57 protein-coding genes (2 of these 57 only partly in view) are annotated in these 55841 nt (G+C 62.5%); 29 read left to right on the top strand and 28 right to left on the bottom strand.

Going from position 1 to position 55841, the window contains the following annotated elements; translation table 11 throughout:
- Positions 1-1132 carry the 5' portion of an AMP nucleosidase gene (locus V6767_RS01315; protein ID WP_448471756.1) on the bottom strand. It extends 362 nt beyond the left edge of the window, so 1132 of the gene's 1494 nt are visible here — the first part of the coding sequence; it begins with the start codon at positions 1130-1132; the stop codon falls past the left edge of the window.
- Positions 1133-1258: 126 nt separating this feature from the next.
- Between V6767_RS01315 and V6767_RS01310 the strand changes: the two genes are divergently transcribed.
- A complete protein-coding gene (locus V6767_RS01310) occupies positions 1259-1957 on the top strand; it encodes a glutathione S-transferase N-terminal domain-containing protein (protein WP_448471755.1) in 699 nt (232 codons plus the stop codon).
- Between the two features lie 36 nt (positions 1958-1993).
- Here V6767_RS01310 and V6767_RS01305 read toward each other — a convergent pair whose 3' ends face one another.
- The 3 genes from V6767_RS01305 to V6767_RS01295 all read right to left on the bottom strand — a co-directional run bounded on the left by V6767_RS01305 (position 1994) and on the right by V6767_RS01295 (position 6538).
- Entirely contained in the window at positions 1994-3106 is a 1113-nt protein-coding gene (locus V6767_RS01305; RefSeq protein WP_448471754.1) for a pyridoxal phosphate-dependent aminotransferase, read from the bottom strand.
- 122 nt (positions 3107-3228) lie between these two features.
- Positions 3229-3372: a DUF1127 domain-containing protein gene (locus V6767_RS01300; protein ID WP_018066572.1), complete on the bottom strand. Its 144-nt coding sequence runs from the start codon at positions 3370-3372 to the stop codon at positions 3229-3231.
- Positions 3373-3967: 595 nt separating this feature from the next.
- Positions 3968-6538: a putative bifunctional diguanylate cyclase/phosphodiesterase gene (locus V6767_RS01295; protein WP_448471753.1), complete on the bottom strand. Its 2571-nt coding sequence runs from the start codon at positions 6536-6538 to the stop codon at positions 3968-3970.
- A gap of 477 nt (positions 6539-7015) precedes the next feature.
- On the opposite strand from V6767_RS01295, the gene mgtE reads away from it, so the two are divergent.
- Entirely contained in the window at positions 7016-8434 is a 1419-nt protein-coding gene (gene mgtE, locus V6767_RS01290) for a magnesium transporter (protein WP_448471752.1), read from the top strand.
- 55 nt (positions 8435-8489) lie between these two features.
- Entirely contained in the window at positions 8490-8879 is a 390-nt protein-coding gene (locus tag V6767_RS01285; RefSeq protein WP_448471751.1) for a MerR family transcriptional regulator, read from the top strand.
- Positions 8880-8903: 24 nt separating this feature from the next.
- Here the strand turns inward: V6767_RS01285 and V6767_RS01280 are convergent, their stop codons facing one another.
- A complete protein-coding gene (locus tag V6767_RS01280) occupies positions 8904-9830 on the bottom strand; it encodes a DUF1624 domain-containing protein (RefSeq protein ID WP_448471750.1) in 927 nt (308 codons plus the stop codon).
- The gene (locus V6767_RS01275; RefSeq protein ID WP_448471749.1) at positions 9827-10537 is read right to left on the bottom strand and encodes a DUF599 domain-containing protein; all 711 of its coding nucleotides are present in this window, start codon (positions 10535-10537) and stop codon (positions 9827-9829) included. Before V6767_RS01275 ends, V6767_RS01280 begins: the two co-directional genes overlap by 4 nt.
- Before the next feature lie 569 nt (positions 10538-11106).
- Here V6767_RS01275 and V6767_RS01270 point away from each other — a divergent pair.
- Positions 11107-12519, top strand: a complete 1413-nt coding sequence (locus V6767_RS01270; RefSeq protein WP_448471748.1) for an L-serine ammonia-lyase — start codon at positions 11107-11109, stop codon at positions 12517-12519.
- 53 nt (positions 12520-12572) lie between these two features.
- On the top strand, positions 12573-13007 hold the full coding sequence (locus V6767_RS01265) for a DUF1489 family protein (protein ID WP_448471747.1): 435 nt from the start codon (positions 12573-12575) through the stop codon (positions 13005-13007).
- 301 nt (positions 13008-13308) lie between these two features.
- Here the strand turns inward: V6767_RS01265 and pyk are convergent, their stop codons facing one another.
- Together pyk and V6767_RS01255 are read right to left on the bottom strand one after the other, a co-directional pair.
- Positions 13309-14748 (bottom strand): pyruvate kinase, encoded by a 1440-nt coding sequence (gene pyk, locus V6767_RS01260; RefSeq protein ID WP_448429703.1) that lies wholly within the window; start codon positions 14746-14748, stop codon positions 13309-13311.
- Positions 14748-15251 (bottom strand): DUF1036 domain-containing protein, encoded by a 504-nt coding sequence (locus tag V6767_RS01255; RefSeq protein ID WP_448471746.1) that lies wholly within the window; start codon positions 15249-15251, stop codon positions 14748-14750. Before V6767_RS01255 ends, pyk begins: the two co-directional genes overlap by 1 nt.
- Positions 15252-15415: 164 nt before the next feature.
- Here V6767_RS01255 and V6767_RS01250 point away from each other — a divergent pair, with 164 nt between their 5' ends.
- The 3 genes from V6767_RS01250 to V6767_RS01240 all read left to right on the top strand — a co-directional run bounded on the left by V6767_RS01250 (position 15416) and on the right by V6767_RS01240 (position 16888).
- A complete protein-coding gene (locus tag V6767_RS01250) occupies positions 15416-16195 on the top strand; it encodes an N-formylglutamate amidohydrolase (protein WP_448471854.1) in 780 nt (259 codons plus the stop codon).
- Between the two features lie 20 nt (positions 16196-16215).
- Positions 16216-16521 (top strand): DUF1244 domain-containing protein, encoded by a 306-nt coding sequence (locus tag V6767_RS01245; RefSeq protein WP_448471745.1) that lies wholly within the window; start codon positions 16216-16218, stop codon positions 16519-16521.
- 100 nt (positions 16522-16621) lie between these two features.
- Positions 16622-16888: a DUF2312 domain-containing protein gene (locus tag V6767_RS01240; protein ID WP_018066314.1), complete on the top strand. Its 267-nt coding sequence runs from the start codon at positions 16622-16624 to the stop codon at positions 16886-16888.
- A 42-nt stretch (positions 16889-16930) separates the two neighbouring features.
- On the opposite strand, the gene V6767_RS01235 is transcribed toward V6767_RS01240, so the two are convergent.
- A complete protein-coding gene (locus V6767_RS01235) occupies positions 16931-17689 on the bottom strand; it encodes a sulfite exporter TauE/SafE family protein (RefSeq protein WP_448429697.1) in 759 nt (252 codons plus the stop codon).
- A gap of 90 nt (positions 17690-17779) precedes the next feature.
- On the opposite strand from V6767_RS01235, the gene V6767_RS01230 reads away from it, so the two are divergent.
- The 6 genes from V6767_RS01230 to V6767_RS01205 all read left to right on the top strand — a co-directional run bounded on the left by V6767_RS01230 (position 17780) and on the right by V6767_RS01205 (position 23922).
- Positions 17780-18427: a thiamine phosphate synthase gene (locus tag V6767_RS01230; protein ID WP_448471744.1), complete on the top strand. Its 648-nt coding sequence runs from the start codon at positions 17780-17782 to the stop codon at positions 18425-18427.
- 7 nt (positions 18428-18434) lie between these two features.
- Positions 18435-19517 (top strand): tetratricopeptide repeat protein, encoded by a 1083-nt coding sequence (locus V6767_RS01225; protein ID WP_448471743.1) that lies wholly within the window; start codon positions 18435-18437, stop codon positions 19515-19517.
- Between the two features lie 101 nt (positions 19518-19618).
- Entirely contained in the window at positions 19619-20791 is a 1173-nt protein-coding gene (locus V6767_RS01220; protein WP_448471853.1) for a GGDEF domain-containing protein, read from the top strand.
- A gap of 109 nt (positions 20792-20900) precedes the next feature.
- Complete coding sequence (locus V6767_RS01215; RefSeq protein ID WP_448429689.1) at positions 20901-21698, top strand: inositol monophosphatase family protein; 798 nt, start codon at positions 20901-20903, stop codon at positions 21696-21698.
- A 155-nt stretch (positions 21699-21853) separates the two neighbouring features.
- Positions 21854-22888 (top strand): flagellar motor protein MotA, encoded by a 1035-nt coding sequence (locus tag V6767_RS01210; protein ID WP_448471742.1) that lies wholly within the window; start codon positions 21854-21856, stop codon positions 22886-22888.
- Between the two features lie 2 nt (positions 22889-22890).
- Positions 22891-23922, top strand: a complete 1032-nt coding sequence (locus tag V6767_RS01205) for a peptidoglycan -binding protein (RefSeq protein ID WP_448471741.1) — start codon at positions 22891-22893, stop codon at positions 23920-23922.
- Between the two features lie 135 nt (positions 23923-24057).
- Here V6767_RS01205 and V6767_RS01200 read toward each other — a convergent pair whose 3' ends face one another.
- Positions 24058-24249 (bottom strand): CsbD family protein, encoded by a 192-nt coding sequence (locus tag V6767_RS01200; protein ID WP_448471740.1) that lies wholly within the window; start codon positions 24247-24249, stop codon positions 24058-24060.
- Between the two features lie 285 nt (positions 24250-24534).
- Here V6767_RS01200 and V6767_RS01195 point away from each other — a divergent pair, with 285 nt between their 5' ends.
- A complete protein-coding gene (locus V6767_RS01195; RefSeq protein WP_448471739.1) occupies positions 24535-25410 on the top strand; it encodes a DMT family transporter in 876 nt (291 codons plus the stop codon).
- Here V6767_RS01195 and V6767_RS01190 read toward each other — a convergent pair whose 3' ends face one another.
- Positions 25411-27207 carry an ABC transporter transmembrane domain-containing protein gene (locus V6767_RS01190; RefSeq protein ID WP_448471738.1) on the bottom strand — a complete coding sequence of 599 codons (1797 nt, stop codon included), beginning with the start codon at positions 27205-27207 and terminating at the stop codon, positions 25411-25413. It abuts the gene before it with no gap.
- Positions 27208-27401: 194 nt separating this feature from the next.
- Here V6767_RS01190 and rpmE point away from each other — a divergent pair, with 194 nt between their 5' ends.
- Positions 27402-27623, top strand: coding sequence for a 50S ribosomal protein L31 (gene rpmE, locus V6767_RS01185; protein WP_180897611.1), 222 nt, complete (start codon positions 27402-27404; stop codon positions 27621-27623).
- A gap of 96 nt (positions 27624-27719) precedes the next feature.
- On the opposite strand, the gene rcdA is transcribed toward rpmE, so the two are convergent.
- The 3 genes from rcdA to V6767_RS01170 form a co-directional block, all read right to left on the bottom strand.
- Positions 27720-28232, bottom strand: a complete 513-nt coding sequence (gene rcdA, locus V6767_RS01180) for a protease adaptor protein RcdA (protein WP_448471737.1) — start codon at positions 28230-28232, stop codon at positions 27720-27722.
- 274 nt (positions 28233-28506) lie between these two features.
- Complete coding sequence (locus V6767_RS01175) at positions 28507-28695, bottom strand: DUF1192 domain-containing protein (protein WP_448471736.1); 189 nt, start codon at positions 28693-28695, stop codon at positions 28507-28509.
- Positions 28679-29980, bottom strand: coding sequence for an MFS transporter (locus tag V6767_RS01170; protein WP_448471735.1), 1302 nt, complete (start codon positions 29978-29980; stop codon positions 28679-28681). The genes V6767_RS01175 and V6767_RS01170 overlap by 17 nt, the downstream gene beginning before the upstream one ends.
- Before the next feature lie 194 nt (positions 29981-30174).
- Between V6767_RS01170 and V6767_RS01165 the strand changes: the two genes are divergently transcribed.
- Together V6767_RS01165 and V6767_RS01160 are read left to right on the top strand one after the other, a co-directional pair.
- Entirely contained in the window at positions 30175-30333 is a 159-nt protein-coding gene (locus V6767_RS01165; protein ID WP_448466919.1) for a hypothetical protein, read from the top strand.
- 275 nt (positions 30334-30608) lie between these two features.
- Positions 30609-31550, top strand: coding sequence for an IS110 family transposase (locus tag V6767_RS01160; protein WP_448471734.1), 942 nt, complete (start codon positions 30609-30611; stop codon positions 31548-31550).
- Between the two features lie 232 nt (positions 31551-31782).
- Here the strand turns inward: V6767_RS01160 and V6767_RS01155 are convergent, their stop codons facing one another.
- The 4 genes from V6767_RS01155 to V6767_RS01140 all read right to left on the bottom strand — a co-directional run bounded on the left by V6767_RS01155 (position 31783) and on the right by V6767_RS01140 (position 36078).
- Complete coding sequence (locus V6767_RS01155) at positions 31783-32565, bottom strand: amino acid ABC transporter ATP-binding protein (RefSeq protein ID WP_448471733.1); 783 nt, start codon at positions 32563-32565, stop codon at positions 31783-31785.
- Between the two features lie 18 nt (positions 32566-32583).
- Positions 32584-33738, bottom strand: a complete 1155-nt coding sequence (locus V6767_RS01150; protein ID WP_448471732.1) for an amino acid ABC transporter permease — start codon at positions 33736-33738, stop codon at positions 32584-32586.
- 1 nt (position 33739) lies between these two features.
- On the bottom strand, positions 33740-34933 hold the full coding sequence (locus V6767_RS01145) for an amino acid ABC transporter permease (protein WP_448471731.1): 1194 nt from the start codon (positions 34931-34933) through the stop codon (positions 33740-33742).
- Between the two features lie 116 nt (positions 34934-35049).
- The gene (locus V6767_RS01140) at positions 35050-36078 is read right to left on the bottom strand and encodes an amino acid ABC transporter substrate-binding protein (RefSeq protein WP_448429660.1); all 1029 of its coding nucleotides are present in this window, start codon (positions 36076-36078) and stop codon (positions 35050-35052) included.
- A gap of 363 nt (positions 36079-36441) precedes the next feature.
- Here V6767_RS01140 and V6767_RS01135 point away from each other — a divergent pair, with 363 nt between their 5' ends.
- Positions 36442-37629, top strand: a complete 1188-nt coding sequence (locus V6767_RS01135) for a cystathionine beta-lyase (RefSeq protein WP_448471730.1) — start codon at positions 36442-36444, stop codon at positions 37627-37629.
- A 240-nt stretch (positions 37630-37869) separates the two neighbouring features.
- On the opposite strand, the gene V6767_RS01130 is transcribed toward V6767_RS01135, so the two are convergent.
- The 3 genes from V6767_RS01130 to V6767_RS01120 form a co-directional block, all read right to left on the bottom strand.
- Positions 37870-38544 carry an SH3 domain-containing protein gene (locus V6767_RS01130; RefSeq protein ID WP_448471729.1) on the bottom strand — a complete coding sequence of 225 codons (675 nt, stop codon included), beginning with the start codon at positions 38542-38544 and terminating at the stop codon, positions 37870-37872.
- 125 nt (positions 38545-38669) lie between these two features.
- Positions 38670-39839 carry an FAD-dependent monooxygenase gene (locus tag V6767_RS01125; RefSeq protein WP_448471728.1) on the bottom strand — a complete coding sequence of 390 codons (1170 nt, stop codon included), beginning with the start codon at positions 39837-39839 and terminating at the stop codon, positions 38670-38672.
- Between the two features lie 43 nt (positions 39840-39882).
- The gene (locus V6767_RS01120) at positions 39883-40128 is read right to left on the bottom strand and encodes a zinc-finger domain-containing protein (RefSeq protein WP_448471727.1); all 246 of its coding nucleotides are present in this window, start codon (positions 40126-40128) and stop codon (positions 39883-39885) included.
- Between the two features lie 131 nt (positions 40129-40259).
- Here V6767_RS01120 and V6767_RS01115 point away from each other — a divergent pair, with 131 nt between their 5' ends.
- The 4 genes from V6767_RS01115 to V6767_RS01100 all read left to right on the top strand — a co-directional run bounded on the left by V6767_RS01115 (position 40260) and on the right by V6767_RS01100 (position 43417).
- Positions 40260-41045 carry an alpha/beta fold hydrolase gene (locus tag V6767_RS01115; protein WP_448471726.1) on the top strand — a complete coding sequence of 262 codons (786 nt, stop codon included), beginning with the start codon at positions 40260-40262 and terminating at the stop codon, positions 41043-41045.
- Positions 41046-41165: 120 nt separating this feature from the next.
- Complete coding sequence (gene cysE / locus V6767_RS01110; protein ID WP_448471725.1) at positions 41166-41993, top strand: serine O-acetyltransferase; 828 nt, start codon at positions 41166-41168, stop codon at positions 41991-41993.
- A 100-nt stretch (positions 41994-42093) separates the two neighbouring features.
- Complete coding sequence (locus V6767_RS01105; RefSeq protein ID WP_018066339.1) at positions 42094-42303, top strand: DUF3126 family protein; 210 nt, start codon at positions 42094-42096, stop codon at positions 42301-42303.
- Between the two features lie 292 nt (positions 42304-42595).
- On the top strand, positions 42596-43417 hold the full coding sequence (locus V6767_RS01100; RefSeq protein WP_448466936.1) for a sulfite exporter TauE/SafE family protein: 822 nt from the start codon (positions 42596-42598) through the stop codon (positions 43415-43417).
- 4 nt (positions 43418-43421) lie between these two features.
- Here the strand turns inward: V6767_RS01100 and V6767_RS01095 are convergent, their stop codons facing one another.
- Positions 43422-44123 carry a retropepsin-like aspartic protease family protein gene (locus tag V6767_RS01095; protein ID WP_448471724.1) on the bottom strand — a complete coding sequence of 234 codons (702 nt, stop codon included), beginning with the start codon at positions 44121-44123 and terminating at the stop codon, positions 43422-43424.
- Positions 44124-44173: 50 nt separating this feature from the next.
- Positions 44174-44947: an adenosylcobinamide-GDP ribazoletransferase gene (gene cobS, locus V6767_RS01090; RefSeq protein ID WP_448471852.1), complete on the bottom strand. Its 774-nt coding sequence runs from the start codon at positions 44945-44947 to the stop codon at positions 44174-44176.
- Positions 44948-45050: 103 nt separating this feature from the next.
- On the opposite strand from cobS, the gene cobT reads away from it, so the two are divergent.
- Together cobT and V6767_RS01080 are read left to right on the top strand one after the other, a co-directional pair.
- On the top strand, positions 45051-46067 hold the full coding sequence (cobT, locus tag V6767_RS01085; protein ID WP_448471723.1) for a nicotinate-nucleotide--dimethylbenzimidazole phosphoribosyltransferase: 1017 nt from the start codon (positions 45051-45053) through the stop codon (positions 46065-46067).
- 125 nt (positions 46068-46192) lie between these two features.
- Positions 46193-46555 (top strand): diacylglycerol kinase, encoded by a 363-nt coding sequence (locus V6767_RS01080; protein WP_448429640.1) that lies wholly within the window; start codon positions 46193-46195, stop codon positions 46553-46555.
- Here the strand turns inward: V6767_RS01080 and V6767_RS01075 are convergent.
- On the bottom strand, positions 46552-47073 hold the full coding sequence (locus tag V6767_RS01075; RefSeq protein ID WP_448471722.1) for a GNAT family N-acetyltransferase: 522 nt from the start codon (positions 47071-47073) through the stop codon (positions 46552-46554). The two genes, V6767_RS01080 and V6767_RS01075, sit on opposite strands and share 4 nt — an antisense overlap.
- On the bottom strand, positions 47063-48745 hold the full coding sequence (locus tag V6767_RS01070) for a sensor histidine kinase (RefSeq protein ID WP_448471721.1): 1683 nt from the start codon (positions 48743-48745) through the stop codon (positions 47063-47065). Before V6767_RS01070 ends, V6767_RS01075 begins: the two co-directional genes overlap by 11 nt.
- 196 nt (positions 48746-48941) lie before the next feature.
- Here V6767_RS01070 and V6767_RS01065 point away from each other — a divergent pair, with 196 nt between their 5' ends.
- The 4 genes from V6767_RS01065 (at position 48942) to thrS (ending at position 52979) form a co-directional block, all read left to right on the top strand.
- The gene (locus tag V6767_RS01065; protein WP_448471720.1) at positions 48942-49517 is read left to right on the top strand and encodes a uracil-DNA glycosylase family protein; all 576 of its coding nucleotides are present in this window, start codon (positions 48942-48944) and stop codon (positions 49515-49517) included.
- A 58-nt stretch (positions 49518-49575) separates the two neighbouring features.
- The gene (locus V6767_RS01060) at positions 49576-50061 is read left to right on the top strand and encodes an Lrp/AsnC family transcriptional regulator (protein ID WP_448471719.1); all 486 of its coding nucleotides are present in this window, start codon (positions 49576-49578) and stop codon (positions 50059-50061) included.
- Between the two features lie 109 nt (positions 50062-50170).
- Positions 50171-50860 carry an outer membrane protein gene (locus tag V6767_RS01055; protein WP_448471718.1) on the top strand — a complete coding sequence of 230 codons (690 nt, stop codon included), beginning with the start codon at positions 50171-50173 and terminating at the stop codon, positions 50858-50860.
- 151 nt (positions 50861-51011) lie between these two features.
- Entirely contained in the window at positions 51012-52979 is a 1968-nt protein-coding gene (thrS, locus tag V6767_RS01050; RefSeq protein ID WP_448471717.1) for a threonine--tRNA ligase, read from the top strand.
- Between the two features lie 272 nt (positions 52980-53251).
- Here thrS and V6767_RS01045 read toward each other — a convergent pair whose 3' ends face one another.
- The 3 genes from V6767_RS01045 to V6767_RS01035 form a co-directional block, all read right to left on the bottom strand.
- Positions 53252-54046, bottom strand: a complete 795-nt coding sequence (locus V6767_RS01045) for a glycosyltransferase family 25 protein (RefSeq protein ID WP_448471716.1) — start codon at positions 54044-54046, stop codon at positions 53252-53254.
- Between the two features lie 120 nt (positions 54047-54166).
- A complete protein-coding gene (locus V6767_RS01040; RefSeq protein WP_448471715.1) occupies positions 54167-54979 on the bottom strand; it encodes a glycosyltransferase family 25 protein in 813 nt (270 codons plus the stop codon).
- Positions 54980-55082: 103 nt separating this feature from the next.
- Positions 55083-55841, bottom strand: partial view of a hypothetical protein gene (locus V6767_RS01035; RefSeq protein WP_448471714.1) — the 3' portion only. The gene runs 201 nt beyond the window's last position; 759 of the gene's 960 nt are visible here — the last part of the coding sequence; its start codon lies off the right edge, out of view; its stop codon occupies positions 55083-55085.

Here is a 55841-nt window from a genome sequence, read left to right as displayed (position 1 = left end):
TCAGTTCGTAGCCCTCCAGACCTGTCACCTCGGCCACGGCTTCTTCCAGCGCGAGCTGCACCTCCGCCAGCGCCGGGATCGGCACCCAGACCGGCAGGTCGTCGTCGAGCACGTGATCCTCACGCACATAGGCGTGGGCCAGCACATAATCGCCCAGTTTCTGGCTGTTGCGCAGCCCCGCGCAATGGCCGAGCATCAGCCAGGCATGCGGGCGCAGCACCGCGATATGATCGGTGATCGTCTTGGCGTTGGAGGGGCCGACGCCGATATTGACCATCGAGATCCCGCAATTGTCGCCCCGCTTCAGGTGATAGGCCGGCATTTGCGGCATGCGTCCGCCGCGGCCTTCCTCCGGTTCGACCTCGCCCGGACGGGTGATGACATTGCCGGGCTCGACGAAGGCGGTATAGCCCTCACCGCCCTTGGCCATGGTCTCGCGGGCAAAGGCGCAGAACTCGTCGACATAGAACTGATAGTTGGTGAACAGCACGAAATTCTGGAAATGTGCCGAACTGGTCGCCGTATAATGGCTGAGCCGGGCCAGCGAATAATCGACGCGCTGCGCGGTGAACGGCGCTAATGGCTGCGGTTTACCGGGCTCCGGCTCGTAGTCGCCATTGGCGATCAGGTCGTCGGTGGTGTTGAGGTCCGGCGTGTCGAAAATATCGCGCAGCGGTACATCGGCAAGCGCCGCGAGGTCGGCCTCGACATGGGTGTTCTCACCGAAGGCGAAATGGAGCGGGATCGGCGTTTCCGATTCGCCAACGGTCACTGGCACGCCGTGGTTCTTGATCAGCAGCGAAAGCTGGGCGATCAGATAGTCCTCGAACAGATCGGGATGGCTGATCGCGGTCGCATATTGCCCGGGCGTTGCGACATGGCCGAAGGAAAGGCGCGAATCGGTAAGGCCGTAGCTTCCCGTCTCGATGCTGATCTGCGGATAGAAGGCGCGGTAGCGTCCCTCGATCGGCGCGCCGCCGGCCAGCGCCACGAAGGCATCGATCAGAAACCGGGTGTTGCGCGTGTAAAGCGCCTGCAGCGCCTTCACCGCCTCGCGCGCATCGGTGAAGCTCTGCGGTTCCTGACGGTCCGGGCTGATGATTCTTGCTGCCAGAGGTTCATAGTCGCGCATTGTGTCACCCTTGCATTTCTCCGCCGATCGGCGCTCACTTGCTGCAACCCCGTCGGCCTTCTATCGGCTCGATATCGATCTATATCGTCTGGAACGGTGTTTTACGACACGAAGAGGATGAATTTCATGACCACTCCGATTGAACTTTATTACTGGCCCACGCCCAACGGCTACAAGATCACCATCTATCTTGAGGAGGCCGGCGTTCCCTATAATGTGAACTATGTGAATATCGGCAAGGGTGACCAGTTCAAGCCCGAATTCCTGAAGATATCGCCCAATAACCGCATGCCCGCGATCGTCGATCCGGACGGGCCGGGCGGCGGTCCGATCTCGGTGTTCGAGTCGGGCGCGATCCTGCAATATCTCGGCCGCAAGTTCAAAAAATTCTACCCCGAGACCGAGCGCGAACGCGTGGCTGTCGAGGAATGGCTGTTCTGGCAGGTCGGCGGCCTCGGGCCGATGGCGGGTCAGGCCCATCATTTCCGCAGATACGCGCCGGAGAAGATCGAATACGGCATCAACCGCTATACCAATGAGGTCAACCGCCTCTATGGCGTGATGAACACGCGGCTTGCGGTGGTCGAGTATCTCGGCGGCGATTATTCGATTGCCGACATGGCGTCGATCGGCTGGGTCCGGTCCCATGAGGGGCAGGGCCAGGACCTCAACGACTTCCCGCATCTCAAGCGCTGGTATGAAGCCGTCATGGCCCGCCCGGCCGTTCAGGCCGGCATTGCGGTCGGTCAGTCGGAGCGGGAGAAGATGAACCTCGCCACCGACAAGGACGCGCAATCCGTGCTGTTCGGCCAGAAGGCCCGATAAGCGTCCGGATCAAGTCCCGGACCGGGGCGCCCGGCTTCAGCCGAGCGCTTCCAGCACGATCGGCAGTTCCTCGGCCAGAAGCTGCATGTCGCGGTGCGGGCCGGTGGAGATGCGGATGCAGCGGTTGAGCGGGGCGACGCCCGGCATGCGGATGAACACGCCGCGCGCGCCGAGCGCATCTACGATCGCGCGGGCATAGGCGCCGTCCCGGCCGCAATCAACCGCCACGAAGTTGGTGGCCGAGGGTAGGGGTGTCAGCCCGTTGTCGCGGGCGATGCCGGCGATCTCTTCGCGCGAGGCGATGATGCGGCCCACCACCGCCTGCAGATAGGCCTGATCGGCAAGCGCCGCCTCCGCCGCCACGAGGCTCAACCGCGGCATGCCGAAATGATTGCGGATCTTGTCGAAGGCGCGGATGGTCTGCGGCGCGCCGATCGCATAGCCGACTCGCGCGCCGGCCAGACCGTAAGCCTTGGAGAAGGTGCGGAAGCGCAGAATATTCGGGCGGTCGATAAACCGGGAGATTTCGGGAAAGGCCTCGGCGGGCCCGCATTCGCAATAGGCCTCGTCCAGCACCAGCATGCAGGTTTCCGGCAGCGCGTCGGCGAAGCGGATGACGTCGTCGGCGTGCCAGAAACTGCCCATGGGATTATCGGGATTGGCGAAATAGACCATGGTGGCGTCTTCCGCCTTCACCGCTTCGATAAGCCCGTCCATATCCTCGCGGTCGCCTGCATAGGGCACGTTGATGCGCCGCCCGCCATAGCCGTCGACATGATAGTTGAAGGTCGGGTAGCCGCCGAGCGAGGTAACGACGGTGGTGCCGGGTTCCACGATCAGCCGCACGGCCATGCCCAGCAGCCCGTCGACCCCTTCGCCGATCACGATGTTTTCGCTGCCGCAGCCGAGATGGGCGGCCAGCGCCTGGCGCAACGACAGGTGTTCGGGATCGGAATATTTCCAGATTTCGCCCGCCGCCTCGCGGATCGCCGCCAGCACCGTGGAAGCAGGACCGAAGCCGCTTTCATTGGCGCCGAGCCGGGCGTTGATCGGATAGTTCCGGGTGCGCTCCAGCGCCTCGGGTCCCACAAAGGGCACCGTCGCGGGCAGGTTCTGGGCAAGGGCGGTAAAGCGCGGGAAGTCGGTCATAGGGGCGTTCCGGTTTGAAATCCGGCCAAACATAATCACTCGCCCGCCAATGGCAAGCATTCTCGCCACAAATGCAAACGGCGCCCGAAGGCGCCGTTGATCATGGCTTGCGTGCGGTTCGCTTAGCGAAAGGCGCGGGCCGAAACGCGGTCGATATCGGACGGGAGAAGGCCGATATCCTTGAGTTCTTCAGCCGACAGGTTGCGCAGTTGGGCGCGGGTGCGGCGGTAGGAGAACCATTTCATGGTCAGGTCGAACGGGTTCATGGGTGTTTCCTCGTGATACGCTATGGAGCTTCTTGCTCCGGATTTCTTATGTGAGGTCCGTATACCCGAATTTGGAAGGAAAAGTTGTGCAAGTTTTATGCAACTGCCATGCATTTGTGCGTGATGTTGCACATCGCGAGTGCATGGAGGGCGTTGTGGCTATTTTTCAGGCGGATGGAGCGCATTACACGGCCGCTTCAGAACGCACGAGAATCACCGCGCAGTGCGGTGCCTGAATGCAGCAATGCAGGACGGGTTCAGCGAAAAGGTGGGAACATTGGGCAAAAAAATAACGCCCACCGGGGGAGGAGGATCCGGTGAGCGTCATTTGCGTTGGCTGACGACTGGGAGGAGGAGTGTCGTCAACCCATCGAAGCGCGTATGGGAGGAGGAGCACGCTGCTTCGAATATGTAACCCGTTTCCGGGCCAGGGATCGTTGTTTCGACCGTTTGGTCTCTCGATCGCGCTGTTAACCCTTATATAGCGCGCGCCGGCGGGTTTGGGGAGTGACATATTGACATGGAAGCCATGCACAAGGTGCATACCTGTCGAGAGACAGGAAGTCTGGAGCTTCCGCCGTGGGCAAGAGGCCCGTTATTGCAGGCGCTGGGCGAGATAGCGAACGATCTGGGTCTCGTCCATCGGTCGAGCGAAGAAATAGCCCTGCTGGAAATGACAGCCGATGGCATCGAGTTTATCCCGGTGCTCGGCGGACAGAACGCCTTCGCAGATGACTGTGATTTCAAAGGATTCCGCGATCTTGGCGATCGTCTCGACAATCAAGAGGCTTTCCGGTGCGCGTATGATCGGCTCGATCAGTTGACCGGCGATTTTCAGCCGGTCCGGCCGAACCTGGGTCAGTCCCACCAGCGATGCATAGCCTGAGCCGAAATCATCCAGATCGATACCGATGCCGATGTCGCGGATCTCGTTGACGATCTTCAGCAGCGCGTTGTCGCTGTCATCGAACGGGATCGATTCCAGCAGTTCGAAATGGAGCTTGCCCGGCAGCAGCTCGGCTTCCTTGAGTTGCCGCAGAAGGGATGGGTCCTGCAGGCGCGGGGCGGACACATTGACGGAAAGCGTCGGCACGGGCAGACCCTCGGCCTCGCAACGGCGCAGAATGTCGAGCGACTTGATGAGCACGATCTCGTCAATCCTGTGAAGAAGGCTATATTTCTCGGCGACATCGATGAAGGTCTTTGGCTCCAGCATGCCCCGCTCCGGATGCCGCCAGCGCGCCAGCGCCTCGACGCCGATGACTTCGGACGTTCTGCTGTCGAGGATCGGCTGGTAGAAGGCGGTGATCTCGCCGCGTTCCAGCCCTTCCTGAAGATCGTCCGCGAGGCGCTTCATCTCAAAGGTCTGCGCCATCAGGTCCTGGGTAAAGTGGACGGTGCGGCCCCGTCCGCGGTTCTTGGCGTCATAAAGCGCAAGGTCGGCCTTCACCAGAAGTTCGCTGGCGGAAATCGGCGCGGCATCGACAACGGCGATGCCGATGCTGATGCCCACCCGGCAGGCGCGTCCGTCGATCTCGACCGGCCTTGCAAAGGCATTGGCGAGTTCGTCGGTAAAGGCGTCGACATCGCTTTCCGGCGGCATCAGAACAACGAACTCGTCGCCGCCGGTGCGCGCCAGAAAGTCGTCGGGGCCAAGCTTTTCGCTGAAGACTTTCGCCGCCAGACGCAGCACGTCGTCGCCGAAGACATGGCCCATCGTGTCGTTGAGGGTCTTGAAGCCATCGAGGTCGATCAGCACCAGTTTGGTGCCCTCGCGCAGCGTTCCGCCGCTCTGCGCGGCTTCGAGCTTCTTTTCGAAATGCCGCCGGTTCGCGACGCCGGTGAGCGGGTCCTCAAGCGCGAACTTTTCCATTTGCAGCCGGGCGTTTTCAAGTTCGGCGTTCTGCGCTTCGGCGCGCGCCTTGGCCTCGGTCAGCGCCTTCTGCTGCGCCTTGTCGGCGGAGACATCCCAGTTCACGCCGACATATTTTCGACGTCCGGCGGCATCGCGGAAGGCATTGCCCGCCGATCGGAGCGTCTTCTCGGTGCCGTCCGGCGTGACGATGCGATATTCCTGACGGAAGCTGGTGTCTCCGGTTTCACGCCATTTGAACCGTTTCATCCGCGCACGGTCGTCGGGATGCAGGAATGAGCGCCATTCCTCGAATGTGTGGATACGGCCCTGACCCTCGATCCCGTAGAGTTTCAGGATCTGATCGTCCCAGATCTGTTCTCCCGAATCGAGGTCATGCTCCCACAACCCGATATTCGAGGCGTTGAGCGCGACATAAAGCTGGCGCGAAAGATTGTCGATCGCCATCATGCTTTCGTCGATATGGCGGTTGTCGCGCAAGCGCGCCCTGAGAAGGATGATCAGGGCGATCAGCGGGGTGAGGAACGCCAGCACGACAATGCCGGCAAACACCAGAAATATCCGGCTCCAGTTGTTGGGGCCCTGGTTCAGCGGATCAGGCAGGACTCGGATCGTCCATTTGGCATTGCCGATCTGGGTGGAGAAATTGACGGTATCTTCCGGGTTGAGATTGGCGTTTCCGGCAATCGCCTGGGCCTTGCCTGCGCCGTCGACCTCGACCGAGAACTGCGTCGAGTGGGCAAGCTCCAGCAGGCCGACCGCTTCAAGCACGGACCTGAAGCCGATCACGAGTTCGATGACGTCGTCACCTGATTCGATTCTGTAGATAAGCCCTTTCTGGCCGTCCGGCAGCGTGTAGGGGCCGAAAAACTGCTGGCTCGTCTGCTCCTTCGGCGGCAGCGGCATCGAAAGAACCGCCTCGCGCGCTGATTGCGGAAGCACCAGCGGGGTCTGGTCCGGCTGTTGCAGGACGACCGCCTGGGTCCAGGGGGCGGTTGCCAGATAGGATTTCGTCGCGCTTTCGAAATGGTCGTTGCCGCTGCCAAGCGCCGCCGAAAGCGTTTTGCCGCCCTCGATCGAAACCTGGAAGATGCTCTGCAGCGCCTTGCCGAAGGTGCTCAGCCGTCCTTCTGCCAGAAGGCGGCGCTCCTCCTTTATCGATTCGCGCACAAATACGCCGCCCGCATAGGTGCCGATCGCGAGCGTGGCGAAGAACAGTATCGTGAGTGCCGTCAGCAGCCGGGTTGTCCGGCTGTGATCGTGGACGTTCCTCACATTCTTCAGCCTCTCCATCGGTTCGCCCGTTGAAGAAAGCCGGCACCATATCGCATCGCAAATCCCCTGTTGCGCAGTTGCCCGTTTCGGAGGCTGGAGCTTGTCGCGCTACCCGGCAATGTCCCGTTGCCTGGCAAAGCATGTGCTCCGATCGTGCATTCTTTTTGACCCCCACTTTGATAGGAGCGCGCCGGCCCTTAGTCAAACGCGTTCGCCCCTTGCCGGACGTGAAGCCTCACCTCGGTTAATCGGCGATGAAGGGCAGGGCGAGCGCGCCATCGCGGCGTTGCATCGTCGGTTGCGCGAGACGGCCGGTCGTCCGCCGGCATCGCTCCGTTTCTTCCCGCAAAGCGTCGGTCGCACCGGGATTTCACAACCGTGTCATCAAAAGGTTGTCAGACGGCGATTCCATTTGCCCGCGAAACCCACTATGAGATGGGCGCCGGGGGAACCGCCTTCGCGGGGCAGCGTTGCAGACAGAAAGGTCATCGAAAAATGAGCCATCTGGACGAAGTATTGCCGGGTCAGAACGAACCGCCGCGCGACGCGCTCCTGGAAATCTACAATGAGGAAGGCGCCGTCAGCGCCGAGTTCATCGCCCGCATCGAGCAGGCGATCGAAGAAGGCGACGTCGATTTTCTGCGCGAGCAGATCGCGGGCCGCCACGAATCGGAGACCGGCGACGTCATTGAGGCGCTGTCCTTCGAAAATCGTCCGGAACTGGTGCGGCTTCTGGGCGAGGATTTCGACCTCACCGCGCTGACCGAGGTCGACGAGGCGATCCGTCTCAACATCATCGAATCGCTGCCTCCCGAACAGTTCGCCACCGCGCTGACCTCGCTTGATTCCGACGATGCCGTCTACATTCTGGAGGACCTCGCCGACGAGGAGCGCGAGGAGATCCTCTCCAAGCTGCCGTTTACCGAGCGGATCCGCTTCGCCCGGTCGCTCGATTATCCCGAAAGCTCCGCCGGCCGGCGCATGCAGACCGAATTCGTGGCCGTGCCGCCGTTCTGGACGGTCGGCCAGACGATCGACTACATGCGCGAGGATGAGGAACTGCCTGACAGTTTCTCGCAGATTTTCGTGGTCGATCCGACATTCCGCCTCCTGGGCGCCGTCTATCTCGATCAGATCCTGCGCACCAAGCGCCAGGTCAAGATCGAAGCGATCATGCACGATACAAACCACCCGATCGCCGCCGAGCTCGACCAGGAGGAGGCGGCGCAGGTGTTCGAGCAGTACGACCTTCTCTCCGCCGCCGTGGTCGACAGCAATGACCGTCTCGTCGGCGTGCTGACCATCGATGACGTCGTCGATGTGATCCACGAGGAGGCCGAAGAGGATATCAAGCGCATGGGCGGCGTTGGCGACGAGGAACTGTCGGATAATATCGTGCGCGCGGTGCGTTCGCGCTTCGGCTGGCTGCTGATCAATATGGGCACGGCGTTTCTCTCCGCCAGCGTGATCGGCCTGTTCGACGAATCGATCGGCAAGATGATCGCGCTTGCGGTGCTGATGCCGGTGGTCGCCTCCATGGGCGGCAATGCCGGCACCCAGACCATGACGGTAACGGTGCGCGCGCTCGCTACCCGCGACCTCGATATCTACAATGCGGCCCGGATCATTCGAAGGGAGGCCGGCGTCGGCCTGTTCAACGGGCTCGCCTTCGCGATCCTGATCGCGCTGGCCGCCGGTTACTGGTTCGACAATCCCCAGCTTGGCGGGGTCGTGGCCGCCGCGATGATCATCAACATGTTCGCCGCCGCCATGGCCGGCATCCTCATTCCGCTGCTTCTCGACAGGGCCGGCGCCGACCCCGCCATATCATCGTCGGTTTTTGTGACCACCACCACGGATGTGATAGGTTTTTTCTCATTTTTGGGAATTGCGACCTGGTGGTTTAATATCTAGTTATGTCAGCACTTACATTCTGAAGTGCTTAAATAATATCGTATGGGGCGGGAACGTGCAGAGAAGGCATTATTCGATTTCGGAATTGACGCGCGAGTTTGGTGTCTCGACACGAACGCTTCGCTTCTATGAGGATGAGGGTCTGCTGCAGCCCGAACGCCGGGGTCGAACGAGGCTTTACAGCGAAGGCGAGCGGCTGATGGTCAAGGAAATCCTTCGCAGCCGCCGTATCGGTCTGTCGCTTTCCGAGATCAAGGACGTGCTGGCCCTGTTCCACGGCCTTCCCAGCGAAACAAATGAGCTCAAGCGGACGATGGAATCGATCAAGGCCTGGCGCGAATCGATGCGCCAGAAGCGCCGCGATATCGACGAGATGATGAACGAGCTTGATCTCGCCGAGGAAAATTGCCTCGGACGGCTCGCCGAGATCGGCGTCGGCACCTGAATTTCCTATAAATACGAAACGCGGTTAACGACTGCTGCACATCATCGAAATGCGACCGAGCGCGACGGCGTCCTGCTCCGTGGTCTGGTTGCGCATCAGCGGACCGAGCAGGCCTTCCTCCTTGAGCGTATCGAGCGTGCAGGCGCAGTAGGACGCGCAGAAAGCGGCGTCATCGGTGCGCTCGCAACTCGCCTGGCAACTGGAGAGGTAGGCGGGCGAGGGATCGGGCGGCGCCACCAGCGTGGCGGCATAGACGAGGCCGAACAGGATCGGCTGGTGCAGCAGATAGAAGATCAGGCTGTGGCGGCCGAAGAAGTTGAGAATGTTTTCGTTCTTCGGCACCTGTTTTTGGCGCTTCAGCCAGTCGAGCGAGAGCTTCGAGATCGCCAACCCCGCCAGAAACGCGCCGATCCAGGGCAGGAGCGGTACGTAGTCATTGGACGAAGGCGGATGCGCCGCCATGCCGATCCAGGCGAGCCAGCGCGGGTCGAGCGCATCGAAACTGACATAGTGCGGCAGGACAAGCGCAACGGCCGCGACCACCAGTGTCACAAGCGCCGGAACGCGCAGGAACAGCAACCCGATGATCGAAGCGACGGCGATATTGTGCAGGATCCCGAAATAGATCACCGCGTCCGGCGTCGTGAACCACGACACGATGGAGATCGCCAGCGAAGCCAGCACCAGTATCCCGAGGCGCTTCAGGAACGACGCCATCCGGATGCCGCCGCCCTGCGCCATCCACAGACTGTAACCGGCCACGAACAGAAAACTGCCGGCAATCAGATGGGCAAAGATCGCCCAGCCGCCGGTGGTCGCGAGACCGGACCGGACATAGCCGAAAAAATCGAGGTCCCAGGTGAAGTGGTAGATCGCCATCGCAACGAGCGCGATTCCGCGCGCGGCGTCGATGGCATGGATCCGCCGTCGTGGAACTGTAGTCTCGCTCAAGGCTTTTCCTCCGCGCCCTCAAGGGCTTCAATAACGGTTGCTCGCGCATCCGAAAAATACTGCCGCCGCATCAAGATCATGAACACGAAGGCGGTGGTGGCGATGAAGACATAGGGGCCGAGAAACCAGCCCAGATAGCCGATCGACAGGAAGATCGCCCTGAGCCCGGTGTTGAAGTGTCGCGCGGCGATGATGTTGATCTCGGCGATCCGCTCGGCCAACCGTTCGGCCCTTGCCCTGTCGCGCTCGGTCTCCGCCATCATCGGCAGGCTGCCGAACAGGATGGTGTTGTAGTTGAACAGCCGGTAGGACCAGCCGAACTTGAAGAAGGAGTAGCCGAAGATCGCGGCAAGCCCACCCGCCTTCATCTCGAAGGCCGCGCGGGTGCTCGGCGTCAGCAGCGGCAGGTCCTGGAACAGCGATTGCGCCGTATCGGCCTCTCCCATCAGCGCGAAACAGCCGCCGATCGCGAAGATCGAGGTCGAGGCGAAAAACGCCGTGCCGTTCTGCAGTCCCGCCATGATCTGGGTGTCGATGATCTTGAGGTCGCGCGTCAACGCGTTCAGCATCCAGCGTTTGCGGTGGATCGACATCACCTCGGTCAGGCTGCGGCGGGAGACGAGGCGGAAACGGCCGATGACGATGCTGTCGAACAGGAACCAGCAGCCGAGAAAGAAGAGAAGCGCGAATAGGTCGACGGTCGTCATGAGCTTTCTGCCTGCGCTTCCCCGGATGGCCCCGTGAAAATAAATATCAGAGTGCGTTCTCGTATGAAAGAAAAGCGGGCAGCCTGTTGACGATGCACCACATTTCCTTCACGACGCTACCGTTTTGTCCGCTGTCCCCTGCCTTTGCAAGCGGACATTTTCGAAATTTTCCGTCGGACCCCCATTGAAGTTTCTGTGACAGTTTAATAAAGCGATAACCATCCGCACGCATTCTCCCAAGCGCGTGCCGGGTCATGTCAATCGGAGTAATCATGGAAGATACCGCACACAAAACCTGTTGGGGTGTGACCCTCAGGGCTGTCATCGGCTTTGGTGCTATTCTCGGAATTGCCTATCTTATCGTCGCTGTTTGAGCGGCCCGGAATTTGAGGAAACAACGGCGTTGCCCATGCGGGCCGCCGTTGTTTTCATTTCCGCTTCTTTCCTGCCATATTTCCCCTATGTCGTGGACGCATGCACATCATGTCGGTCCAGAGCCTGCGCGATGGTGCCGTTTTTGATGAGAGTGGCTTAAAGCGTCGGATGAAGAAGTGCGTGGAGGTGGCGGATTGTTTCTGTCGGTATTCGAAGTCTTCAAGATCGGGATCGGCCCGTCGAGCTCCCATACGATGGGACCGATGTCGGCGGCCAACCGGTTCCTTGAGCTGCTCCTGTCGAACGACTGGCCGCGCCCTGCCGGAACGGTCGTATCCCGGCTGAGAGTGAGCCTGCACGGTTCGCTCGCCTATACCGGCGTCGGCCATGCCAGCGACCGCGCCGTGATCCTCGGCCTTGCCGGCGAACGGCCGGACAGCGTCGACCCGGATGAAATGGACTCTATTCTCGACGCGATCCGCCAAAAGGGCGCGGTCGAACCGCCCGGCCACCCCGCCTACCTTTTCGATTGCGACGAGGATGTGATTTTCGACCGCAAGGAGGCGCTGCCGGGGCATGCCAACGGCATGGCGTTCTACGCGCTCAATGCGGATGGCAATGTGCTTCTGCGCCAGGTCTATTATTCGATCGGCGGCGGCTTCGTGCTCACCGATACCGAGCTTGCGGCCTGGAAGGAGCAGAAGGCCTTTCCCGCGGCCGAAAAGTCCGACGAGAACACGCCGTTCCCGTTCCGCTCGGCAAAGGAAATGCTGGAGATGGCGAACCGCTCCGGCCTTTCCATCGCCGCCATGAAACGCGCAAACGAGGAGGCGCGCATGACGCGCGGCGAACTCGATGCCGGGCTCGACTCGCTGTGGCAGGCGATGGATGGCTGCATCGATCGCGGGCTGAGAGGCGAGGGCGAACTGCCCGGCGGCCTCAGGGTCAAACGCCGCGCCGGCAAGCTTTACGAGAAGCTGTCAGAGGCGCGGCTTTCCAACCAGTTCGATCCGATGATGGCCAATGACTGGCTGTCGATGTTCGCCATGGCCGTCAACGAGGAAAACGCCGCCGGCGGCCGGGTTGTGACGGCGCCGACCAATGGCGCGGCCGGCGTGGTGCCGGCAACGCTGCGCTATTTCCGCGAGTTCCAGAAGCCGATGGGCACCGCCGCGATCCGCGACTTCCTGCTGACGGCGGCGGCGATCGGCGGCATCATCAAGACCAATGCCTCGATCTCCGGCGCCGAGGTCGGCTGTCAGGGCGAGGTCGGCTCGGCCTCCGCCATGGCCGCCGCGGGGCTTGCCGCCGCCATGGGCGGCACGCCGGAGCAGGTTGAAAACGCAGCCGAGATCGCGCTCGAACACCATCTCGGCATGACCTGTGATCCGATCGCCGGCCTCGTCCAGGTGCCCTGCATCGAGCGCAATGCGCTCGGCGCGGTCAAGGCGGTTACCGCCGCCTCGCTGGCGCTGAAGGGCGACGGCAGCCATTTCGTGCCGCTCGACAATTGCATCGAAACCATGCGCCAGACCGGCGGCGACATGCACGAGAAATACAAGGAAACCTCCACCGGCGGGCTTGCCGTCAATGTGGTGGATTGCTGAGGCCCGCCGAGATTCGGCCTTGACTGGAAAGCCCTCCGGCGTTTGATGAGAGCATGAGCCTCAACCTCCTCAAACTCTGCGTCGGCGCCACCGGCATCGACGATCTGCGCGAATGGGTGTCGCGCCGGTCGATGGCTGCGATCGCGCTCGGCCAGGAGCCGCACAGTATCCACACCACGCGAATGACGCCCAAGCGCCGCGACGAACTGCTTGAGGGCGGCTCGCTCTACTGGGTGATCAACGGCCAGATCCGCGCCCGCCAGACGCTGCTCGACATCGCCAATCACACCGACAATCAAGGCATCCAGCGCTGCGACCTCATCCTCGGCCCCCAGGTGATCGACACCGTCCCGGTGCCGCGCAAGCCCTTCCAGGGCTGGCGCTACCTCAAACCCGAAGACGCCCCCCGCGACCTCGACTTCGGCGACGGCGGCGATGATATGCCCGAGGATCTGCGCGCCGAACTGGCGGAACTGGGGCTTCTGTAGGGCGGGGAGGGGCTTTCGTTTTTACGGAGGCCAACAGCCTGCAGCCAAGCTTCCCGCCTCACCGCAAAGCCCCCAAATCTTCTCGCCCCGTAGGGGAGAGATGCCCCGACAGGGGCAGTGAGGGGGGAGTCCATCCCCGCGATCGCCCTCACGATTGGAAATGCTGCATCACCCTCACTCCCCCTTTCGGGGGTATCTCTCCCGCAAGCGGGAGAGAGTATTGGGAATACGCCGCAAGCTCTTCTCGCAAATATGCGCCCATAAGAGTGGACGGCGGCCGTAAAGCCGCCGCCTCAAAACATCACACGCCCGACCGGCCGTCCATGCCGATATAGGCGATGCGCAGCATGTTGGTGGCGCCGGGGGTGCCGAGCGGTACGCCGGCGGAGATGATGATCCGGTCGCCGGGCTTGCCGATCCCCTCGTCAACCACGATCCGGCAGGCGCCGTCGACCATGGATTCGAGATCGGTCGGCTCGTCGGCCACCACGCAGTGCAGGCCCCAGACCACCGACAGCCGCCGCGCGGTCCTGACCACCGGCGACAGCGCCAGGATCGGCACGTTCGGCCGCTCGCGCGCGGCGCGAAGCCCGGTGGTGCCGGAGGCGGTATAACAGACCATCGCGGTCAGCTTCAGCGTTTCGGCGATCTCGCGCGCCGCCAGCGATATCGCGTCCGCGCCGGTGGCCTCCGGCTGGGGGCGCTGGGCGTAGAGGATCTGCGGATAAAGCTGCTCGCGCTCAATGGTGCGGGCGATCGAGGCCATGGTGCTGACGGCTTCAACAGGATATTCCCCCGCAGCTGATTCGGCCGACAGCATGATTGCGTCAGCGCCCTCGAACACGGCGGTGGCGACGTCGGAAACCTCGGCGCGGGTGGGAACCGGCGATTCGATCATCGATTCCAGCATCTGGGTGGCGACCACCACCGGCTTGCCAGCGGAGCGGCACAGGCGAATCAGCTTCTTCTGCAGGCCGGGAACGGTTTCGAGCGGCATTTCAACGCCGAGATCGCCGCGCGCCACCATCAGCGCGTCGCTCATCTCGATGATTTCCTCGATCCGCTCGATCGCCTGTGGCTTTTCGATCTTGGACATCAGCCCCACCTGACCGCGCGCGATCTTGCGCACTTCGGCCAGATCGTCAGGGCGCTGAATGAAGGACAGTGCGACCCAGTCGGCATCGCCCGTTTCCAGCACCGCGTCGAGGTCGGCGCGGTCCTTCTCGGTCAGCGCGCCGACGCCGAGCAGCGTATCGGGCAGGCTGACGCCCTTGCGGTCGGAAATGCCGGTGCCGGCAACGACGGTGCATTCAATGCTCTTGCCGTCGCACTTTTCGGCGCGCAACTGAAGCTTGCCGTCATCGATCAAGAGGCGATGGCCGGGCTGAACCGATTGCAGGATTTCCGGATGCGGCAGGAACACGCGTTTTTCATTGCCCGGCTCGTCGCGGTCATCGAGCGTGAAGGTCTGGCCGACCTCGAGCTCGACCTTGCCGTCGAGAAACTTGCCGACGCGCAGCTTGGGGCCCTGCAGGTCGCAAAGAATGCCGATCGGGCGGCCGCAGCGCGCCTCTACATTGCGGATGCGCTTGGTCAGCGTGCGCATCAGGTCGTGGCTGGCATGGCTCATATTGATTCGGAACAGGTCGGCGCCGGCCTTGTGCAGCGCCTCGATCTGCTCTTCCTCGGAGGAGGCCGGGCCGAGCGTGGCGAGAATCTTTACTTTTCTGTGACGTCTCATCAATTCTGACTTTCCTGGGTGGAGGGCGTGTCGGAAAGCTGGACGGTCCAGCTCTCCTCCCGCCCCGTGTCATATTCGCTAAAACCCATCTGCTGGTAACCGCGCGCAAAGCAGTCCTGAACGCCGGTGATTTCGAATTCATCCTCGGCGACGCACATATTGGTATAGCCGGTCCAGCGCCCGCTTCCGGAGGCATCCTCGGCGTAGAGATAGTAGTAGCGCGACTGAAGCGGACCCGGCACGACGGTCGCGCAGGTGGTGGCCGGGAGTTGCCACCATCCTTCCGAGATCCATCCCTCTTCCGCCCGGTAGCCGACCGCCACGCCGACAAGGTTGGCCGTGTCGTTGCACACGCGGAATTCCGCGCGGGCTTCGTGCGGCGACCAGAAGGCGGCGGCGAACAGCCCGGCGGCAAGCGTGCCGGCGAGCGTCAGGCCTTTTCCTGCAACGGCAAAGGCTTTGTTGGAGGAGGCGGAGGGAAGACGTTTCTGAGTTGACAGCATGGCAGCCTGATCTCGTGGGACGATCCGTGACGGGAACGCATTCAATCGATTTACAGCGTTATCATAGTGCCCCGCGGCGGGCGAGGCAAATGGCGGAGCACACGCTTGCCGAAAGCCGGCCGCGTGTGCCATCACCCATTATCGCAAATTCCGACCGGATATCCATGGCGAACATGTGTGCTTTTGAAGTTTTAGAAGGGAAATATGACAGCGGTTTGGTGCTGCTCGCGGATCACGCCATGGCCCTTGTGCCGGCGGAATATGGCGATCTCGGCCTCGACCGCTCGGTGTTCGAACGCCACATCGCCTATGATATCGGGATCGAGGCTTTGACCCGCGCGCTTGCCGCCGAACTTTGCTGTCCCGCCGTCATGGCGACTTTCTCGCGTCTGCTGATCGATCCGAACCGGGGCGAGGATGATCCGACGCTGATCATGAAGCTCTCCGATGGCGCGATCATTCCGGCAAATCACCCGCTTTCCGCCGATGAGCGCGTAAGGCGGCTTGAACGCTATCACCGGCCTTATCACCACGCTATCGACGCGCTGATCGAACGGTCCGCGGAGGCGACAGGCCGTCCGCCGCTGGTGATCTCGTTGCACTCGTTCACGCCGTTCTGGAAAGGTGTGGCCCGGCCATGGCATGCTGGCGTGTTGTGGGACGGCGATCCGCGCGCGGTACGTCCACTGATCGATGCGCTGGCCGCCATCGAAGGCGTGATCGTTGGCGACAACGAGCCCTATGACGGCGCGCTGAAGGGCGATACGATGAACCGGCACTGCATGGAAAAAGGCATTGCCCACGCGCTTCTGGAGGTGCGTCAGGATCTGATCGCCGATGCCGGCGGCGTTGCGCTATGGGCGGGGCGGATCGCCCCCATTTTGGCCGCTTTGAATGCCGATGATGACATGCACGTGCTGCGGCATTTCCCCTCGCGGGCCTGAAAACCAATACGGAGACAATCATGGAAAAGCTCAGCGCAGAACAGAAGCGCGATCTCGAAGCCGCCGCGTTCCGAAGGCTCGTCGCCCATCTCGGGGCGCGCACCGACGTGCAGAATATCGACCTGATGAACCTTGCCGGTTTCTGCCGCAACTGCCTTGCCAACTGGTATCGCGAGGCGGCGGAACAGGATGATATTCCCATGACCAAGGATGAGGCGCGCGAGATCATCTACGGCATGCCCTATGACGAATGGAAGGCCCGCCACCAGAGCGAGGCGTCTGACAGCCAGAAGGCCGCGTTCGAAGCGTCGAGACCGCGTGATTGAGTGGAACAATCGGTCCCCGCCGCATTATCGGCCTTGACCTCTCACGCGGTTTTCGGCAGGCAGGGCCCCACGTATTTTTCTGTGACATAAGGAGTTGAGCATGGCCGACGACGCACACGGCATAGCGCGCGATCAGTTGCGTTCGATCATCGAGCGGATCGAACGTCTGGAAGAAGAAAAGAAGACGATCGCCGACGACATCAAGGATGTCTATGCCGAGGCCAAGGGCACCGGCTTCGACACCAAGGCGCTGCGCAAGATCATCGCGCTGCGCAAGAAGGACGAGCAGGAGCGCATGGAAGAAGAAGCCGTGCTCGATACCTACATGATCGCGCTCGGCATGATCCGCGCGCCGGAAGAAGAGTAGGCGGCTCCGGCGTTTCAGCCGGACACGCTTTTCCTTGACGAGCTAAAACCCGTCCAGCACCAGTTTCAGCCCGGCAAGCCCCGCCATGGCGTACATCAGCGGATAGAACACTTCCATCCGCATGCGCTTTATGATCATGCCGCCCGCGATCGTCGCGATCACGGCGAAGGGCAGCAGGCTTGCCGAGGCGGTGAGATTGGGCGCTCCGAGTTCGCCGAGGAAATAATAGGGCGGCAGTTTGATGAAATTGACGATCGCGAAGAAGCGCACGCTCGCGCCGGTATAGCTTCTCGGATCGAGCTTCAGCGGCAATGTGTAGATCTGGAAGGGCGGGCCGCCGGAATGCGAGATGAAGCTGGTATAGCCGGCAATGCCGCCCCAGAAGGTGCCGGCGACCGGTCGCTGCGGAGCGGCCGGCTTTTCGATCTTCTCGCCCGGCTTCCAGCGGTCGTAGAAATATTTGCCGGCAAAGGCGAGCGTGGCGATCCCGACCAGCATGCGTGTCAGCTCGAATGGAACCGTCGAGAAAGTGTACCAGCCGAGCGCCGTCCCGATCAGCGCGCCGGGCAGCAGCATCACGAGCGTCGGCCAGTGGTTATAGTGACGCCAGGTCCACAGCGCCACGATGTCCATGACGATCAGGATCGGCAGCATCACCGCGGCCGCTGTTGCCGGTTCGACGACGAAGGTGAGGATCGGCACGCCCAGCAGCGAAAGGGCGCCGCCCATGCCGCCCTTGGCGAGGCCCACGAGTATCACGGCGGGAATTGCCGCTGCATAAAAGATCGGATCGGGAAGCATGAAATCAAAGCACCTGTTGAAACTCCGCTCTAACGGATTTATCCGGGGAAGGCGAGACCCGCGGGACGGGCGCGAAAGGGATTGAGCGAGATGACTGTCGAACAGGATCGTTGCCGGCTGGTGCTGGTGGTGCCCGAAATGGCCGATGGCGGCGACCAGCAGCGGCTGCTGGCCGATGCATTGCGCGGCGGCGACGTCGCCTCCGTCATCCTGCCGCAATATGGCGAGGACATTGAAGCCTTCCAGCGCCGCGCCGAACGACTGGTGCCGATCATCCAGGATCACGGCGCCGCGGCACTGATCGCCGGCGACACCCGCGTTGCCGGACGCGCGAAGGCTGATGGCATTCATGTCTCGGGCGCAGAGCTTGCCGATGCGATGGAGCGGTTCTCGCCGCGCATGATCGTCGGCGTCGGCGGTTTGAAGGATCGCCATGCGGCGCTGGAGGCGGGTGAGGCAAACCCGGATTATGTGTTCTTCGGCATGCTGGACGGCGACACCCATGCAGCACCCCATCCCAAGAACCTCGATCTTGGCGAATGGTGGGCCTCGATGGTGGAAATTCCCTGCATCGTGATGGCCGGCAGCGATCCGGCCGGCGTTGTCGATGTGGCGCTGACCTTCGCGGAATTCGTCGCCGTCGGAAAGGCCGTCTTCGACGCACCCGCCGGCCCCGCCGCCATGGTGGCCGAGATCAACGCCGCGCTTGACGAAAAAGCGCCACGCTTTGGCGATTAGGAAGGCTATGAGCGCTCGTTCCGTCGTCACTGCTGCTGTTTTGCTGGCGCTTGCGCCTGGCCTTTGCCTTGCCGCGACGCGGGGGCAGTTTGCGACCGACCCGGATCTCGTGGCGGGCGACCGGGTTTCACTCTTCGGCGGCGGGCATCTGCTGCCGCCGGGGCTGGAACCCGACAGGCCAGCACCCTATCGCTTCGCGCTTGCCGAGCCGGTCGACGACGCGCTTCCCGCACTGCCGCCCGAGCCGGCCTATGACGGGCCGGTCGATCTCGCCTATGGCGCCTATCAGCGCGGTGCCTATGATGAAGCGTATGAGGCGGCGCTGCAGCGGTCCGGACGCGGGGACCCGCGCGCGGAAACCCTGATCGGCGAACTGGTGGAGCGAAAGCTGATTGCCGAAGAAAGGGCCGGTCCCGCGCTTGAATGGTATCGCATGGCGGCCGAAAGCGGCGAAGCTTTCGCGCTGAACCGCTACGGCATGGCGCTGTTGTCCTCCGACGACGAGGCGGACAAGGAACAGGGCGGCGCGCTGGTGAAACAGGCCGCCGAAGCCGGCGATCCGCTGGCCGCGTTCAATTACGGCAGCCTGCTGATTGCGCAGAACCCAGGCAAGGAGGGGCTGAAGCGCGCTTTGCCGTGGTTCGAGGCATCGGCCGAGGCCGATATTGCCGATGCCCAATATGCGCTGTCGCAGATCTATCCGGCTCTGGACGATCTTCCGGAGGAGAAGAGGGCGCTCTGGAAATTCTGGCTGCGCCGCGCCGCCGATGGCGATCACGATACCGCCCAGCTCGATCTCGCGCTGGCGCTGATCAACGGAAGAGGAATGCCGCGCGATCTCGAGCAGGGCGTCGACTGGCTGCGCCGCGCGGCGCTCAACGGCAATCCGGCGGCGATGAGCAGGCTCGCCTATCTTTACAGCCAGGGCATCGGCGTGCGCGAAGACAAGGAAACGGCGGCGACCTTCTATCTCAGCGTTCGGCGGTTGGGGCTGATCGAGCCGGAGATGGAAGAGCTTGTCGACGGTCTCGACGCCGAGACCAGGGCGGCGGCTGACCGCCGCTCGCGCGCGCTGGCGCAAAGATACTAGCCAAAAACGCTGCAACAATACTCGGCCCACTGTCAATTTTCCTATTCCTCGCGCGTCAGTTTGTGTATTTTCAGGGATGACAGGTTGGCTACATTTGATTGGTGCGACTGGTGGAGGTTGGGGGAAGTCTTTTGGGGCGCCTAGATATTGTCGGTGAATTGATCACAAGCCTTGGACTCGGAGCGCTGATTGTCCTTGGTTACGGCTTTATCCTTCGCCATGTTCGTCAGCCCCGTCATCGGGTCTATGCTAGCGCTGTCGTTTTTGCCGGGGGTGCGGTCGCCGCGATGATGAACGCGATCGAAACGCAATCCGGCTATGTGTTCGATACCCGCGCGGTCTTCGTGGTTCTTTCCGCCGTCTTCGGAGGGCCGCTTGCCGGCCTGATTGTCAGCGTGATCGCGGCAGCGTTCCGCATCTGGATCGGCGGCGCTGGCGTGGCTGCGGGGGTTGTCGGGATCGCGATGGCCGGCGCGATCGGGATCGGCTTTGCTCTTTTCGGCCCAAAAACTCAGCGCTTTCGGTCTCTCCTGCTGCTTGGCTGTCTCAGCAACATCTATGTCCTGTCATTGCTGTTGGCGGGGTTCGAGCGGGCGTTCGATCTGTTCGCCGTGATCGGCGCGCCGCTGATCGTGATCAATACCCTCGGCACGGTCCTGCTTGGAACGGCACTGGAATCGACGAGACGCGCGACCTCCTATCTGCATGATGTCGAGTTCAATGCCGACCGCGATCCGTTGACCGGGCTCCACAATCGGCGGGCGCTCTCCCAGCTCGAATTCACGATCGACCGGGAGGCCGCCGCCGGAGAGCAGAAGGATGGTTGCGTCATCCTGTTCGATATCGACCGCTTCAAGGCGGTGAATGACCGCTATGGCCATCCCCGCGGCGACGAGGTGCTGAAGCAGGTGGCAAAAACGATCGTCACCCGCATCCGCCGGTCCGATTTCGCCGTGCGCTATGGCGGCGAGGAAATCGCCATCATCCTGCTGGCGACCACGGTGGACAACGGCTTTCGCGTGGCCGAACAGATCCGAACCACGATCGAGAAACTGGAATTTACCTTCGAAGGGCAGACATTCTCGATCACCATTAGCGCCGGCGTGGCCGGTTTTGCCGCCGGCGAGACGCGGTTGGCGGTGGCGCTCGATTATGCCGACCGGGCGCTCTACCGCGCCAAGAATGCCGGCCGCAACCGGACCGAAGTGCTCGATTTATCGTCGAAGAAGGCCGAACGTTCCGACGACGAAGCGCTTCAGGGTGATTCGATTTAGGCCTGTGGGCCTTGAATTTCACCGCGTTCTGTGATCATGAACCGCCGTGTCGCAAAAGCGTCGCGCGTTGCTCACCGCGCAGGCGCTCACAACCAAGGAAAATTTCCCGATGGCCCGTTCAGCTCTTCTCAACGTCATGGTGCAGGCTGCCCTTAAAGCCGGGCGCTCGCTGACGCGTGATTTCGGGGAGGTTCAGAACCTGCAGGTCTCGGTCAAGGGGCCGTCCGATTTCGTGACCCAGGCGGACCTGAAGGCTGAAAAGATCCTGCATACCGAACTGATGCGGGCCCGGCCGACCTATGGTTTCCTGGGCGAGGAAGGCGGCGAGGAAAAGGGTACGGACGGCCAGCACCGCTGGATCGTCGATCCGCTCGACGGCACCACCAATTTTCTGCACGGCATCCCGCAGTTCGCCGTTTCGGTTGCGCTTGAGCGCTCTGGCGAAGTCGTCGCCGGCGTTATCTTCAACCCCGCGCTTGATGAGCTGTTCGTTGCCGAAAAGGGCGGCGGCGCGTTCTGCAACGACCGCCGGATCCGCGTTTCGGCTCGGCGGAAACTCTCCGACGCGGTCGTCGGCTGCGGCGTTCCCCATCTCGGTCGCGGCCACCACGGCAAGTTTCTCGTCGAACTGCGCCATGTGATGGGCGAGGTCGCCGGCATTCGACGTCTTGGCGCCGCATCGCTCGATCTTGCCTATGTCGCGGCGGGCCGCATGGACGGCTTCTGGGAAGAGGGGCTGAACCAGTGGGACATGGCGGCGGGCCTGATCATGATCCGCGAGGCGGGCGGTTTCGTTTCCGACATGAAGGGCGGACAGCAATGCCTCGAGACCGGCAGCGTGATTGCCGGCAACGAGATGATCCGCATCGCGCTTTACGACCAGCTTCAGCGCCGCCTCGAAAAATAGGCTTTGCGGTTTTGCGCCGCGCCCTTCAAATCGCCGTCGTTTTCGAATAGAGGTTGCAGAGCCGGTCGCTTCCGGCCCACGGGTGTGGGCGGGGGCGGCAGACTGTAGCACAAGCCGCTTTCGGCCGAGCCGAAGTCGAGCGCAGAGCGGAGGAATTGGCGAATATGTCGGATTTCGAACTCGAGCATGATGACCGGCGCGCCCCGCCGCGTCCGGGCTACGCGCAGAAGATGTCGAGCCCGATGTCCTTTGTCTGGACGATGGTCATCTTCCTGATCCTGATCGGGTTCTGCGTCGCCATCCTCTACCGCCAGGCCCACACCGCATTCATGACCAATCCCGGTCTTAACGGGCTGATCCTCGGCGTGCTCCTGATCGGCATCCTGATGGTGTTTTCGCAGGTGCTGGCGCTGCGCCGCGAGGTCGGCTGGCTGAATTCCTTCCGCGCCGCCGGCAGCGCCGACCGCGTCGGGCGCGACCCCAAGCTGCTGGCGCCGATGCGCGCGCTGATCGGCAGCCGCCAGACCATGTCGCTGTCGACCACCTCGCTGCGCTCAATCCTCGATTCGATCGCAACCCGGCTGGACGAGCAGCGCGATACCTCGCGCTATCTCGTCGGCCTTCTGGTCTTTCTCGGCCTGCTCGGCACCTTCTGGGGCCTGCTCAACACCATCGGCTCGATCGGCGACATCATTCAGAATCTCGACCCGAATGCCGGCGATTCCTCCGATGTCCTTGATGCGCTGAAGTCAGGCCTGTCCGGGCCGCTCTCGGGCATGGGCACGGCGTTTTCATCCTCGCTGCTCGGCCTTTCAGGCTCGCTCGTACTCGGTTTCCTCGATCTTCAGGCCGGCCGCGCGCAGAACCGTTTCTACATGGAACTCGAGAACTGGCTGTCCTCGGTCACCGATGTGACCTCCGACCTCGCACCGGCGCTCGAGGGCGTTGCCAGCGGCTCCAGCGAACAGTTCGAAATTCTGGCCGAGGAACTGCGCCGGATCGCCGAGAACGGCTCTGGCGCAGGCTCGGTGCCGGCAATGGCCCAGCTTGCCGAAGGCATTCAGGGCGTCGTCAAGAACATGCGCAACGAGCAGCAGATGCTGCGCGACTGGATCGAGGCGCAACATGAAGAATCCCAGGAGCTGCGCCGCACCCTGCAACGCCTGACTGACAAGCTCGGGGATCGCTGATCATGGCGCTTGCCCGCAACCGCCGTTCCAATCGCAGCGTCGATTACTGGCCGGGCTTTGTCGATGCGCTCGCCACGCTGCTGCTGGCGATCATGTTCCTGCTCACCGTGTTCGTGATCGGGCAGTTCATCCTGACGCGCGAAATCTCCGGCAAGGATGAGGTGCTGAACCGGCTGAACAGCCAGATCGCCGAACTGACCCAGCTTCTGGCGCTCGAAAAGGGCAATACCCAGGACGCCGAGGACATGATCGCCTCGCTGCAGGCATCGCTGTCATCTGCGGAGGCCGCGCGCAGCCGCCTGCAGGCGCTGCTGGATGCAGGTGCTGGCGCAAGCGACAGCGCGAACGCGCAGATCAACGCGCTGTCGGAAGACCTTGAGGCCGAGCGCCAGCTTTCGGCGCGCGCGCAGAACCAGATCGCGCTTTTGAACCAGCAGATCGCGGCGCTCCGCGCCCAGCTTGCCGCCGTCGAGGAGGCGCTGGAGGTCTCCGAGGCGAAGGACGAGGCCTCGCAGGCGCGGATCGCCGATCTCGGCCGCAGGCTGAATGTCGCGCTGGCGCAGAAGGTGCAGGAGCTGAACCGGTATCGCTCGGACTTCTTCGGGCGGCTGCGGCAGATCCTCTCCGATCGCGAGAATATCCGCATCGTCGGCGACCGCTTCGTGTTCCAGTCGGAAGTGCTGTTCCCGTCCGGATCGGACGAGCTCAATGATGACGGCCGCGTCGAACTCGGCAAGCTCGCCGATGCGCTGCTCGAGATCGTCCCGGAAATTCCCGAGGACATCAACTGGGTCCTGCGCGTCGACGGCCATACCGATGACGTGCCGATCCGCCCCGGCGGCCAGTTCGCCGATAACTGGGAACTGTCCTCGGCGCGTGCCAATGCCGTGGTGCGCTACCTGATTTCCGAGGGCGTTCCGGCAAACCGGCTGGTGGCGGCAGGCTTTGCCGAATACCAGCCGATCGCGGAGGGCAACTCGCCCGAAGCGCGCGCCCAGAACCGCCGTATCGAGTTCAAGCTGACGGAGCGGTAGAGCTCCGGCAGTGGCAGTTTCTTGCAGTCGAGCGTGCGAGGAAAAGCTGTTCTGGCGGGACGCTATCGGCTCCAAAAAAACAAACCCGCAGCTCTGCAAAGAGCTACGGGCTTTGTGTCACTGCTTTGGCTGAGCTCAGGCCTTGTCGACGGTCTTCTTGACCGCTTCCTTGGTCTTGCCTTTGGCCTGCTGGGCGTGGCCCTTGGCTTCCTGTGCTGCGCCCTTGGCCTTCGTCTCGTTGTTGCCGGTGGCATCGCCTACACTCTGGCGCGCCTTGCCGGCCACTTCATTTGCCTTGCCCTTAACCTTGTCTGAAGTGCTGCTCATTTTGTGTTCCTCCGGAACATGATCGTTCCGCCGCTTAAAACGGATGTACGGGCCGGTCGGTTCCGTGAGCTTCAACAAAAGGCTGTCGGGGTTCTCATTCGTTCGATCCGGGCGAAGGCGGGCCGAGGTACTTGCCTTCCAAAGCTGCCTTTTCTATTGTGCCGTCTCCGCAAGGATGGCGAGGCGCTTGCGCCCCACCATCGCGCTTTTCCTGCGCTGATCTTCCTGTCAAGCGGACGAGGGCTCCTCCAGGAAGCATCCCATATTGCTTTGACAGGAGAAGCCATGTCCATGTTCAGCGCCGCCCGGCGGCCCAGTATGCGTCTTGTCGCTACCCTTCTGATGATCGGCGGCGTCGCCTCGTTTACCCTCGTCGACACGTTTTCCAAGACGCTCACGGACCGCCACGCGCCGGTGGTGGTGATGTTCATGCAATACGGCCTGGCGGCGCTGATGATGTTGCCGGTGGCGCTCGGTCGCGGCGCGGCGGGCTTTCGCATTATCGGGCCGCGGCTTCTGGTGCTGCGCGCTCTCATCGGCGTCGTCGTCAGCTTCCTGATCGTGACGTCGCTCTCTTTGTTGCCGTTCACGGTCGCGGCGACGCTGTTGCAGCTCGAGACGCTGTTCTTCATTCCGCTGGCGATCGTGCTGTTGAAGGAGCGCGCTGACTGGCGGCGGTGGTTCGCGGTCGGTCTCGGCCTCACCGGCGCGCTCTTGATCCTGCGTCCCGGCACGGAGACCTTTCAGGTCGCTGGCCTTGTGGCGGTCGCTGCCGCGATCGCGCTCGCGCTCAAGAATGTCGTGCTGAAGCAGGTGGCGATGAGTGAGGCGACGGTGCCGGCGCTGTTCTGGATGTATGTGCTGATGGCCGCCATCGCCGCGATCCCGGCCTGGTTCTACTGGTCGGGCATGAGCGGCGGCGATTTCGGCCTGTTCGTCATCTCGGCCGCGCTCGTCAATGCCAGCAATTACTGCATGCTGCGGGCATTCTCGATGGCGGATGCGGTGCAATTGACGCCCGCGCTGCACACCGCCCTGCCGATGGCGGTGCTGATCGGTCTCGTGGTCTTCGGTGAATGGCCGAGCCCGATTGTCTGGGCGGGAATCGCGCTGATTTTCCTCGCGACTTTCATGCCGTCCGGGCCGGCAAAAGCAGAGTAACTACCCAGCGCGTCGCTCGGTCTCGACATCGAACTGCAGGCGAGCGAGTCGGGCGTAGAGGCCGTTCTTCTTCACCAGCGTTTCGTGCCGGCCTTCCTCGACGATCCGGCCCTCGTCCATGACCACGATCCGGTCGGCGGAGAGCACGGTGGCAAGTCGATGGGCGATCACCAGTGTGGTGCGGCCCTGCATCAGCGTGCCGAGCGCCTGCTGCACCAGGATTTCGCTTTCCGCGTCGAGCGCCGAGGTCGCCTCGTCCAGCAGCAACACCGGCGCATCGCGCAGCACGGCGCGGGCGATCGCGATGCGCTGGCGCTGGCCGCCGGAGAACGTGATGCCGCGTTCGCCGGCCATGGTGTCATAGCCATTCTCGAGTTTCGAGATGAAGCCGTCGGCCTGGGCGGCGATGGCGGCGGCGCGGACCGCCTCGCGGCTCGCATCCGGCCGACCCAGCGCGATATTGTCGTGGATGCTTGCGGCGAAGATCGCGACATCCTGGGGCACCATTGCAAACCGTTCGCGCAGCGCCTCGGGGTCGACATCGCGCAGATCCAGACCGTCAAGGGTGATGCGGCCCTGATCGGGATCGTAGAAGCGCAGGAGCAGCGAGAACAGCGTGCTCTTGCCCGCGCCGGAAGGGCCGACGACGGCGACGGTCTCGCCCGGCTGAACATGGAGCGAGACGCCCGATAGCGCCCCGGCCTTCGCGCCGCCCGTCGGATAGCGGAAGGCGACGTTCTCGATGGCGAGCGCGCCGGCGGCGGGCTGGGGCAGGGGGAGGGGATTTTCGGGCGCCGCGATCTGGCGCTGCTCGTGGAGAAGCTCGGTCAGGCGTTCGGCAGCACCCGCTGCCAGCGAGAGTTCGCCCCAGACTTCCGAAAGCTGGCCGAGCGCGCCGGCGGCGAGCACGGAATAGAGCAGGAACTGGCCGAGCGTGCCGCCCGACATCGTGCCCGCCAGAACCGACTGCGCCCCGAACCAGAGGATGGCGGTGATCGAGCAGAACACCAGGCTGATGGCGACCGCCGTCAGCGCGGCCCGCGCCTTGAGCGTCTTGCGGGCCGCCGCAAAGGCGTGCTCGACCGCCGAGCCGTAACGCCGGCCGGCCATCGCCTCGGCGGTGAACGCCTGCAGCGTCCGGGTCGCGCCGATTGCCTCGCCGGCAAAGGCAGTGGCATCGGCAAGTTCGTCCTGGGCGGCGCGCGAGCGCGAGCGGACATTGCGGCCGGCCGCGATCAGCGGCAGCACCACGATCGGGATCGCGGCAATGGCCATCACCGAGAGCTTTGGCGAGGTGTAGACCATCATCGCCAGCGCGCCGATACCCATGATCAGATTGCGCAGCGCGATCGACGCGGTCGCGCCGAAGGCCGACTTGATCTGCACCGTATCGGCGGTCAGCCGCGAGACGATCTCGCCCGACTGGTTGACGTCGAAGAAGGCGGGGGAGAGCCGCACGACATTGTCGAACACGTCGCGGCGCAGGTCGGTCACGACGCGCTCGCCGAGAATCATCACGAAGAAATAGCGCAGCGCGCTCGAGATCCCGAGCGCCAGCGCCATGAGGCCGAGCACGAGGAAATAATTGTTGATCAACTGGGCGTCGGAATCGGAAAAGCCGTGGTCGATGACCCGGCGCACCGCGATCGGCAGCGCGAGCGTGACGAGAGAGGCCGTCAAAAGGAAGGTCAGCGCGCCCGCGACAAGCCCGCGATAGGCGCGGATATAGGGCAGCAGGCCGGCAAGCGGGCTCAGCGCGCGTATCCTTTCGCCCCCGGATGATTCATTTCGGCTCAATGGATTTTCCTCGTTTCCGCCGGTCACCGATATTGCTTTCGGCGGCTCTTGTTATTCGCCTCACGTTCCTGTATAGCGACCGCAACCTTTTCGACAGCCGTGGCCTTTTTGAGGTCTCACGGCTTTGTTTATTCAATAGGCCCGGCCGGCGCAATGGCCGCCAGACCTGAAACGAGCTTGCAGGAACGAGAGTTATGAAGGCTGATATTCATCCCGATTATCACACGATCAAGGTCGTCATGACCGACGGCACGGAATACGAAACCCGCTCGACCTGGGGCAAGGAAGGCGATGTCCTGAACCTCGACATCGACCCGACCTCGCACCCGGCATGGACCGGCGGCTCGCAGCAGCTGCTCGACCGCGGCGGCCGCGTTTCGAAGTTCAACAAGCGCTTCGGCGGTCTCGGCATCTAATCGCAGCCCCAGAGACGATTTTGAAAGACCCGGCCTTTGCGCCGGGTTTTTTGTTGTGCTGTTTTGTCGCAGGGAAATGGGCCGGATCCGGCCTTATCAGCGCCGCGCGAACGCGGTCTGGAGCAGGTCGATCTGGGCGATCACCTGGTTTTCGGGAATTTCCGGCGCTTCGGCCTCAGCGGTCTTCATCAGGCTGTCGTCGAGCTTGCGGATGCGGGCTTCGAGCCGATCGGTATGGGCGGCGAGATCGCGGAAGCCGGGGGGCAGTTCGTTCCATCCGTGCGGGATGCGGTCGTCGCCGTCACCGAGGCGGAGTTTGCGGCGCTCCTGCACCACCTGGTCGAGCGTCATCTCGCCGGTGTTGAGCGAACGCTGCAGCAGCAGCCAGGAGGCGAGCTGCATCAGCCTTGTCGTCAGCCGGATCGATTCCGTGGAATAGAGCGCGGCGCCAAGCGGGCTCAGCATTTTCGCGGCGGCCCGGCCCGGACCATCCAGATAAGCCGCCGTCGTTTCCACGAGTTTCATGCCCTCGGCATAAAGCGCGTAAAACTGCGGAGAGCTTGCGGCCCTGCCGGCGAAATCTATGGGTTTGGCCCCGGAACTGGTCATCAACTTACTCTGGCTACGCTGCCTGCTCATGTGAGCGGGACTTGGACACTACCGAAAACAAATAAACGTGTAGCGCAAAACCGCAAGACGTTTCTTAATGAAAGGTTAATACCCACTGCCAATCAGGAAAAGGCAAAAAAAAGAGCCGCAAATGGGCGGCTCTGAAGTCAGAGGGTGATGATCGGAATCAAGACAGAGGTTCCGATACCGCATTGCGGATGTCCCCAATAAAATCCTGGAAAGGTTAATATTGCGTTTACGCACCGGGCGGGCGTTATTTCTTGAAGAAGCTTTCAGCCGTTTGCCGGTCGCTGCCCTTGCGCGCGATCGCCGCCTCGATGCGTTCGATCTCGGCTCTGAGCGCCGCCGCGAAGTCTTTCAGCGCCTCGATGGAGTGCTGCTCCAGATCGGAGCCGATCACGTAATCGCTCTTCTTCGGCGCGGGTTCATCCTCGTTCCACATTCTCGGCCTCCTCGTTCGCCGGCGCGCGTTCTGCGCTTTCTTCCTCATACTCCCGGGGCGGCGTTCTGAACGCAACCCCCTCGCGGGTGGAGACGGGCGTGGCGGCGTCCGGCATCGCCATGAAGGCTTCGCGCTCGGCCATCGGCACGGGTGGACGCAGGCGCGCGCGCAGCAGCGCATAGGCAAGGATCAGCAGGTGCGCGGTGGCGGTGATGATGAACAGCGCATAGGGGCCGAATGCCGACATGACCGGGCCGCCCACCGTCGGCCCGATGATCGTGCCAATCCCGAACAGGAACAACAGGCCGCTCGAAATCTTCACATAGTCTTCCGGCCGGGCGAAGTCGTTGGCGTGCGAGGCGGTGATCGGGTAGAGCACGTTGGCGGTTGCGCCATAGATCACCACGAGGCCGATCAGCACCTCCGCGCCGGGCTTGAGCAGAAAGATCAGCACGGCGGCAAGCGCCGCGCAGCCGGCAAGTGCCGCGATCACATAGCGCCTGTCGGTCATGTCCGAGATCTTGCCGAACGGCACCTGCGCCACCGCGCCGGCGAGGATCGCGCCGGTGACGAGAAAGGCGATCTCCGCATCCGGCAGACCGGCGCGGGTCGCAAACACGGCCACCAGCGTGCCAAACGCGCCATTGGCGATGCCGGTCAACAGAACGCCGAGACAGGCAACCGGCGAATTGCGGTAAAGCAGTTTGATGTCGATCCTGACCGCCTCGAGCGGACGCGGCGAGGCCGCGTTCGACATGGTCGTGGGCAGCATGGCGACGCAATAGAAAATGCCGGCCACCATGAACAGGATCGCGGTGTTGGTGTTGCCGAAGCCGACCACGAGCTGGCCGCCGACCACGCCGAAAAGGGTGATGCCGGTGTAAAAGGTGAAGACCACGCCGCGGCTGGAATTGTCGACCCGCTCGTTGAGCCAGCTCTCGATGATCATCTGGGTGCCGGCCATGGCAAAGCCGGTCGCGGCCCTGAGCGCAATCCAGGCATATTCGTCGATGAAGATGCCGGTCATCAGCGCCACCATGCAGATGATCGCGATAAAGCCCGAAAACGCGCGGACATGGCCGATGCGCATGATCAGCTTCGGGGCGAATAGACAGCCGAGCACGAAGCCGCTCGCCCAGGACGTACCGATAAAGCCCAGCGCGGTGTCGCTGTAGCCTTCAGCCGCGCCGCGCAGCGGCAGAAGCAGGCCGTGCAGGCCGTTGCCAAGGAAGAGAAACAAGGTGCCGAGCAGCAGCGCGAAAACGGGAAGTAAATTGCGTTTCATCAATGAACCTGGGTAATCTGAAATCAATTTTGGCGGGTATGGTTGCAACGCAACATGACCGCACTTGTTCCGGCGCGATTCTATCACCTGCGCGGCAAATTGCACTGTCGAATTATGGCTGTCGCGGGTGACGCGGCCGGCCTGTCGCTGTATGAGGGGCGAAAGCCCGTTGCGCCGGGCGGATGAGGAGAGACATGGCCAAGCTGATATCGCTGCTGCTGATCGCCGCCATGGCGGTTCAAATCATCAAACCGCTCGGGCTGCCCGGTCTGAAGAAGCGCATGGATTTCTGGAAAATCGCGGTTTTCGCGCTGGCCATGACCGCGCTCGTGGTGGCGATCCGTCCGGGCTGAGGTAGATGTGGCGGGCGCTAAAGGTGCTGGAAAAGGCGGCCGCAAGGCCCGCCTCCAGTTCGCTGACAAGGCCCGCCCCACTCTCCTTCGTCACCCTTGTCTGTTGACGTCTGCCGTGAAAGCGGCAGTCTGATTGGCGGACGGTGTTTCGTGTCACCCTTGGTCGGTTTGCGACCGTGTCCGAGCTGGAAACGCCGCCCGCCTTTCGTCAACCACCCCGAACAGTTGCCGGGGCCGGCGTTGGCGCGCCGAGCCCGTAGGACAAGGATGGGACCATGACTTTGCCACAAAACACGATCGGTTGCGATGTCTCCGGTCAGCGTCTCGATGTTTATCTTCACCCTGCTGCCAAATCTTGCAGCTTCTCCAACGATCCGGCGGGCATCGCCGCCCTGATCGGCCTTGCGCTCGAACACCGGGCTTTCGTGGTGCTGGAAGCCACTGCCCCGTGGGACCAGCCATTGGTGCGGGCGCTTGAGAAGGCGGGGCTTTCCTTCCATCGCGCCAATCCCCGCCGCGCCCGGGACTTTGCCCGCTCCATCGGGATGTTGGCCAAGACCGATGCGGTGGATGCGCGCATGCTGGCGCTTTACGGCGCCAATCTCGACCTGCCAGCCACCGCCCCGGTTTCGCCCGAACGGCTGAAGCTTCAGGGCCTCAACAGCCGCCGCGACCAGTTGGTCGCGATGCGCAAGGCCGAACGCACCCGCCTGAATGGCGTCGCCGATCCGGTGGTGAAGGAAAGCCTCGAGGCCGTGATCGCCCTGCTCGACGTTCAGATCCGCGCGCTTGAGCGACAGATCGCCAACGCCATCAAAGAGACCTGCGACCTTGCCCGCGATGCGGCGCTGCTGCGCTCGGCCGCAGGCGTCGGGCCGGTTTGCGCCGCCATAATCCTTGCCAGCCTGCCCGAACTGGGGCTTGTCGACCGGCGCGCGATCGCCGCCCTGGCCGGCGTGGCGCCAATCGCGCGTGAAACCGGCCTCATGCGCGGCAAACGCCACGTCCAGGGTGGGCGCAAGCGGGTGCGCGATGCCCTCTATATGGCCGCCCTTGCTGCGATCAGAACAGGGCGGTGGAAACAGGCCTACGACCATCTGCGAAGCCGCGGCAAGGCGCCCAAAGCCGCGATCGTCGCCATCGCCAGAAAACTCCTCGTCGCCCTCAACACAGCCATTCGGGAGCAAAAGCCCGTGCTCAATGCACAAACAACTTGACAGCAAAGCACACAGTTGCTCGGGCTTGTCCCGAGGGTCTAAGCACATATCAAAACGAGAAGCGTCTCGGACGAGTTCAAAACAATCTATTACGGTCCGCCAACGCCGCTCGTGGGGAAGGGTGGTTAGATCCTCGGCACAAGGCCGAGGATGACGTCCGTAAAAAGGATGGGTTTGTCACCACGTTGAGGCAGGGCGCAATGCCCGCCTTCTCTCATGCGATCCTCCAAACCTAATGCAGGATCTGGCTCAGGAACAGTTTGGTGCGCTCGTGCTGCGGGTTGTCGAAGAACTCGGCGGGCGCGTTCTGTTCGACGATCTGGCCCTGGTCCATGAAGATCACGCGGTTGGCGACCTGGCGGGCGAAGCCCATTTCGTGGGTCACGCACAGCATGGTCATGCCTTCCTCGGCAAGGCCCACCATGGTGTCGAGCACTTCCTTGATCATTTCCGGGTCGAGCGCCGATGTCGGCTCGTCGAACAGCATGATCTTCGGGTTCATGCACAGCGAGCGGGCAATCGCCACACGCTGCTGCTGACCGCCGGAAAGCTGGCCCGGATACTTGTCCGCCTGCTCGGGGATCTTCACCCGCTCGAGGTAATGCATCGCGATTTCCTCGGCCTGCTTCTTCGGCATCTTGCGCACCCAGATCGGGGCGAGCGTGCAGTTTTCCAGGATGGTGAGATGCGGGAACAGGTTGAAGTGCTGGAACACCATGCCGACTTCGCGGCGGATCTCGTCGATCTTCTTGAGGTCGTCGGTCAGCTCGATATTGTCGACGATGATCGTGCCCTTCTGGTGTTCCTCCAGCCGGTTGATGCAGCGGATCATCGTGGATTTTCCCGAACCGGACGGGCCGGCGATGACGATGCGTTCGCCGCGCATCACCTTCAGGTTGATGTCGCGCAGCACGTGGAAATCGCCATACCACTTGTTGACGTTGATCATGTCGACCGCAACCTCGGTATCCGAGACGGTCATGTGGGAGGTGTCGACGGTGTCTACATTTGTCATTGCGGTTCTCTCAAAAATCTAGCTTCTGTGTCCGGTGTCGAGATGGCGTTCCATGAAGCTGGAATAGCGCGACATGCCGAAGCAGAAGACCCAGAAAACGAGACCGGCGAAGATCAGGCCGGTGATCGGGGTGACGGGCGAGGCCCAGGAGGAGTCAGTGAAGTTGAACTTGATGATGCCGAGCAGGTCGAACATGCCGATGATCGAAACCAGCGAAGTGTCCTTGAAGATCGAGATGAACTGGTTGACGATCGCCGGGATCACCAGCTTGATCGCCTGCGGCAGGATGATCAGCCGCATGGTCTGCCAGTAGCCGAGGCCGAGCGAGGCCGCGCCCTCGAACTGTCCCTTCGGCATCGCCTGAAGCCCGCCGCGGATCACCTCGGCCATATAGGCGGAGATGAACAGCGACACGCCGACGATCGCGCGCAGGAACTTGTTGATCGTCATGCCTTCCGGCAGGAACAGCGGCAGCATCACGCTCGCCATGAACAGGATGGTGATCAGCGGAACGCCGCGCACCACCTCGATGAACATGATCGAGAGCGTGCGCACCACCGGCAGTTTCGACCGCCGGCCAAGCGCCAGCAGAATGCCGAAGGGCAGCGACACCGCGATCGCGAAATAGGACAGGATCAGCGTCACCATCAACCCGCCCCAGGCTGATGTGTCGACCACCGGCAGGCCGAAGACGCCGCCATAGATGATGAAGAAGCCGAAGATCGGAAGCACGATGAACAGCGCCAGCGCGTTCCAGCCCTTGAACGGGGCCTTCGGCATCAGCATCGGGATCAAAAGCGCGGTGAAGATGACCGCCACGAGCACGGGCCGCCAGAGCCACGGATCGGGATAGCGCCCGAACAGGATCTGATCCATCTTGTTGCCGATGAAGGCCCAGCACGCGCCGCTCCAGCCGTCGGGCTTGATGCCGCCCTGGGCAATGGTGGCGCAGGCCGCGCGGTCCGTGCCGGTCCAGGCGGCGTTGATCAGCAGCCAATCGACCATGGGCGGTACCGCCCATACCAGGAAGACGATGGCGATCAGCGTCAGGATCGTGTCCTTGGGCGTGGCGAACAGGTTGGCCCTGAGCCACTGGATCGCGGTCCCTTCTTTCTTTGGCGCAGGCTGCTGTTCCTGCATTTCCTTTCGGACATAAGCCAGATCTTGCGCCATCTTATCTCTCCACCAGAGCCATCTTGGCGTTGAACCAGTTCATGAAGATCGATGTCAGGATCGACAGCGTGAGATAGATGATCATCCAGATCGTCACCACCTCGACCGCCTGTCCCGTCTGGTTGAGCACGGTCTTGCCGACGGCGACGATATCGGCATAGCCGATCGCGACGGCGAGCGAGGAGTTCTTGGTCAGGCTCAGATATTCGGATGTCATCGGCGGGATGATGATCCGCATGGCCTGCGGCACCACGACGAGACGGGTGACCTTGCGCGGATGCAGGCCAAGCGCGCTGGCGGCCTCCGTCTGCCCCTTGGCGACGCCGAGAATGCCGCCGCGGATGATCTCCGCCATGAAGGCGGCGGTATAGAGCGAGAGCGCCAGATAGAGCGACATGAATTCCGGGCCGAGAACCGCGCCGCCCGAAAGGTTGAAGCGTCCTTTGACCGGAATGTCGAAGGTGACCGGCATGCCGGAGACGAAATAGGCGATCAGCGGCAGCAGGATCAGGATCGCGATGCTGACCCTGATCGTCGGGAATTGCTGGCCGGTCGCCATCTGGCGGCGCTTGGACCACACGGCGAGCGCCACGACGGCGACGATCGCCGCCACCAGTGCCGCGCCCATCAGCCAGGAACCGGGGCCGAAGATCGGCGTGGGGAAGGCGAGGCCGCGATTGTTGAGAAAGATATCGAGCGGCAGCGTGATCGAATCGCGCGCCGAGGGCAGGAGCGCCAGAACGCCGGTGTAGAAGAAGAAGATGACAAGCAGCGGCGGAATGTTGCGGAAGATTTCGACATAGACCTCGCTGAGCTTGGCCACGAGCCAGTTCGACGAAAGCCGCCCGATGCCGACGATGAAGCCGATGATCGTCGCTGTCACGATCCCCGCAAGCGAGACGATGACCGTGTTGATGATGCCGATGACAAGCGCCCGGCCATAGGTCATGTCGTTATTGTAGGCGACCGGCGTCTGCGCGATATCGAAACCGGCGCGGCTGTCGAGAAAGCCGAAACCCGACGCGATGCCGGCGTTTTGAAGGTTGGTGATGGTGTTGTCGGTGACCCACCAGACAAATCCTACGACCAGAATGACCGTCACCAACTGGTAGACGAAACCTCTGACGGCGGGATTGTATAGAAGTGCGGCAGCCCGCGACTCCCCCAAGGGAGCGTTGCTAGTCGTGTCAGCCATGTGTTCCCCGGTTTGCCCGAAAGGTTTATGTTATTTTGCCCGGAAGGGTTCTTATTTTATACGGCGCATGGCGGATGACCGCCATGCGCCTGATTGTATAGGTTTATAACCGCAGCTTAGCGGATCGGCGGGCCGTACTGCAGGCCGCCATCGGTCCACAGCGCGTTGAGGCCGCGGTCGATCTTCAGCGGGCTGCCCGAGCCGACGGTCTTGTCGAAGACTTCGCCGTAATTGCCGACCAGCTTGATGACGTTATAGGCCCACTTCTCGTCGAGGCCGAGATCGGCGCCGAGCTTGCTGTCGGTTTCGGTGCCGAGCAGACGCTTGATCCCCGGATTGTCGGAGGATTCGGCAATCTCATCGACGTTTTCGGAGGTGATGCCGAATTCCTCGGCGTTCAGCATCGCGTAGTGAACCCACGATACGACGTCGCCCCACTGGTCGTCGCCCTGGCGCCATGCCGGGCCGAGCGGCTCCTTGGAGATGATTTCCGGCAGGATCACGTAGTTGTCCGGATCGGTGAGCGTCAGACGGATCGCATAAAGGCCCGACTGGTCGGTGGTGTAGACGTCGCAACGGCCCTGGTTGAAGGCGTTGTTGACGTCTTCGAGCTGTTCGTAGACGACCGGGTTGTAATCCATGCCGTTGGCCGAGAAGTAGTCGGCGAGGTTCAGCTCGGTGGTGGTGCCGGACTGCACGCAGACGGCAGCGCCAGAGAGTTCCTTGGCCGAGGAAACGCCCAGGTCCTTCGGCACCATGAAGCCCTGGCCGTCATAATAGTTGACGGTGCGGAAATCGAGGCCGAGCGAGGTGTCGCGCGACAGCGTCCAGGTGGTGTTGCGGCTCAGAACGTCGATTTCGCCGGACTGCAGCGCCGGGAAACGGTCGGTTGCCGTCAGGGCAACGAAATTCACCTTGTCGGGGTCGCCGAAGATCGCGGCGGCGATGGCGCGGCAATATTCAACGTCCAGACCGGACCAGTTCCCCTCATTGTCGGGCGCGGAAAAGCCCTGAAGGCCCGTGCTGACGCCGCAGGTCAACGTTCCTTTGGACTTCACGTCGTCAAGTGTCGCGGCCGCAGCGCCCTGGGCGCCAAGACCCAAGACTACTGCGCCGATCGCGGCTGACAGAATCGTCTTTCTCATTTTCCCAACCTTTGTTTATCGTTGAAATCTCGAGTTGCCGCAGCGGCCAGTTCAGCTCAGGCCGGTCACGACAACTGCCCGCTACCCCTCGGGGCGAGCGGACTTATCACAGTCGTTATTTTCCGGATGGTCAATACTCGGCTGTCAAAAATGGTCTGTTTTCATGGAAAAGGTACACTTTAGTCTAATAAATGGGCAGGGAGCCAAAAACTGTGCGTGACGTTGCTGGGAAACAGGGCAGGCCGTTGACTTGTTTGTTTTATTGACTGTCGATCAACTACCGTGAAATCGTTCAGCCTTGACCGGCCTTCCGCAAAACTCCAAAACACCGGTGCGTTTTTCACAACCGTGCGATTGGATGCCATGGCCAGAATACCAGATGCCGCCTCTAAGCTGGGGGACAATAGCAAGCTCGCCCATTGCGGGAACGACCCGCACGCCTTTCACGGCTTCGTCAATCCGCCGGTGGTGCATGCCTCCACCGTGCTGTTTCCCGATGCCAAAACCACCGTGGAAGGGAGCCAGAAATACACCTATGGCACCCATGGCACGCCGACCACGGATGCGGCCAACGCGGCCTTCACCATGCTGGAAAACGCCGCCGGCACGCTGCTCTACCCATCGGGTCTTGCCTCGATCACCATGCCCTGGCTTGCCTTCCTCAGGCCCGGCGATCACATCCTGATCGTCGATTCGGTCTATGATCCGGCCCGACGTTTCGCCGACAACGTGCTGACGGGGCTCGGGGTGGAAGTCGAATATTACGACCCGGCGCTCGGCGCGGATATCGAGGGCAGGTTCAGGCCGAACACGAAGCTCCTGCATACCGAATCCCCCGGTTCGAACACGTTCGAAATCCAGGACATCCGGCTCCTGTCCGATATCGCCCATGCCCATGACGCCATCGTGTCGATGGACAATACCTGGGCGACGCCGCTCTATTTCAAGCCGCTCGATTTCGGCGTCGATCTGTCGCTCAATGCGGCGACGAAGTACCCCTCCGGCCATTCCGATATCCTGATGGGCACGGCCTCGGCCAATGAGCGCTGCTTCCCGCAGCTTCTTGAGCATTACACCTGGACCGGCATGTGCGCGGCCCCGGACGATGCCTACCAGATCCTTCGCGGACTGAGGACCATGGGCGTGCGGCTTGCCCATCACCAGAAGAGCGCGCTCGAGATCGCGGCCTGGCTGGAAGGCCAGCCGGGGGTATCGCGGGTGCTGCATCCCGGCCTGCCGTCATTTCCCGGCCATGATCTGTGGAAGCGCGATTTCAAGGGCGCGACCGGACTGTTCTCGATCGTGCTCGCGGCGGAGGAGGGCGCCTTCCGCCGTCGCCAGCACGCTTTCCTCGACGCGCTGGACCTGTTCGGCATCGGATATTCCTGGGGCGGCTATGAATCGCTTGCGGTTCCGGTGAACCTTTCCAACCGCACGATCAGCAAGGCGCCCGCGGATGGCCCGCTCATCCGCCTGCAGATTGGCCTTGAGGATGTCCAGGACCTGATGGCCGATCTCGAAAAGGGACTGGCGGCGGCGCGAACGGCTTAGCGCAAACCGCCTTTTCTCGGGTCAAAAGTCCAGGTCGCTGACAAACCTATCCTTTTAACGGACGTCATCCTCGGGCTTGTCCCGAGGATCTAATCACCGTTCCGCACGAGCGGAGTTGGCGTGTCAGGAAGGGATTGTTGTTAGATATCTTTCTCGTCCGAGACGCCTGTCGCGTTGATGCGTGCTTAGATGCTCGGGACAGGCCCGAGCATGACGGCGGTGAGTGGGGCCGGCTTGTTTTTACCATCTTCCCCCGCGATGACCGCCGTGGAACTCCATCGGAGGGCGGTGATATCCGGGCGGCGGGCCGCCATGATAGCCCGGAGGCGGCGGGCGATAACCGGGGCGGCCCACCGGCGGATAATGCGGCGGGGGCGGCTGGCGGTAGACCGGACGCGGTCCGCCCCATGGCGGGCGATATCCGGGAGGCGCCACCCAGCCGGGCGGCGGACCACCCCAGCCGGGTGGGGCGCGCCAGCCGGGTGGCGGATAATAGGGGCGCGGCGGATGGTAGGGCGGATAGCGGCCCCAGGTATTGTACCAGGGGTAACCGCGATAATAATTGTTCCAGTAGGACTGGGAGAACGCGGTGATGGCGACGCCGGCGCCAAATGCGATCGCCGGCGACAGCGTCTGGCGCTGGTTCTTGTAGACGATCTGGATGTAGCGCGCCGCCAGCCAGCCGCGATAATTGGCGTAGGACACGTCGCACCAGCTGTAATCGGCAAGGCAGCCATTAGTGACGAGACTGGCGCCCGCCGGAACGACGGTAACCGACGGGTACGAGGTTGAGGGACCGGCGCGAAGATTGACGTTGGAGGTGGCATAGGCGGCGGTCGCCGCATGCGCCTGAACCGACATCAGCGCTGCCGCCAGCGCGATGCCGGCAGATTTAAAAACGGCGCTTGCTCTCATGGTTTCTCCCCGAAAAAAGTGTTGAAGCCGATGCTAACACAAAACGAACTATGAGGCGCGGAAGCTGAAGGCCAGATGAACGAAGGCCGGGGTAACCGGCCATCCCGGAACTTGCGCAACCGGCGTCAGACCTGATGAAGACCATAGGCCTCATAGCCATAAAGCCAATCCAGCTCCCGGACAAGGGAATCGGGCGAGCGCATGGCCAGCACGGCGTCGCGGCCAAGCCGGAAGGGGCCGCGCGCATGGTAGGCGAACCTGTTCAGGCCAGTGCGCTTCTTCAGGCGCTCCAGCCGCGGGCGGCGATGGGCCTCGAAGGCCGCAAAGGCCGTCGGCGCGGGCATTTCGGCCAGAAAGGCCGCAAGCTCGAAGCCGTCCTCGATCGCCATGGCCGCGCCCTGCGCCGAAAACGGCATCATCGCATGCAGCGCGTCGCCGATCATGATTGTGTCCGCGCCATTGTGCCAGCGGCCGTCGCCAACCTCGTAAAGCGGCCAGGCCGCGGGGGAGACCTTTGAAAAAAGCCGTTTGAGCGCGCCGTTCCAGCCGCCGAAGTGCTTTTCGCGGGCAACCTGCCAGCTATGATCGGCATTGCCGTCCCAGGTCTCGCCCGGGTTGGCGCCTGCGGCGATCGCCACGAGGTTGAAGCCGCTGACATCGCGCAGCGGATAGGCGACGAGGTGGGCGCTCGGCCCCATGAAGGCGGTGATGTGCTCGCGGTTCAGGAAGGCCGGCGTATCTTCCGACGAGACCACGAAACGCCAGGCGATATTGCCCGAAAACCGCGCCGTCGCGCTGCCCTCTATTCGGCCGCGGCTGGCGGACCATACGCCGTCGGCGCAGATGATGGCATCGGGCTTGCGGCTGCCGTCGGCGACACGCGCCGCGATATCGCGAGAGGTCGCCCGCTCGCCAAGCTTCAGGTTGGCGAGCGGTTCTTCGGCGACCGCCTGTGCAAGCGCCGTCTGCAATGTGGCGCGGTGCAGCACGCCATAGGGCGCATTCCAGCGTGTGCGGGCTTCGCTCATCGGCAGGCCGGTGATCCGACGAAGGCTGATGCCGGAGGCAAGGGTGATCTCGCGCGGCTCGCGCCACTGGCTTTCCAGCCGGGAGAGCACGCCGACCCGTTCAAGGCAGCGCGCGGCGTTGGGCGAAATCTGCAGGCCGGCGCCGACCTCGTTCAGTTCTTCCGCCTGTTCGAAGATGTCGCTGGAAATGCCGCGCCTGGCGAGCGCCAGCGCCACGTGCAGCCCGGCAACGCCCGCTCCGATGATGGCGACATGTTGAACTGTCATGGCATTCCTTGACCGCCGAAAGCGTCGTCCGGCGGGCGCGCGGTCAGGCCGCGTCGACCCGATAGGCGCAGCCGGCCGGGTTGGTCTCATCTGCGTGAAGGGCGGGGTTGTAGCGGTAATGCGTCGAGCAATAGGAACAGACCGCCTCGTCGTCATCGCCCATATCGATGAAGATATGCGGATGGTCGAAGGGCGCGGACGCGCCGACGCACATGAATTCCTTGACTCCGACCTCGATGGAGCGATGTCCCTCGTCGTTCTTGAAATGCGCGATCGCGTGACCAGCCATAATTGTCTCCGGTTCCTTGAGCTTTCGGCGCGGACACTATAACTCTTTGCCGCAAATGTGTAGTACCCGATTTGTCGCTGAGGCGGCTTTTCGCGGGCTTGTTTTTGACGACCATCAGCCGCGGTGCAGCCATGAATTTCAATCTCCCGGATTTCGACAGTTTCAGCCATGACGGCCTCGATCTTTCCTATTTCGATGTCGGCAACGGCGAGCCTGTCCTGCTGATCCACGGCTTCGCCTCGACGGCATCCGTTAACTGGGTGCATCCGGGCTGGCTGAAGACGCTGGGGGAGGCGGGCTACCGGGTGATCGCGCTCGACAATCGCGGCCATGGCAAGAGCGACAAGCCGCACGATCCCGAACGCTATTATCCAAGGCTGATGGCCGGGGATGCCGCCGCCCTTCTCGGTCACCTCGGTATCGAAAGCGCCCATGTGATGGGTTATTCCATGGGCGCGCGCATCGCCGCCAATCTGGCGCTCGCCCATCCGGCTAAGGTTCGCAGCCTGGTCTTCGGCGGTCTCGGCATCGCGCTTTGCGACGGGGCCGGGGACTGGGACCCGATCGCCGAAGCGCTGCGCGCGCCTTCGCTGGAAGACGTCACCCATGAGCGCGGCCGCATGTTCCGCAGCTTCGCCGACCAGACCAAGAGCGATCGGATCGCGCTTGCCGCCTGCATCGAGACCTCGCGTGAGCTCGTGAGCCGTGAGGATGTCGGCAGCATCGCCGCGCCGACGCTGATCGGGGTCGGCACCCGCGACGATCTCGCGGGCTCCGCCCAGACACTTGCCGGGCTGATGCAGAATGCGCGGGCGCTCGACATTCCCAACCGCGACCATATGCTCGCCGTTGGCGACAAGGTGTTCAAGCAGGCGGTTCTGGATTTCCTTGAGGACGCGGCCGACACGAAAAACTGAAGACCGACGCATTGGTAATTGCGGCCGGCTGATCTATATTCCCGCAAATTGCGTCCTTTACCGTGCTGACGGTGCCGGCAGGTGCGACGCCCGGAGAAACCGGAAGAAAAGGAGGCCGTCATGGCCGCGCAGCCCGAAAAGAACAGCCAGGAAACCAATCTGAAGGCCGTCGATCCGATCTGGGCGAGCCTCAGGTCGGAGGCCGAATACGCGCTCGAAAAGGACCCGATCCTTGCGGCGTTCCTGTATTCGACCATTCTGAACCATGATTCGCTGGAGGATTGCGTTGTCTACCGCATCTGCGAGCGGCTCGACCATCCGGATGTCCAGGCGATTCTTCTGCGCCAGACCTTCGAGGAAATGCGTCGGGACTGGCCGGAATGGGGCGATATCCTGCGCGTCGATATCCAGGCGGTTTATGATCGCGATCCGGCCTGCACGCGGTTCATGGAGCCGGTGCTCTATTTCAAGGGCTTTCACGCGATCCAGACCCATCGCCTGGCGCACTGGCTGTGGAACCGCGGCCGGCAGGATCTGGCGCTATACTTGCAGAGCCGCTCTTCCAGCGTATTCCAGACCGATATCAATCCGGCCGCCAGGATGGGCAAGGGCATCTTCCTCGATCACGCCACCGGCCTCGTGGTCGGCATGACGGCGACGATCGGCGACGATGTCTCGATCCTGCAGGGCGTCACGCTCGGGGGCACTGGCAAGGAAACCGGTGACCGTCACCCCAAGATCGGCGACAGCGTGCTGATCGGCGCGGGTGCCAAGGTGCTCGGCAATATCGCGGTCGGCAAGTGCTCCCGTATTGCGGCCGGTTCCGTGGTGCTGAAGCCGGTGCCGGCCAATTCCACGGTCGCCGGCGTTCCCGCCAAGGTCATCGGCACGGCCGGCTGCTCCGATCCCGCGCGCTCGATGGACCAGTTGATCATTTCCGAGGAATAGACGCGGGCAGAGAACAAATCCATGCGGCCGCGCGTTTGCGTTTCGCTGGCGCGCATGGCAAAAGCCGCGGACATTGCAAAGGCCAGACGGAGAAAATCCCTTGAAACAAGACGAAATCAAAAAACTCGACGCCTATTTCAAACGTCTCTTCGGCCCGAGCTTTGCGGTCCGGGCGCGGCCGCGCAAGGATGATTCCTGCGAAGTCTACAATGGCGAGGAGTTCATCGGCGTCATTTATCTCGATGACGAGGACGGCGACCGCTCCTACAATTTCTCGATGGCTATCCTCGACGTCGACCTCGAAGGCTGAGCGCGCTTAAGCCTGTGGCCAGACTGTCCGGCCACAAAAAAGGCCGGCCCGTGTGAGGGCCGGCAAAAGGCGGAAACATTTCGGTGATGTGAAGTCAGAGGGCAGTAAGTCACTCTTCAAAATCCGGGGCGGCAATACGCAGGTTACGGCAATCGTACCAGGCAGCGGGTGGCGCCGCCTTGCCCCGTGGTTTGGATAGTGTAAGAACATCTCGTTTTGATGACATCGAGACGCATTTGAGCCCTCATTCCGAAAAATTCGGAAAGATGCCGGCGTCTCAGAGGGGAATGAGATGCCGCCGCTTTCCGAACTTCTCGAACTTTGCGTATTGCTGGCGCTAGCCGGCGGAATTGCCGGCTTTCTGGCCGGGCTTTTCGGCATTGGCGGCGGAGCCGTGCTGGTGCCCGTTTTCTATCAGGCGTTTGCCCTGTTCGGCGTGGATGACGGGTTGCGCATCAAGCTGAGCGTCGGCACCTCGCTTGCGATCATCATTCCGACATCGCTGCGCTCCTTCCAGTCGCACTACAAACGCGGCGCGGTCGATATGTCGGTGCTCAGGCGCTGGGTGATCGCGGTGCCGTTCGGGGCCGTGGTTTCGACGCTGGTGATTGCCTATGCGCCCGGCAGCCTGCTGCGCGGCGCCTTCGCGGTGATCACGCTGTTGATCGGCCTCAAGATGCTCTATCCGAAATCGGCCGAATGGCGGCTGGGCGATGACCTGCCGAAGAACCCGGCGCTGTTTGTCTATGGCTGGCTTATCGGGCTTCTGTCCGGCCTGATCGGCATTGGCGGCGGCACGCTCAACAACACCTTCATGACTCTGTTCAACCGGCCGATCCATCAGGCGGTGGCAACCTCGGCAGGCGTCGGCGTGCTGATTTCAATACCGAGCTTCATCGGCAATATCGTCGGCGGCTGGGGCAAGGCGGGGCTTCCGCCGCTTTCCACCGGCTATGTCAACTGGGTCGCCGTCGCGCTGATCATTCCGATCACGATGCTGATCGCGCCGCTTGGGGCCACCGTCGCGCACCAGCTCAGCAAGCGGAAACTGGAAGCCGGCTTCGGCATCTTCCTGCTGATCATCTCGGCGCGGTTTTTCTATTCGTTCTTCTGATCTGCTATTCGGTCAGGCGTAACTCGTCCGAGCGCATGTCGACAGAGGTCAGCGTGGAAAGGAAGCTCATGCCGAGCAGGCTTTCGGCAAGCCGGCCCTCCGTCGCCACCATGGCCCTGACATTGCGCCGCGTGATCGGGCCGATCGAAACCTCGTCGAGCGTTATGGGCGCGGCCATCGCCGTGCCGTTGGCCGTGGTCACCATCGCGGTATAGCTGAGATTGGAGCCTTCAAACCCGATGCGGGCGGCGTCGCGCGCGGTCAGCGTCACGCGGCTTGCGCCCGAATCGACCAGCATGGTGATCGTCTCGCTATCGACCACGACATCAGCGGCGAAATGGCCGTCCAGGCGCTTGTGGAGGATCACCTGCTGGCGCCCGTCGGACGTGGTGGTTTCCATTGCCATGCCGGGGATCAGCCCGCTGAAAAGCCTCGCGCCGACAGTGCGAAAATCGTCGCGGAAGATGTAGGCCGCCGCCACTACGAGCAGCACCGCCGCCCAGATCAGCAGCGACTGGAACACGAAGCCGAGATTGCGCCGGCTTTGCAGCACGCCCGCCGAGACCAGCAGCAGGATGGGCGCGAGCCAGAGTGTGCGAGCAAAGTCATCGCTGTTGACGCCAAGCGTGGTGCCGCTGGTTCCCGTGACCATGAGGAGGATCATGCCGACCGAAACGATGGCGATCAAAATCCAGAAAAGGCGCAAGGCGAAAACTCCCGGTCCGAGACGATGTTGTACTGTCCGGATATCGGGTTTCAGGCGGCGATAGCAAGGGTTGTGAGGAAAACGATCTCGCCGATCTGCGCGGCAGCGCCCAGCGTGTCGCCGGTATGGCCGGCGATCTTCTTTCTGATGAAGGCGGAAAACAGCAGCGATGCGACGCCGGCGGACGCCAAGGCTATCACAACCCCGCCGAGCGCGCTCGTCGCAATGCCGATCCCGACGCATAGAAGGAGCGTGATCGCCTCGGCCGAGGCCGTTGTCCGAACGCCGGGCCGTCCAAGCGTCGCGGCCGCGCCGTCCGCGCGGGCGGCCGGCAGCATTGTCCACTGCAGCACAAGGCTTCCGCGGCCGGCAATGGCAGCGGCAATGAACAGCAGCGCCGCAGCCGTCGGGCCATAATGCGCAACGAGCGCGGCAAGTGCTGCCGCCCGCAACAGCAGCGACAGGACGACCGCGATGACGCCGAAAACGCCGGAATGGCTGTCCTTCATGATCGCCAGCGCTGTTGCACGGTCGCGACCGCCGAAAAGCCCGTCGGCCGCGTCAGCCAGACCATCTTCGTGGAGCCCGCCGCAGACCATGATCGAGATCAGCACGGCGAGGAGCGCGGCAACCAGCGGTGAAGCGCCGAGCCAGACGAAACCCGCCAGCGCGATGGCGGGCAGGATGGTTGCAATCGCGCCGGCAAGCGGGTACGCCCAGGCGGCGCGGGCGCCCGCCGGCATCTCGGCCATAAGCAGATCAGGCACTCTGAGACGGGTCAGGAAGCTAAGGGCGCTCGTCAAGTCGGTAATGAAGAATGGCATCTTCATTGGTTTGTGCTCGTTTCCAGGTCTTCGGCCTTGCTAGCCGGCCGTTTGAAAAATATGAGCTTTGGCAACGCTGTCAGCATAGCACGGGACAAAACAAATGAGCGATGGACACCCATTCGAGGATTTTCGCACTTTGCTGGACGCCTTCCCCAAGGCCGATGCACAGATACTCTCACAGGCGAGAAAACGCAACTCTGTACTTACCAAACCGCCCGGCTCGCTTGGCAGGCTGGAAGAGATCGCCATGTGGCTTGCGGCCTGGAGCGGTCGGACGCCGGCGGTCAACCGGCCCATGGTCGCTGTTTTTGCCGGCAATCACGGTATAGCAGCAAAGGGCGTTTCGGCCTATCCCCAGGCCGTCACCAAGCAGATGGTCGAGAATTTCGCCAAGGGCGGCGCGGCGATCAACCAGATCTGCGCCAGCGTCGATCTGAGCCTGAAAATATTCGACCTCGCGCTCGATCACCCCACCGGCGATATCTCGGTCGAGCCCGCGCTTTCAGAGCGCGATTGCGCTGCGACCATGGCCTACGGCATGGAGGCGGTGGCCGGCGGCGTCGACCTTCTCTGCCTCGGCGAGATGGGCATCGGCAACACCACCGTCGCCGCGGCACTCAGCTATGGACTTTATGGCGGCAGCGCCGCCGACTGGGTCGGTCCGGGCACAGGTGTGGAAGGGGAGGCTTACGAACGCAAGGTCGCGCTGGTCGAGCAGGCCGTGGCGCTGCACAAGGATCACGTGTCCGATCCGCTGGAAGCCTTGCGCCGTCTCGGCGGGCGGGAACTGGCGGCGATCGCCGGCGCCATCATCGCCGCGCGCATGCAGAAGGTGCCGGTGCTGATCGACGGCTATGTCGCGACCGCCGCCGCCGCCGTGCTGAAAGCCGCCAATCCCTCGGCGCTCGACCACTGCATGATCGCCCATGTTTCCGCCGAACCGGGGCATCTGAAGCTCGTCCAGAAGCTCGGCAAGACGCCGCTCCTGGCGCTCGGCATGCGGCTCGGCGAGGGCACGGGCGCTGCCCTTGCCGCCAGCCTGGTGAAGGCCGCTGCCGCCTGTCATACAGGCATGGCTACATTCGAGGAAGCCGGTGTGTCCGACCGGGAAGGGTGAGTCACAAACGTGTCGCAGGACTGTCACGGGCCTGTGGCAGTTTGCGCGCTACACCGGGCGACAACGCAGGCCTTTCAGGCTAAGTAAGTGCTTTGGCTGGTTTCGAAAGCGGCGAAGGATAATGCATGGCCCCGATCGAGAAGAAGAAGGGTTTCCGCCATCTGCTCGCGGCGGGCGGCTATTCGTTCCAGGGTTTCATGCGGTTGCTGAAGGAAGAGGCCTTCCGCCACGAACTGATCGGCTTCGTGGTCGGCCTCGTGGTGTTCTTCCTTGCCGGCGCGAGCGCGGTTCAGTTCATGATCTTCGTGATCCTGATGCTATGCCTGTTCGGCGTGGAAGCGCTCAATACCGCCGTCGAGGAGATCATCGACCGGGTGTCGCCGGAGCTTTCGGTGGAAGGCCGGCACGCCAAGGACCTCGGCTCGTTCGCAACATTCTGCCTGATCAGCAGCAATTTCATCTACGCCGTCTACGTGGTGTTCTTCTAAGGCGCTGGGCGCTCATGCCGGTAGACGAGGTCTGCCGGGTGCGGGGCTTGGGCGTCCGGATCGAGCCGTGCGCCGAGCCGTTCGGCAAGGCGGATCGAGCGGGCGTTGTCGGGATCGACATAGCTGACGCAGTCGCTCACGCCGAGCGTTGCAAAACCCCAGTCGCGCAGCGCTGAAGCCGCCTCGAGCGCATATCCCTTGCCCTCGGCGCCCTCATAAACAAACCAGCCGAGTTCCAGTTCGGGAAAGAGCGGCCCCTTGCAGAGCGCCACCTGTCCCATCGTTTCTCCGGTGCTGCGGTCTTCGAACATCAGCGCGCCATGGCCGAAGAGCGACCACTGGGCGACATCGTTGCAGAAGAACGACCACGCCGTTTCCTCGGTATGCGGTCCGCCCATGTAGCGGGCGCGATCGGAGGCGAGGAAGGCGAAATAGGCGGGCCAGTCGGCAAAGACGAGCGGTCGCAGAAGCAGCCGGTCGGTTTCGATCACCGGGATCGCGGCGATGTCATGCGGCATTGGCGGCCTCGTGCCGGCGTCCGCCGTCGTCGGCCTGCAGCGCCTCGATGATCTCGGCTTCGAGCGCATCCTCGAAGGTGAGGTCTTCTTCCGGCATCGGCGGCGCGTCATTGGCAACCTTGCGGCCCCGGCGTTTCAGCGCTGCGGCAAGGCGGTCGCGGCCGCTGCGGGTGTCGGAAGCCCGAGCCGTGGTTTCGATCGTGATGCTCTCGGGCGCAAACGGCATCGCCCGTTCGGGGGAGAGGGCCACGGTGAGGCCGGTGTCTTGGTGATGGAGTGCTGCTGCCGGCAGGTCGATCACCCGGCCTGCCGGGAACAGGATCGTGGCAAGCGTACCCTCGCCGGGCGCCGATTGCAGGATCAACTCGCCCTGATGGGCTTCGGCAAGCTGCTTGACGATCGCAAGGCCCAGGCCGAAGCCTTCGACATCGCGGGCTTCCGCGCCGCGTGAGAAGGCCGTGGTGGCAAGCGCCAGCGCATCATCGTCCATGCCGCAGCCAAAGTCGCGAACGCTGAGATACTGGCCGCCTTCCGCGGTCGTGCCGGCCAGGATCAGCACCTCGGCATGGGCATCGGAAAACTTGACCGCATTGGAGATCAGGTTGAGCAGCATCTGCTTCACCGCCCGGCCATCCGCCGTGATCGGGGTGAGCGCGCCAGCGACATCGCATTTGAGCGCGATCGCCCTGGTTGCGGCCTCGCCGCCGATCATCGCCATCGAGGCATCGATGACGTCGATGAGATAGACCGGCTGCTCGTTCAGCCGATAGCCGCCGGCCTCCAGCCGCGACAGGTCGAGCACGCTGTCGATCATATCGAGCAGATGGCGGCCGGACTGATGGATGTCGGCGGCATATTCGCGGTAATGGGCGTTCGGCAGCGGTCCCATCATCTCGGTCTTCATGATTTCCGAAAATCCGATGATCGCATTGAGCGGCGTGCGCAGGTCGTGCGACATGGCGGCGAGGAAGGTCGATTTGGCCTGGTTGGCCGCCTCGGCGGCCTCGGCCGCGGCTTCGGCACGGGCGAGGCTTTCGCTCAGTTGCCCGGCAAGCAGGTCCTTTTCGCTTTCCCTGGTTTTCAACGCCTTGTCGCTTTCGGCGATGTGATGGTTGAAATAGGCGATGAACAGCATGACGATCGCGAGCACGGCCGCCAGGCCGATATCGAAGGGCGCGCGGCTCTGATAGGCGACGAGGCCGAAGGCGATGACCGCCGGCAGGAAGACATGCCAGGCCGAGCGCGGCAGGGCGACCGCGCCGAGCGCCATCATCGACAGCGCGACGATGACCATGGACGCCTTGAAGAAGGGCAGGGCAGCGCCGCCGCAGGCGCTGCATTCCAGAACGGAAACAAGCGCCCAGGCGCCGCCTGCCAGCCAGTAGGCGCCGATCACGCGGGCGTTCCATTTGCGCACCGATGCGGTATCCTCGCCCGAGCGCGCGGCCTGACGGATGGTCAGGAACGCCACCCCGTGCAGGATCAGCGCCGCCAGCGCCCAGACCGCGAAGATCAGGTCGCGCCCGAGATAGAGAAAGCCGAAGCCGGCGAGCGCCAGCATGATCGCGATCGCTGGCGCGCTCTTTTCGAGGCTTTGAAGCGCGGCGCGGAATTCTCCGACGCCATCGGCTTCTTTGCGGGGGCTGGCAATCAGTTCGGCACGGTTCGTCATCGCATCCATCCTCGATTGCGGACGAGGATACGAACGAATTGTTAAGAAATCCGTAAAGGATTTGTTAGGGCTGTTTTTTAAGACGGCGGTAACACATCTATGCCGGGAGCCGGCAATAAGGGAGCTTTCGCTGACAGATCAGATCGAACTTGCAGAACGGATCGCGGACTGCCGCATCTGCCGCGACTGTCCGCAGATGGCCGAGCCGCTGCCGCACGAGCCGCGCCCCGTCGCGATCCTGTCGCCGACCGCGCGGGTGCTGATCGCCGGTCAGGCGCCGGGGCTGAGGGTGCATGAGACCGGCATTCCGTTCAATGATCGCTCCGGCGACCGGCTGCGCGACTGGATGGGCGTCGACCGCGCAGCGTTTTACGACACGGCGCGTTTCGCGATCATGCCAATGGGCTTCTGTTTCCCCGGATACGACGCGCGGGGCAGCGACCTTCCGCCGCGCCGGGAATGTGCGCCGCAATGGCGCGAGCGGGCAATGGCGGCGATGCCGCAAATCGAGCTTGTGCTCGCCATCGGCATGTATGCCCAGAAATGGCATATGGGTGAGGCGAGCCGGAAGACGCTGACGGAAACGGTGCGCAACTGGCGCGCCAGCTATTTCGCCAATACCAGCCCCCGCATCCTGCCGCTGCCGCATCCAAGCTGGCGCAATACCGCATGGCTGAAACGCAACCCGTGGTTCGAAGCCGAGGTGCTGCCGGAACTGAAGGCGGCGGTGCGGCTTTTCGCGGGCGATGGCATCCGCTCTCAGGCTGATTGACCCTTTCAAATCGAAAAATTGATGCTATAAGAGCAAAAATATTTTACGGAGAGCGGAAATGGATCGCCTGGATAGGAAAATTTTGCGCCTCATACAGGAGGACTCGACGCTGGCGGTTGCCGATATCGGCAAGAAGGTCGGGCTTTCGACCACGCCCTGCTGGCGGCGCATCCAGAAGATGGAAGAGGAGGGCGTGATCCAGCGCCGCGTGGCGCTGCTCGACCCGGAAAAGGTCAACGCCAATGTCACCGTCTTCGTCGCGATCCGCACCAATACCCATTCGGTGGAATGGCTGCGGCGGTTCTCCGAGGTGATTGCGGAGTTCCCGGAAGTGCTGGAATTCTATCGCATGAGCGGTGAGGTCGATTATCTGCTGCGTGTGGTGGTGCCCGATATCGCGGCCTATGACGCCTTCTACAAGCGGCTGATCGCGAAGATCGAGATCCGCGACGTCTCGTCCTCCTTCGCCATGGAGCAGATCAAGTTCTCGACCCAATTGCCGCTCGACTACATGAAGCTCGAGCCCGCCCGCAACGGCGAATGATACATACTCCTGCGGTTGTGCGAATTAAGGGTATGTAAACCATAAGCTGACGCTTTTTTAACGCTTCGTGCGCTATGGCTTCGATAAGTCATCACCTACGGAGCCTTCCATGAGAAAACTGTCAGCGTCACTTCTCGCCATTTACGGCGCGTCATGCTTTCCGGCATTTGCCGCCGATCTGGCGCTGCGCCCGCCAATTCAGCCGGTGGCCTATCAGGAAGTCTATGTGGAGGAAGAGCCGCTGTGGGACGGGCCCTATGCGGGGCTTGGCGGCGGCTATGGCTGGACAGGCGCGCGCGGCACGATCAGCGGGGGAGGCGCCGACCGCCTGGACTATAACGGCGCGATTGCCAATCTGTTCGCCGGGTACAACAAGCAGCTCGGCAACAATATCGTCGTGGGCATTGAGGGCGATGCCGATTACAGCTGGGGCAAGCAGAAATTCGCGACCGGGCTCGGATTTGACGTTGAGGGCGGCTTCGACTGGAGCGGCACCCTGCGTGGCCGGTTGGGGTATTCCTTCGGCAATGCTCTGGTCTATGTCACCGGCGGTGCGGCGGTCGCAAACGCCTATATTCGCGCGTTGAACGTGAGTCTGAGCGATACGATTTACGGCTATACGGTCGGCGCCGGCCTCGACTACGCCGTCACCGACAGCATCTTCACGCGGCTGGAATATCGCTATACCGGCTATCCGGATCAGAAGGTCGTCGACGATCTGGCCTCCGCCGCCGGCGCAACGGCCAAGTTCAAGATGCATACCCATGCGGTGATGGCCGGTCTCGGCGTGAAATTCTGATCCCGCCTTCTTTTGAGACGGACAGGAACCGGCCTTGCGGCTTTACGCAGGGCTGTTTTTTCTTTATTGACCTGCCTCGTTTAAGACGCCGTGCGATACGGCAGATTGTCCACCCGCATTCGTTGGCGGGACTGGTTTCAAGGAGAATGACATGTCTGACCAGATTTCCCTCATCTTTCCCGATGGCTCGAAGCGCGATTACGCCGCCGGCACGACCGGCCGCGATGTCGCCGAATCCATCTCCAAGTCGCTGGCCAAGAAGGCCGTCGCGATCGCCCTTGATGGCGAGTTGCGCGACCTTACCGATCCGGTGACCGATGGCCGCATCGAGATCGTCACCCGCACCGATGACCGCGCGCTGGAGCTGATCCGCCACGACGCCGCCCATGTGATGGCCGAGGCCGTGCAGGAGCTCTGGCCCGGCACCCAGGTGACCATCGGCCCGGTGATCGAAAACGGCTTCTACTACGACTTCGCCCGCGAGGTTCCGTTTACCCCGGAAGACCTGCCGAAGATCGAAAAGAAGATGAAGGAGATCATCGCCCGCAACGCGCCCTTCACCAAGGAAATCTGGTCGCGCGAGAAGGCGAAGAAGGTGTTTGCCGAAAAGGGCGAGGCCTACAAGGTCGAGCTTGTCGACGCGATTCCGGAAGGCCAGGACCTCAAGATTTACAGCCAGGGCGACTGGTTCGACCTCTGCCGCGGTCCGCACATGACCTCGACCGGCCAGATCGGCAACGCCTTCAAGCTGATGAAGGTGGCCGGCGCCTATTGGCGCGGCGACAGCAACAATCCGATGCTGACCCGCATCTATGGCACGGCCTGGGCCGACCAGAAGGACCTCGACGCCTACCTGACCTTCCTGGAGGAGGCCGAGAAGCGCGACCATCGCCGCCTCGGCCGCGAGATGGACCTGTTCCATTTCCAGGAAGAGGGGCCGGGCGTCGTGTTCTGGCACTCCAAGGGCTGGCGCATGTTCCAGTCGCTGACCGCCTATATGCGCCGCCGGCTCGCCGGTGAGTACGAGGAGGTCAACGCGCCGCAGGTGCTCGACACCTCGCTTTGGAAGACCTCCGGCCATTGGGAATGGTACCGCGAAAACATGTTCGCGGTCGCCTGCGCCGATGAGGAAGCGGAAGACAAGCGCGTCTTCGCGCTGAAGCCGATGAACTGCCCCGGGCACGTTCAGCTCTTCAAGCACGGTCTGAAGTCCTACCGCGAACTGCCGATCCGCTATGCGGAATTCGGCGTGGTGCACCGCTACGAGCCCTCCGGCGCGATGCACGGGCTGATGCGCGTACGCGGCTTCACCCAGGATGATGCCCATGTGTTCTGCACCGAGGAGCAGCTTGCCGAAGAGTGCCTGAAGATCAACGATCTGATCCTGTCGGTCTATGAGGATTTCGGCTTCGACGAGATCGTCGTCAAGCTCTCGACCCGCCCGGAAAAGCGCGTCGGATCGGATGAGAGCTGGGATCATGCCGAGGCGATCATGACCGAGGTGCTCAAGACCATCGAGGAACAGTCGGGCGGCCGCATCAAGACCGGCATTCTGCCGGGCGAGGGCGCGTTCTACGGGCCGAAGTTCGAATATACGCTGAAGGACGCGATCGGCCGCGAGTGGCAGTGCGGCACCACCCAGGTCGACTTCAACCTGCCGGAGCGCTTCGGCGCCTTCTATATCGACTCGACCTCGGAAAAGAAGCAGCCGGTCATGGTTCACCGCGCGATCTGCGGCTCGCTGGAACGCTTCCTCGGCATCCTGATCGAAAACCATTCCGGCCACATGCCGCTGTGGTTCGCGCCGCTGCAGGTGGTGGTCGCCACGATCACGACCGAGGCGGATGGTTACGGCGAAAAGGTTGCTCAGAAGCTGCGCGATGCGGGGCTCTCCGTGGAGACCGATTTCCGTAACGAGAAGATCAACTACAAGGTCCGTGAGCACTCGGTGGCCAAGGTGCCCGTTATTCTTGTCTGCGGCATGCGCGAGGCGGAAGAGGAAACGGTCAACATCCGCCGCCTCGGCTCGCGCGACCAGCAGTCGATGTCGCTCGATGACGCGCTGGCCCTGCTGATCGACGAGGCAACCCCGCCGGACCTGAAGCGCAAGCGGGCGTAGGAACCAAGAAGGGGCGGTGGCTTTTGGCACCACCCTCAGAATGTTGGCAAGGCCCGCCCCACTCTCCTTCGTCACCCTCGGGCTTGTCCCGAGGGTCTAAGCACGTATGAATGCGACAAGCGTATCGGACGAAAACAGTCTATTAAGGACCGCCAGCACCGCTCGTGCTGAACGGTGGTTAGATCCTCGGGACAAGCCCGAGGATGACGTCCGTAAATAGGATAGGTTTGTCAGCTCACTGGGGGCGGGGCCTTTGCTCCGCCCCTTATACATTATGGCTTGAAATCGATTACCTGCGCGCGCGCTCCGCTCGCGAAGTTGCGGATCCTGCGGCAGGCATAGGCCAGTCTATCCCTGATCCTGTTCGCCAGTCTTTCGCCCGGCGTCGCGCCATATGATTTGTGGCTGGCCCTATCGGAAATATTGCTTTTGTCGGCAGGCGCGCCGCCGGTCTGCAAGCGCGTCTGGATGCAGAGCGCGGGCGAGAGCTGGTAGAGCGACAGCGTTTCGGCAACGCCGCCGCGCGGGTCGAACAGCGTGGTGTCCACCGCCATGCGAAGCTTTTTGCTTTCCGCCAGCATGCGGGCCGCGCCTTTGCGCGTGATCACATAACCGGCCGTGCCGATATGGCAGCCGGCGAGGCGCCGAATCTCGCGCGTGTGGACGATGGTTTCGGGCGTCCGCCCGAGCTCTATCGGCTTCAGGCTGGTTTCCAGTTTGACGATATCGGCGTCTTCCGGCATCCAAGCTGCGATCGCGGACAGAACCTCGGCTGCGTCTCGGCTGAGGTCGATATCGTCCTCGAAAATCGCGGCGCAATCCTCGTCGCTGTCGAGCAACAGGCGCCAGGCCTTGATATGGCTGAGATAGCAGGCGATCTCACCGGGTTGCAGCCTTATGCTGACCGGCGTCGGATAGGCGCAGGCCGCCGCGATCTCATCTGGAGAAAGCAACCGTCCATCAACCGCCGGGATCCGGGTGAAGGCAACATCCCGTTCGGCAAGCAGGGCTTCGATACGTTTCAGCCTTTCCGTATCGCGGTCGAGATTGATGACGAGTGTGAGCACGGAGCCCCTTCGCGCTGGCGGATCGCCTCTGGAACAATGAAACGGAGTGTTTCGGCGATTCGCAGAAAAGCTCCCGAACTACAATGCAGCTTTATAGCTCGGCTTTGCGTTCTGGCAAGATCAGGTAGCCCTTTGGCGAAAATCCACGGTTCGCTTCCGGCAGCCGCTGATCAGATAACCCAGTTGCAGCTTCGTTCGACGCAGGCAGTCGCGGATCAGATAGTCTCCGTATTCGACCGGATTGGCGCCGCGCGACTTCCGGCTCTCGCGGACGGGATTGACCGAGAAAAAGCCGAGACTTGGCAGGCCGCAGCGATGGCCGATGTCGTCTTGAATGCAGATGGCCGGATCGACCTGGTAGTTGACCATGCTGTGCTTCAGCCGGGCACGCGGATTGAACATGACCGCATCGACGCCCATGGCGAATTTCTCGCTGTTTTCCAGTAGTTTGCGGGCGCCCTTTCGACTGAGAATATAGGCGGCCGAGCCCAAGTGCTTGCCTTGCAACCGATAGAGGTCACGCCCCAAAACAGTGTTTTCGGGGCGGCTTTCGAGTCTGACAGGCTGAAGGCACGTCTCCAGCTTGACGATATCGCCGCCCGCTGGAAAGCAGTCTTCCGCCTGTTGCAGAAACGGGCCGATGTCGTCGGCAAGATGGACATCATCCTCGAAGATCGCGACGAGCGGAGCCTCTGTTTCCAGGAAAGCCTGCCAGCATCTGACATGGCTGAGATAGCAGCCGTACTGGGTGGGCGTGATCGGGTAACTTCCGGCTTCGGGGTAGCTCTCTCGACTTGCGATCTCGTCGCTCGAAACCGCGCGGCCATCGACCGCATCGAACCATACGACATTTATATTTGCAGCACCGCAGGCGCCAGCGAAGTGATTTCTTCTGTCGGCATGTTCTTCAAGATTGATTGCATATACCAGCAAAACTCAGCCCCCGCGATTTGTCCCTATGATATCTCGGTAGTTGTGATAATAAAAGAATGCAATCTAATAAAGCAGCAAAAAAACGTTTGGTAGGGCAGGGCGACTAATCGAACCCATCGCCATCGGTGTTCGCCTTGTTTTCCGACAGCAGCAGCTCGACATCCTCCGTGCCGGCGGAGGAGACCGTGAAGGTCTTCTCAAAGAGGCTGTCCTGGTTGCGGGCAACGGCGGTGTAGCTGCCCTCGGCGAGGATCATCGTCGGCATCGCGCTGCTGCTTTCGGTCAGCACGTCGCCGGATGCGCCGAGCACCGTCCAGGCCGTGTCGGCGAGCGCTTCGCCACCGGCCTCGCCGGCAAGCTTCAGGGTCACCTCGGCGGCCTTGATCTTCAGCTTGGCGTCGGTGATCTCGCCGGCCTTGACCTTCAGCCTGGCATGGGTTTCTGCATTCAGCGAGCCATAGGAGGATACCACGTCATAGGTTCCAGCGCGCAGGCGCAGAATGCTGCCGGGCGCGATATCCTCGGCCACCAGTTCGCGGCGCTCGTCGCGATCTTCATAGACCGAGAAGCGAAGCTCGCTGGCGCTGGCGGGCTTGCCATCGCCGAGCCGGGCATTGAGCATCAGCCCGCCGGCGTTCAGCACGAAGGAAATCTGCTCCGCCTGGCCGGCCTCGTGGGCGATGCGCACCTTGCGCGTTGCCGATGCCCGGCCGAAGGCGCAGTTGATGAAATAGTCGCCGGGGGAAAGCTCGATGGTCTTGCTGCCGCCTTCGGCCGATGCGACCAGCCGCAATCGGCCGCTGGTATCGGGAATGGTGGTGAACACCCGCCAGAACAGGCCGTCGCGCATCACATGGCCATC

Source organism: Martelella sp. FLE1502, from assembly GCF_053484255.1.
Note: the sequence above shows the minus strand (reverse complement) of the source record. Positions and strands in the feature narration are given on the sequence as shown.

Coding starts and splice junctions, on each gene's coding strand:
- V6767_RS01135 (WP_448471730.1), top strand. CDS start 36,442: ATGGCCAGAATACCAGATGCCGCCTCTAAGCTGGGGGACAATAGCAAG.
- V6767_RS01060 (WP_448471719.1), top strand. CDS start 49,576: ATGGATCGCCTGGATAGGAAAATTTTGCGCCTCATACAGGAGGACTCG.
- V6767_RS01120 (WP_448471727.1), bottom strand. CDS start 40,128: ATGGCTGGTCACGCGATCGCGCATTTCAAGAACGACGAGGGACATCGC.
- V6767_RS01175 (WP_448471736.1), bottom strand. CDS start 28,695: ATGTGGAACGAGGATGAACCCGCGCCGAAGAAGAGCGATTACGTGATC.
- V6767_RS01275 (WP_448471749.1), bottom strand. CDS start 10,537: ATGACGACCGTCGACCTATTCGCGCTTCTCTTCTTTCTCGGCTGCTGG.
- V6767_RS01130 (WP_448471729.1), bottom strand. CDS start 38,544: ATGAGAGCAAGCGCCGTTTTTAAATCTGCCGGCATCGCGCTGGCGGCA.
- V6767_RS01305 (WP_448471754.1), bottom strand. CDS start 3,106: ATGACCGACTTCCCGCGCTTTACCGCCCTTGCCCAGAACCTGCCCGCG.
- thrS (WP_448471717.1), top strand. CDS start 51,012: ATGTCTGACCAGATTTCCCTCATCTTTCCCGATGGCTCGAAGCGCGAT.
- V6767_RS01300 (WP_018066572.1), bottom strand. CDS start 3,372: ATGAACCCGTTCGACCTGACCATGAAATGGTTCTCCTACCGCCGCACC.
- V6767_RS01065 (WP_448471720.1), top strand. CDS start 48,942: ATGGCCGAGCCGCTGCCGCACGAGCCGCGCCCCGTCGCGATCCTGTCG.
- V6767_RS01140 (WP_448429660.1), bottom strand. CDS start 36,078: ATGAGAAAGACGATTCTGTCAGCCGCGATCGGCGCAGTAGTCTTGGGT.
- V6767_RS01200 (WP_448471740.1), bottom strand. CDS start 24,249: ATGAGCAGCACTTCAGACAAGGTTAAGGGCAAGGCAAATGAAGTGGCC.
- cobS (WP_448471852.1), bottom strand. CDS start 44,947: ATGCCATTCTTCATTACCGACTTGACGAGCGCCCTTAGCTTCCTGACC.
- V6767_RS01125 (WP_448471728.1), bottom strand. CDS start 39,839: ATGACAGTTCAACATGTCGCCATCATCGGAGCGGGCGTTGCCGGGCTG.
- V6767_RS01230 (WP_448471744.1), top strand. CDS start 17,780: ATGACTGTCGAACAGGATCGTTGCCGGCTGGTGCTGGTGGTGCCCGAA.
- V6767_RS01075 (WP_448471722.1), bottom strand. CDS start 47,073: ATGCCGCATGACATCGCCGCGATCCCGGTGATCGAAACCGACCGGCTG.
- V6767_RS01055 (WP_448471718.1), top strand. CDS start 50,171: ATGAGAAAACTGTCAGCGTCACTTCTCGCCATTTACGGCGCGTCATGC.
- V6767_RS01250 (WP_448471854.1), top strand. CDS start 15,416: ATGGCGAACATGTGTGCTTTTGAAGTTTTAGAAGGGAAATATGACAGC.
- V6767_RS01150 (WP_448471732.1), bottom strand. CDS start 33,738: ATGGCGCAAGATCTGGCTTATGTCCGAAAGGAAATGCAGGAACAGCAG.
- rcdA (WP_448471737.1), bottom strand. CDS start 28,232: ATGACCAGTTCCGGGGCCAAACCCATAGATTTCGCCGGCAGGGCCGCA.
- cysE (WP_448471725.1), top strand. CDS start 41,166: ATGGCCGCGCAGCCCGAAAAGAACAGCCAGGAAACCAATCTGAAGGCC.
- V6767_RS01310 (WP_448471755.1), top strand. CDS start 1,259: ATGACCACTCCGATTGAACTTTATTACTGGCCCACGCCCAACGGCTAC.
- pyk (WP_448429703.1), bottom strand. CDS start 14,748: ATGAGACGTCACAGAAAAGTAAAGATTCTCGCCACGCTCGGCCCGGCC.
- V6767_RS01255 (WP_448471746.1), bottom strand. CDS start 15,251: ATGCTGTCAACTCAGAAACGTCTTCCCTCCGCCTCCTCCAACAAAGCC.
- V6767_RS01265 (WP_448471747.1), top strand. CDS start 12,573: ATGAGCCTCAACCTCCTCAAACTCTGCGTCGGCGCCACCGGCATCGAC.
- V6767_RS01215 (WP_448429689.1), top strand. CDS start 20,901: ATGGCCCGTTCAGCTCTTCTCAACGTCATGGTGCAGGCTGCCCTTAAA.
- rpmE (WP_180897611.1), top strand. CDS start 27,402: ATGAAGGCTGATATTCATCCCGATTATCACACGATCAAGGTCGTCATG.
- V6767_RS01240 (WP_018066314.1), top strand. CDS start 16,622: ATGGCCGACGACGCACACGGCATAGCGCGCGATCAGTTGCGTTCGATC.
- V6767_RS01165 (WP_448466919.1), top strand. CDS start 30,175: ATGGCCAAGCTGATATCGCTGCTGCTGATCGCCGCCATGGCGGTTCAA.
- mgtE (WP_448471752.1), top strand. CDS start 7,016: ATGAGCCATCTGGACGAAGTATTGCCGGGTCAGAACGAACCGCCGCGC.
- V6767_RS01080 (WP_448429640.1), top strand. CDS start 46,193: ATGGCCCCGATCGAGAAGAAGAAGGGTTTCCGCCATCTGCTCGCGGCG.
- V6767_RS01160 (WP_448471734.1), top strand. CDS start 30,609: ATGACTTTGCCACAAAACACGATCGGTTGCGATGTCTCCGGTCAGCGT.
- V6767_RS01100 (WP_448466936.1), top strand. CDS start 42,596: ATGCCGCCGCTTTCCGAACTTCTCGAACTTTGCGTATTGCTGGCGCTA.
- V6767_RS01145 (WP_448471731.1), bottom strand. CDS start 34,933: ATGGCTGACACGACTAGCAACGCTCCCTTGGGGGAGTCGCGGGCTGCC.
- V6767_RS01195 (WP_448471739.1), top strand. CDS start 24,535: ATGTCCATGTTCAGCGCCGCCCGGCGGCCCAGTATGCGTCTTGTCGCT.
- V6767_RS01170 (WP_448471735.1), bottom strand. CDS start 29,980: ATGAAACGCAATTTACTTCCCGTTTTCGCGCTGCTGCTCGGCACCTTG.
- V6767_RS01295 (WP_448471753.1), bottom strand. CDS start 6,538: ATGGAGAGGCTGAAGAATGTGAGGAACGTCCACGATCACAGCCGGACA.
- cobT (WP_448471723.1), top strand. CDS start 45,051: ATGAGCGATGGACACCCATTCGAGGATTTTCGCACTTTGCTGGACGCC.
- V6767_RS01225 (WP_448471743.1), top strand. CDS start 18,435: ATGAGCGCTCGTTCCGTCGTCACTGCTGCTGTTTTGCTGGCGCTTGCG.
- V6767_RS01205 (WP_448471741.1), top strand. CDS start 22,891: ATGGCGCTTGCCCGCAACCGCCGTTCCAATCGCAGCGTCGATTACTGG.
- V6767_RS01115 (WP_448471726.1), top strand. CDS start 40,260: ATGAATTTCAATCTCCCGGATTTCGACAGTTTCAGCCATGACGGCCTC.
- V6767_RS01235 (WP_448429697.1), bottom strand. CDS start 17,689: ATGCTTCCCGATCCGATCTTTTATGCAGCGGCAATTCCCGCCGTGATA.
- V6767_RS01155 (WP_448471733.1), bottom strand. CDS start 32,565: ATGACAAATGTAGACACCGTCGACACCTCCCACATGACCGTCTCGGAT.
- V6767_RS01245 (WP_448471745.1), top strand. CDS start 16,216: ATGGAAAAGCTCAGCGCAGAACAGAAGCGCGATCTCGAAGCCGCCGCG.
- V6767_RS01070 (WP_448471721.1), bottom strand. CDS start 48,745: ATGACGAACCGTGCCGAACTGATTGCCAGCCCCCGCAAAGAAGCCGAT.